This is a genomic window from Enterobacter sp. CRENT-193, from assembly GCF_002787395.1.
Lineage (GTDB): Bacteria > Pseudomonadota > Gammaproteobacteria > Enterobacterales > Enterobacteriaceae > Enterobacter > Enterobacter hormaechei_C.
This window is the reverse complement of sequence record NZ_CP024812.1, coordinates 1,545,575-1,602,373: the sequence shown is the minus strand read 5'-3', so window position 1 is coordinate 1,602,373 and position 56,799 is coordinate 1,545,575. Positions and strand designations below refer to the sequence as shown.

The window sequence follows — 56,799 nt, the reverse complement described above, 5'->3', positions numbered from 1 at the left end:
GGCGATCATGAGCTGGGTAAGCCGGGGCCGTAGCCCGGTGGAGTACGCGTTGATTCAGCTGACAGAACCGTTGCTGCGTCCAATTCGTAGCCTGCTGCCTGCGATGGGCGGAATCGACTTCTCACCGATGCTTCTCGTTCTGCTGCTGTACGTGCTGAATATGGGTATCGCGGAACTGTTACAGGCGACGGGTAATATGCTGCTGCCGGGGCTGTGGATGGCGTTATGAGTGCAGTTAGCCCCTGCGCCGACGGGCTGGTTTTACGGCTGTACATTCAGCCGAAAGCCAGCCGCGACAGTATTGTTGGGCTGCATGGCGACGAGCTAAAAGTCGCCATCACGGCCCCGCCGGTTGACGGCCAGGCGAATGCGCATCTGACCAAATATCTGGCTAAACAGTTTCGCGTCGCTAAAAGCCAGGTCATCATTGAGAAAGGTGAACTTGGCCGGCATAAACAGGTAAAAATCCTTAACCCGCAATCTATCCCGACGGAAGTCGCGGCTCTGACAGAACAGGACTAAACCATGCAGAAAGTTGTTCTCGCCACCGGTAACGCCGGTAAAGTGCGCGAGCTGGCCTCGCTATTAAATGATTTTGGGCTGGACGTGGTGGCTCAGACCGAGCTGGGCGTGGACTCCGCCGAAGAGACCGGCCTGACGTTTATCGAAAACGCCATTCTGAAAGCGCGCCATGCGGCGCAGGTAACCGGACTGCCCGCGATTGCCGATGATTCCGGTCTGGCCGTGGATTTTCTGGGCGGTGCGCCGGGGATTTACTCCGCCCGCTATTCCGGGCCGGACGCCACCGACCAGCAGAACCTGGAAAAGCTGCTTGTGGCCCTGAAAGACGTTCCTGACGAACAGCGTACCGCGCAGTTCCACTGCGTGTTGGTCTACATGCGTCACGCGGAAGATCCCACGCCGATTGTCTGTCACGGCAGCTGGCCGGGCGTGATCACCCGTGAAGCGGCGGGCAACGGCGGCTTTGGTTACGACCCGATTTTCTTTGTCCCGACCGAGGGCAAAACCGCTGCGGAACTCACCCGCGAAGAGAAAAGCGCGATCTCCCACCGTGGACGCGCCCTGAAACTGTTACTGGAAGCACTGCGTAATGGCTAATTTGCCGCCTCTGAGTCTTTATATTCACATCCCATGGTGCGTGCAGAAATGTCCGTACTGTGATTTCAACTCGCACGCGCTGAAGGGTGAAGTGCCGCACGATGATTACGTCGCGCATCTGCTGGCCGATCTGGATGCCGATGTACCGTACGCACAGGGACGTGAAGTGAAGACCATTTTTATTGGTGGCGGTACGCCGAGCCTGCTTTCAGGCCCGGCGATGCAGACGCTGCTGGACGGTGTGCGCGCACGCCTGAACCTGGCAGCGGATGCTGAAATTACGATGGAAGCCAACCCCGGCACCGTTGAGGCCGACCGTTTTGTCGAGTACCAGCGTGCGGGCGTGAACCGTATCTCTATCGGCGTGCAGAGCTTTAGCGAGCCAAAGCTGAAGCGTCTGGGGCGCATTCACGGCCCGGAAGAGGCAAAGCGCGCGGCAAACCTGGCAACGGGGCTTGGGCTGCGCAGCTTTAACCTCGACCTGATGCACGGCCTGCCGGATCAGTCGCTCGAAGAAGCGCTGGACGATTTGCGTCAGGCGATTGAACTGAACCCGCCGCATCTGTCGTGGTATCAGTTGACCATTGAACCGAACACCCTGTTTGGTTCGCGCCCGCCGGTGCTGCCGGACGACGACGCGCTGTGGGATATCTTCGAGCAGGGCCACCAGCTTTTGACCGCGGCGGGATATCAGCAATACGAAACGTCGGCGTATGCGAAGCCGGGCTATCAGTGTCAGCACAATCTGAACTACTGGCGTTTTGGCGACTATCTCGGAATTGGCTGCGGTGCGCACGGCAAGGTGACCTTCCCGGACGGACGCATTCTGCGTACCGCCAAAACGCGTCATCCACGCGGGTATATGGAAGGCCGCTACCTGGAGCGTCAGCACGACGTCGAGGCGGTGGATAAGCCGTTTGAGTTCTTTATGAATCGCTTCCGTCTGCTGGAAGCCGCTCCGCGCGCGGAATTTACGCGTTATACCGGGCTGCCGGAGTCAGTGATTCGCCCGCAGATTGACGAGGCGCTGGCGCAGGGGTACCTGACCGAGTGTGATGAGTCCTGGCAGATCACCGAGCACGGCAAGCTGTTCCTGAACTCCCTTCTTGAGTTGTTCCTCGCTGAAAATCCTGAAGGCTGATTCAGGATTTTACATCCCGTTCTGCTGGCTGAGGGAAAGGCTGGCAGAGTGTGGGGATGGAAACAATACGTTCATACGCAAAGCAGCTCAGACGCGAGCTGACACAGGAAGAAAGACGGCTTTGGTATTTACTGCGCAGCCGCCGTTTCGAAAATTATAAATTTCGCCGACAGCACCCGGTAGGTAACTACATTCTGGATTTCGCCTGTTGCGCGGCTCGGCTGGCCGTTGAGCTGGATGGCGGACAACATGATGAAAATCAGGAATACGATCGACAAAGGACATTGTGGTTAAACCATAAGGACTGGCACGTCATTCGATTCTGGAACAACGAACTCTGGAATAACGAAGAGGCGGTGTTAGAAAGGATCCTTGAAACGCTGCAAGCGCTGCAACCCTCACCCCGGCCCTCTCCCTGAAAGGGAGAGGGGGCAAACATCCCCTCGCCCCTTTAGGAAAAGGGTTAATGTGAGGGCGCAAACTATTCCCTCGCCCCTTTGGGGAGAGGGTTAGGGTGAGGGGCTAAGTGAATTACTTCAGCGTCCCCACCAGCGCCTTCCGGCTGTCTTCCAGCGACACCACGCGCTTACACACGTCTTTGCCGAACTGCTGGAAATCGGCTTCCTGATTCTTCCACTCGTTCTGAATCGAGGTTTGCAGTCCGCCCAGACTACCCAGTACACCCTGCAAAGGATTACCGCCACCCTTCAGCACCGCTTTGGCGCCCATCTCGTTGATGCTGTCCTGGAGAATGCCGCCCATCGCCTGGTTCACCAGCTGCTGACCGTCGGCACGCACCTGATCGATCGCCTTATAGTGGAACGTCAGGCCATCAGAGCGCGTCTCGATAATACGGTTCATCTGCTCTTTCAGCTGCTTATCCAGCTTCGTCAGGCGGGTGCGCATATTGCTGCTCTCCCCCACCTCTTTGGTGATGATTTTATCCAGCGCCACGCGGCTCTTTTCAACGCGGGTCAGCGCGCCATCGTTGATCCAGGGCAGCGCGGTACGCAACTCGGCCTGGTAGTCCATCGCCTGCTCGCGCTGTGCGGCCGTCAGGTTTTGCGGTTTGCCGTTAAAGGTCACGTTGCCATCCGGCGTAATCACCAGATTGCCATTCTCGCCCTTAACCTGCACGGTTTGCGGACTCAGCACCACGTCATCACGCGGGGTGACGCTACATTTATACTCCGCATGGGCGGTGGATCCGATTGCCAGTAAAGCAACAGCCAGCAACGTTTTGCGCATCTTAAACACTCCCTCAGACAAAATGGGCCAGCTAATGCTGGCCCCGTTCTTGCTTTATTAGTCCCACCAAACGTCGAAAAGTTCGCTAACGCGGACATCTTCCAGTTTGTGGTCTTCAAGCCATTTGCGTACCAGCGCCTGATGCTCTTCGGTGCATTTCCCCACTTCCTGGGTGCAAATCAGACCTTCCCACGCCAGATAGCCGCTACCGTCGAAGGCCAGCTTGTTTGGCTCGATCACCTCGTTGATGAACGCATCAACGTCCTGATCGATCTGCTCAACGCTGGTGCCTTCCGGGAAACGCCAGGCAACGGAGAAACCCACTTCCTGGAATTCTTCGATGTGCATCTTTTTACGCAGACGACGGCTACGATTCTTTGCCATTATTTCACCCTCTCGAACATTAAGTCCCATACGCCGTGACCAAGACGATGGCCACGCTGTTCAAATTTTGTCACCGGACGTGAATCCGGACGCGGTACGTAGTCGTTGCTTTCAGACTGATTTTTATACCCGTCCAGGGACGACATCACTTCCAGCATATGTTCCGCATAAGGTTCCCAGTCGGTTGCCATGTGGAAAACGCCGCCCAGCTTGAGCTTACTTTTCACCAGCTCGGCAAACGGTGCCTGAACGATACGGCGTTTATTATGACGCGCTTTGTGCCATGGGTCAGGGAAAAAGAGCTGAACCATGTTCAAAGAATTGTCAGGAATCATTTTGTGCAGCACTTCCACCGCGTCGTGACACATGACGCGCAGGTTCTCAACGCCCTCTTCATGGGCCGTTGCCAGGCATGCGCCGACGCCCGGCGAATGTACTTCAATACCGAGGAAGTTCTGCTCCGGGCGCGCTTTCGCCATAGTGACCAGCGAGGTGCCCATACCAAAGCCGATCTCCAGGGTCACTGGCGCGTCGCGGCCAAACAGGTCGGTGAAGTCGAGCGGTTGCTCGCTGAACTCAACGCCCATCACCGGCCAGTAGTTGTCCAGCGCGTGTTGCTGACCTTTTGTCAGGCGCCCCTGACGGCGGACAAAGCTGCGAATACGGCGCAGCGGGCGACCGTTTTCATCAAATTCCGGTGAAATGACGTCGTTTTTCATAAAAGAGTTGTCTGCTTGTGAGAATGTTCGGGAAACGGGCATTATCCAAAGTTAAGGCTTCTATGCAAGCATGGGAAAGATCCGGTTTACAGCAGATTGACGCTGTGCTGCAATCTGCGTCCCTGATTAAGCGAATCGATGACCATGCAAGCCTCTCAATTTTCAGCCCAGGTGCTGGACTGGTACGACAAATACGGGCGTAAAACCCTGCCCTGGCAAATTGAAAAAACGCCGTACAAAGTATGGCTCTCCGAGGTGATGTTGCAACAAACGCAGGTCGCGACGGTCATTCCTTACTTCGAGCGTTTTATGGCGCGCTTCCCGACAGTCACCGATCTGGCCAACGCGCCGCTGGACGAGGTACTGCACCTGTGGACAGGCCTCGGCTATTACGCCCGCGCGCGCAACCTGCACAAAGCCGCACAGCAGGTCGCCACCCGCCACAACGGTAAATTCCCGGAAACCTTTGACGAGGTGGCGGATTTGCCCGGCGTCGGGCGTTCAACCGCAGGCGCAATCCTCTCCCTCTCTTTAGGCAAACATTTCCCTATTCTCGACGGCAACGTCAAGCGCGTGCTGGCACGCTGCTATGCCATAGATGGCTGGCCGGGCAAGAAAGAGGTTGAGAAACGCCTGTGGGAGATCAGTGAAGCGGTCACTCCGGCGAAAGGGGTGGAGCGTTTTAACCAGGCGATGATGGATCTGGGCGCGATGGTCTGCACCCGTTCAAAACCGAAGTGCGAACTTTGCCCGGTAAACAACCTCTGCGTGGCGTATGCGAACCACACCTGGGCGCGGTATCCGGGGAAAAAACCGAAGCAGACGCTGCCTGAGCGCACCGGGTACATGCTGCTGATGCAGCATGGCGACGAGGTGTTTCTCGCTCAGCGCCCGCCAAGTGGCCTGTGGGGTGGTCTATACTGCTTCCCACAGTTTGAGGATGAAGCCTCGCTTCGGGCATGGCTTGAACAGCGCGGCATTGCGGCCGATACCCTGACGCAACTCAACGCGTTCCGTCATACCTTCAGCCATTTCCATCTGGATATTGTGCCGATGTGGCTTCCCGTGTCCTCATTCACGTCGTGCATGGATGAAGGCACCGCTCTCTGGTATAACTTAGCGCAACCGCCATCAGTCGGGCTGGCGGCTCCCGTGGAGCGCCTGTTACAGCAATTACGTGTCGGTGCAATGGTTTAGCATCGGCAAGACAAAGAGGAATGAGTATGGCCAGAACCATTTTTTGTACTTTCCTACAGCGCGACGCTGAAGGCCAGGATTTCCAGCTCTACCCGGGCGACCTGGGTAAGCGCATTTACAACGAGATCTCCAAAGAAGCCTGGGGACAGTGGCAGAAGAAGCAGACCATGCTGATCAACGAGAAAAAGCTCAGCATGATGAACCCGGAACATCGCAAACTGCTGGAGCAGGAGATGGTGAACTTCCTGTTCGAGGGTAAAGACGTCCACATCGAAGGCTATACACCACCGGAAAAATAATAACGCGCAGCTGCTGCCCGGCGGCGCTGCGCTTGCACGGGCCTACGGTTTTGTAGGCCGGGTAAGCGCAGCGCCACCCGGCAACAGCAACCCCAAAGCAAACACAACACGCACTCCCGGAATGATGAAAAAACTTTTAGCGCTAGCCCTTGTTGCGCCGTTGCTTGTGTCTTGTTCTTCCAAAAAAGGCGATGAATACAACGAAGCCTGGGTCAAGGACACCAACGGTTTTGACATTTTGATGGGGCAGTTTGCCCACAATATCGAGAACATATGGGGATTTAACGAAGTTCTTATTGCCGGACCGAAGGACTACGTTAAGTACACCGACGCCTATCAGACCCGTAGCCACATCAACTTCGATGACGGTACGATTACGGTTGAAACCATCGCGGGGACTGAACCTGCGGCGCATTTACGTCAGGCCATCATCAAAACCCTGCTGATGGGCGACGATCCGGGGTCTATTGACCTCTACTCTGATGCCGATGACATCACCATCTCCAAAGAGCCATTCCTGTATGGCCAGGTCGTTGACCAGACCGGTCAGCCGATCCGCTGGGAAGGCCGCGCCACGAAATTCGCCGACTATCTGCTGCAAACGCGCCTGAAAAGCCGCACCAACGGCCTGAAAGTGATCTACAGCGTCACCATCAACCTGGTGCCGAACCACCTCGACAAGCGTGCGCATAAGTATCTGGGCATGGTGCGTCAGGCGTCGCGTAAGTATGGCGTGGATGAGTCGCTGATCCTGGCGATTATGCAGACCGAGTCCTCGTTCAACCCCTACGCGGTAAGCCGTTCCGACGCGCTGGGGCTGATGCAGGTTGTACAGCACAGCGCCGGTAAAGACGTGTTCCGCGCGCAGGGGAAATCCGGCACGCCGAGCCGCAGCTACCTGTTCGATCCGCAAAGCAACATTGATACCGGTACGGCCTACCTGGCGATGCTGAACAATGTCTATCTCGGCGGGATTGATAACCCAACCTCACGCCGCTATGCGGTGATCACCGCCTATAACGGTGGCGCGGGCAGCGTGCTGCGCGTCTTCTCAAATGACAAAGTGCAGGCCGCGAACATCATCAACAGCATGGCGCCGGGGGATGTCTACTCAACCCTCACCACCCGCCACCCGTCTGCGGAATCACGCCGCTATCTGTATAAGGTGAATACGGCGCAGAAGAACTACCGTCGCCGCTAGAAAACTACCCCTCACCCTGCCCTCTCCCAGAGGGAGAGGGTATTCAAGTTCCCTCTCCCTCTGGGAGAGGGTTAGGGTGAGGGGACATCAGACCGCACCCATCTCATCCCACCCATACGAAAATGCTATTTGCATCACAATCCAGACTGCAAATTAATGTGGATTGCATTTTTTTGCGGGAGGTAACAAAACATAACGTTGCCAACTGATAGAATTGCATCAAATAACAACCCTGAATGTTCCCAAAACAACATATCTCCCGCTCACTTGTGAGGAAAGTAACATGAACCTTAAGCTGCAGCTTAAAATCTTGTCGTTTCTGCAGTTCTGCCTGTGGGGTAGCTGGCTGACTACACTCGGCTCCTATATGTTTGTGACGCTCAAGTTCGATGGTGCGTCGATCGGTGCCGTTTACAGCTCGCTGGGTATTGCGGCTGTCTTCATGCCAACGCTGCTCGGTATCGTGGCGGATAAATGGCTAAGCGCGAAATGGCTGTATATGCTTTGCCACCTGGTGGGTGCGGGGACGCTGTTTATGGCGGCCGAAGTGACCACGCCGGGGGCGATGTTCATGGTGATCCTGCTTAACTCGCTGGCCTATATGCCAACGCTTGGCCTGATCAACACCATCTCCTACTATCGCCTGAAATCTGCCGGTCTGGATATCGTCACCGACTTCCCGCCAATCCGTATCTGGGGCACCATCGGCTTTATCATGGCGATGTGGGGCGTGAGCTTCGCGGGCTTCGAGCTGAGCCATATGCAGCTCTACATCGGCGCGGCGCTCTCCGTACTGCTGGCGCTGTTCACCCTGACACTGCCCACCATTCCGGTATCTAATCAGCAGAAAAACCAGAGCTGGAGCACCATGCTTGGCCTGGACGCCTTCGCACTGTTTAAAAACAAGCGCATGGCGATCTTCTTTATCTTCTCCATGCTGCTGGGCGCGGAACTGCAAATCACCAACATGTTCGGTAATACCTTCCTGCACAGCTTCGATAACGATCCGCTGTTTGCCGGGAGCTTTATCGTCGAACACGCGTCGGTGATGATGTCCATCTCGCAGATCTCCGAGACGCTGTTCATCCTGACCATCCCGTTCTTCCTGAGCCGCTACGGTATCAAGAACGTCATGCTGATCAGTATCGCCGCCTGGATGTTGCGCTTCGGTCTGTTCGCCTATGGCGACCCAAGCGCGTTCGGCACCGTGCTGCTGGTTCTGTCGATGATTGTTTACGGCTGTGCCTTCGACTTCTTCAACATCTCCGGCTCGGTGTTTGTGGAAAAAGAGGTGAAGCCTGAAATCCGCGCCAGTGCGCAGGGCATGTTCCTGATGATGACCAACGGCTTCGGCTGTATTCTGGGCGGCGTGGTGAGCGGTAAAGTGGTGGAGATGTACACCACCAACGGCATCACCAACTGGCAACCAGTGTGGCTGATCTTCGCCGGGTACTCGCTGGTGCTGTTCTTCGCGTTCATCGCGCTGTTCAAGTACAAGCACGTGCGCGAGCCGCACGGTGCGCAGCCGATCGCGCATTGATTGTTGTGCCCGGTGGCGCTGCGCTTACCGGGCCTACAAAACCAGACCGTAGGCCGGGTAAGGCGTAGCCGCCACCCGGCTATTTTATTCCAGAAAGCACCCACCCCACCGACAGCAAATCCGCACTGCCGCCCGGGCTCAGATTGCGTTCAATCAATGCCTTATCCATCTTCAGCAACGCCTCGCAGTCCCAGCCGTTAGCCAGTAATTCCCGCGCGTAGCCCTGAACGTAGCGCAGCCCCTCAATGCCGCCGCGCGAAACGAGATTGCTGTCCTGATTTACCGCCATCAGGCGCAACAGCAGGCCGTGAAGCGACTGACCATTCCATGCATCCAAAGCCTTACGCACCGTGGCAAAGCCGCTTTCTGCCTCGCCACGCGCGCCGGTTAAACCGTACAGCTGAAACTGCCGCTCCCCCGCCGTTGCCTGCCCGCTGCGTCCGGCCAGCTCCCTCGCCACCAGCCCGCGACAGATGTTACTTACCTCACAACAGAGGCTATCCGCAGAGATATTTTTCACCCGCCCGGCGGTGAAGCAGAGCAAACCGAGGGCAAAAATACCGCCCTTGTGGGTATTTACCCCGCCCGTGGCGGCGTACATTGCCTGCTCGCAGGCCATTCCCATCGGACGAAGAATCCGCAACTGCCGATCGGCAGGTTTGGCCGCATGTACTTCACCCAGTTCCGCAAACCGGGCAAACCACGGCGTAATCGCCATAATGCTGCGGACAAACAAGGCATGATCCATATCGCGATGGGAGCCGTTATTGAGCCTGTCCACCAGCCCCGGTTTTGGCGTCAGCTCCAGCTCCTGCCACAGCGCCTCTGCGGCAAGCGCAGGGAGATCAACCGGGCGCGGTTCAGTCGCGAGCAAACCAGTCATCGATCATCTTCTCCACGCGGGAAACCACCTGCTCAGCGGGGTGATTGCGCGAACGGGAACAGGCATGAGCGGGCTCGTCACAGATCAGGCAGCGTCTGAGATTCGCCCCCAGCGACTGACGCCCGACGTGGCCGTTTTCAGGGCAGATCACATCCAGATCCCACAGCCTGCCGAGTGGGTGCGTCTGCTCCAGTTCTGCACAGTGCGCCTTAATTTCCGCCGCCGGATGCGCGATGCACCACAAGGCTTCAGGTCCGGTGGGTAGCCACAGCACCTTACGGTCCAGCACCTGCCAGCGGTTTTCCCACAGCAGCTGGTCGCACATTTGCAGCGCCACGCCCATGGTGTTGCGATAGCGCAGGCTGTCTTTGATTTCCCCGGGCGTAACCAGCGTGAGGGAGATCACCGGTTGTTGATAGTGCGCAAGCATGTCAGCCTGGCGCGCTGCGCGGCGCTCTTTCGCCGCCAGCAGTTCGTCCAGGCTGACACCCGTCCGCACGGGTGTCGCAATAGTCACACTTCCTCCTTTACCTGTCGAACGGTGTCGATCACGCTGCCGTCGCGGTAACGGATCACCCCGACGATTTTGTCGGTGAACTCAATCGGTTTCGGTACGCCTGTCAACGAAATCGCTCGCTCATACAGCGCGTTGATATCTACAACCTTCAGCCCTGCTTCCATAAGTCGTTCGCGGATCTCCGGGCGCGCCGGGTTGACCGCAATACCGTGGTCGGTGACCAGCACGTCAATGCTCTCCCCCGGCGTGAGGCGGGTGGTAACGCGCTTCACGACGGTCGGGATGCGGCTTCGCAGCAGCGGCGCGACCACAATGGTCAGGTTGGCTGCCGCCGCCACGTCGCAGTGTCCGCCGGATGCGCCACGCATCACGCCATCGGAGCCGGTGATGACATTGACGTTAAAGTCGACGTCGATTTCCAGGGCGCTGAGGATCACCACGTCGAGCTGGTCGCAGCTTGCCGCCTTGCTGCCGGGGTTGGCGTAGACGTTGGTGGAGATCTCCACGTGGTTCGGGTTGCGCGCCAGCGAGGCCGCTGCCTGGCCGTCAAAGCACTGGGTGTCGAGCAGCTTTTCGATGAGCCCCTTCTCGTGCAGATCCACCAGGCTGCCGGTGATGCCGCCAAGGGCGAAGCGCGCCTTCACGCCGCCGCGCTCCATCTTCTCTTCCATAAAACGGGTGCAGGCGGTGGCCGCTGCGCCGGAGCCGGTCTGCATCGAGAAGCCTGGTTTGAAATAGCCAGAGTGTTCAATCACGTCCGCCGCATAGCGGGCGATCATCAGCTCGCGCGGGTTGCTGGTGACGCGCGCCGCGCCGACGCTGATTTTCGCCGGGTCGCCCACGCTCTCCACCTGCACGATGTAGTCCACCTGATCCTGCACCAGGCTGGCGGGCATATTGGGGAATGGCACCAGCGCTTCGGTCAGCAGCACCACCTTACGGGCAAAGTGCGCGTCCACCATGGCGTAGCCCAGCGAACCGCAGCACGATTTTCCGTGCGTGCCGTTGGCGTTGCCAAACTCATCGCTGCACGGCACGCCAAGAAATGCCACGTCGATGCTCAGTTCGCCGTTCTGGAGCAGCTTCACGCGCCCGCCGTGGGAGTGAATTTGTACCGGCTCGTCCATTAGCCCGTGGGAGATGGCATCCGCCAGCCTGCCGCGCATGCCGGAGGTGTAAATCCGGGTGATGACGCCACTCTCGATATGCTCGATCAGCGCGTCATTGCAGGTCATCAGCGAGCTGGAAGCCAGGGTCAGATTTTTGAAGCCCATCCGCGCCAGCAGCGCCACGACGGTGTTGATCACCCGGTCGCCTTCGCGAAAGGCATGGTGGAAGGAGATGGTCATCCCGTCCTGCAAGCCGCTGCGCTTAACCGCCTCTTCAATTGAGGCGCAGAGCTTGCGGCTGTGCTTCGCCTCGCTGTCCGCCAGCCACGGCGTCGCGCTGTGGGCGGTATCAAAGGGTTTCAGATCCCGCAGATGGGGGAAATTTACATGGAGAAGTTCTGTCTGATTCATTATGTCATCCTTACCGACGCACGCCAGAGGCCGCCGCGCGCTCCAGCACCACCTGCGCGTGGTTAATAATCGGTGCATCCACCATTTTGCCGTTGAGCGACACCACGCCCAGGCCGTTACGCTCGCCCTCTTCTGCCGCCTCAATCACCCTTTTGGCGTGATCCACCTCTTCCTGAGTCGGGGCGTAGGCGTTGTGCAGCAGGTCTATCTGGCGCGGGTTAATCAGCGATTTGCCGTTGAAGCCCATCTTGCGGATCAGGTCGACCTCGCGCAGGAACCCGGCTTCGTCGTTAACGTCGGACCACACCACGTCGAAGGCGTCGATACCGGCGGCGCGTGCGGCGTGCAGCACGGCGCAGCGGGCATAGAACAGCTCGGTGCCGTCGCCGCGCTCGGTCTGCATGTCCATCACGTAGTCAAAGGCGGCCAGCGCGATGCCGATCAGGCGCGGGGAGCTGCGGGCAATCGCCACGGCGTTGATGACGCCAATGGCCGATTCAATCGCCGCCATCACGCGGGTGGAACCCACATCACGCCCGCACTCCTTCTCGATACGCTCGAGGTGGCCTTCCAGCTCGTAAATATCGTCCGGGGTGTCGGTTTTCGGCAGGCGAATCACGTCCACGCCCGCGCGCACGGCGGCCTCCAGATCCAGCAGGCCAAACGGCGTGCTCAGCGGGTTAATGCGCACCACGGTTTCGATATCCTGATACATTGGGTGCTGCAACGCGTGGAACACCAGCATGCGTGCGGTGTCTTTCTCGCGCAGGGCCACGGCGTCCTCAAGGTCAAACATGATGGAGTCGGGGCGGTAGATAAAGGCGGTAGAGAGCATGGCGGCATTGGCGCCTGGCAGGAACAGCATACTGCGGCGGAGTTTGCTCATTTCAGCGCCCTCCAGTTGATGACCTGTTCATCGGCGGCACGCAGAAGCGCGCTTTGCAGGCGAGCGCGGATCACACAGTCCAGCGCCCCTTTGTCTTCAATAATGATTAATCCCTGGTGCACGTTCATGGCGCGCAATGTGTCGTTGACCACCTGGCGTATTTGCTCGCCAAACTGCTTAATCACTTCACTGTGGATGACAATCTCCAGCTCACCGTGAGCGGGGGCGATTTTCACCATCAGGTCGCTGGACTCCTGCGTTCCGGCCAGCGCCTCCCTTACAATATTCATGATAAATTCCTGATAGTTATGCGACTTCCGCACTCGCACGATAATGAGCTTCGAGGTGCGCGAAGGTGGAGTCCGGGACAATCTCCCGGATCCGGGAAAACTGCTGTGTCTTGAGTAAACGGCGCACTTCCGAGGCCGAAATGGCGTTGCCGGTGGCCTTGATGCGCGGCATCTCCACCACCTCAATATGCGAGGCCAGAAGGTCGTGCAGCGTCTGGTTGTACTGGCGGGTGATGTCGCAGAACGGCTCCGAGCCGATGAAGCGGTGCGTGATGCCCAGCGCCGGGGCGATGAAGTCCCGGAAGATCAGCACGTCGATCTCGCTCCACGCCTGCTGCACTTTGCCGGTCTCCTTCAGGAAGTAGGCCGGAAACGTGGCGCGGGAGATGATGTACTGCGAGCCTTCATGCACCACCACGTTCGGCAGATGCGCCACGCCCGCGCGCACCATCTCAAGGCGCGCGCTGAACGGGAAGAACGAGGCGTCTTCACGCACCACAAACAGATGCAGGGCATCGCACTGCGCCGCCGCCTGCTCCACCAGATGACGGTGGCCGAGGGTGAATGGGTTGGCGTTCATCACAATGGCACCAATTTTTTCCCCGCCCCTTCGCATCCGGCTTAAGGTACGGCAGTAGCGCGCGATCCCCTGCGGGGTGTTCTCCATTAGCACCGCGTTGTTCCCGCTCTGGGCAATCGGCCAGAAACCGCTGCGGCCAAAGCGTTCCTTATTGCACGGACGGGTGCAGAGGAAGAGGTGAAAATGGCCGCGCTCCAGCGCCGCATTTTCCACCTCTGCCAGCAGACGCGCGCTGAGGTTTTCCCCACGAAGCTGCTCGTTGACCGCCACGCATTTGATGACGTTGGCAGCCAGCCCGGCGCAACCCACCAGCTGCGCGCCGGACCAGGCTTCGACAAACAGCGTGATGTCGTTGTCCAGGCCAAGGCCGCTGTCTGCCAGCAGGTAGCGGATCTGGCTTAAGCGTTCCGGGTGTTTCGCCACCAGCGTGTGGCGAAAATCGATGGGTTGCGATTGCATGCTGCCGCCTTACTTAATGTGCTGCCGCAAGCCCGACGGCTGGCGCTTCCACGATCACGTTGCTGAGATGACCGATATGCTCGATCTCCACCTCAATGCGATCCCCCTCTTTCATAAACAGCGGCGGGTTACGCTTTTTACCCACCCCACCTGGGGATCCGGTGATGATCACATCGCCAGGACTTAAGCGGGTGAAGGTGCTGATGTACTCGATCAGCTCCGCCACCTTGTGGATCATGCTGCTGGTGTTGTCTTCCTGCACCATGCGGCCGTTCAGCCAGGTGCGGATTGCCAGTCGGTGCGGATCGGGGATCTCATCCGCCGTCGCCATCCACGGGCCGAACGCCCCGGTCTGCCGCCAGTTTTTCCCGGCGGTGAACCAGGTGTGCTGCCAGTCGCGGGCGGAGCCGTCCATGTAGCAGCTGTAGCCCGCCACGTGGCGAAGGGCGTCGTCGCGGCTGATGTTCTCCCCGCCTTTGCCGATGATCACCGCCAGCTCGCCTTCGTAGTCGAATTCGCTGGAGTGGCGCGGCTTCAGCACCGGCTCGTTGTGGCCGGTCTGTGAGTCCGGGAAGCGGACAAACAGCGTCGGGGCCGGGTTGTGCTGGTCAAACTCCTTGCGCTTGTCGGCATAGTTCATGCCCACGCAGAGGATTTTTTCCGGCTGTACAATCACCGGTAAGAAGGTGATGGCGTTCAGCGGTACATCCACCGCGTCGTTCAGGAATCGGGTGGCCTGCGCCAGCCCGTTCCCCTGCAACAGCGCTTTAAGGTCGCCATAGCGGTCGCCGAGGCGGCGGCCTAAATCAATCACGCCGTCGGCCTGAACGATGCCGTAGCTGCGTTTTCCCTGGTATAAAAAGCTTGCGAGTTTCATTGTTCTTTCCTGAAAACTTAAACGAGGAAGTTGCCCAGAATCAGCAGAGAGATGGAGACGTTAATCGCCCCGCCGATACGGGTAGCAATCTGGGCGAACGGCATCAGGCTCATGCGGTTGCCTGCGGTCAGGATCGCCACGTCACCAGTACCGCCCTGGCCGCTCTGGCAGCAGGAGACGATGGCGACATCAATCGGGTGCATACCAATCTTTTTGCCGACGAAGAACCCGGTTGCCACCAGCGCGGAGACGGTGCTGATAATCACCAGCAGGTTGGTCAGCGTGAAGGCGGCCACCAGTTCATGCCATGGGGTGATGGCTACGCCAACGGCAAAGAGAATCGGGTAGGTCACAGAGGTCTGGAAGAATTTGTACACCACCTGAGAGCCCTCCAGCAGACGCGGAGAGGCACCGTTGCAGAGCTTCACCAGCACCGCCATAAACAGCATGCCCACCGGCGCTGGCAGACCAATCAGCTTGTGACCGAGCATACCCAGCATGTACAGCAGCACCGCCAGCAGCGCGCCGGAGGCGATGGTCGTCACGTCCGCTTTGCCGGAGAACGCAGGCTGAGAGACAGTGGCATCGGCATTGGCGCGATTCGGCATCAGCTGGCCTTCACCGGTCAGGTGCGGGTAGCGTTTCCCGAGCTGGTTGAGGCAACCGGAGATAATGATCGCCGTCAGGCCGCCGAGCATCACCATCGGCAGTACGCGGCCGAGCGCCACGCCCTGATCCATATGCAACAGGGTGGCATAGCCGATGGAAAGCGGGATTGCCCCTTCCCCGACGCCGCCCGCCATGATCGGCAGAATGATAAAGAAGAAGATCTGGAACGGCTCGAGGCCCAGCGCCAGCCCAACACCCATGCCGACAATCATGCCGACGATTTCACCGCACAGCATCGGGAAGAAGATGCGCAGGAAGCCCTGGATCAGCACGGTGCGGTTCATACTCATGATGCTGCCGACGATAATGCAGCAAATATAGAGATAAAGAATGTTGGTGGATTTATAGAACTTAGTGGTGGATTCCACTACTACATCCGGCAGCAGGCCGTAATAGACCAGCGCGGAAGGGATAAAGGTGGCGCAAATTGCCGCCGCGCCGAGCTTGCCGACAATCGGCAGGCGTTTACCGAATTCACCGCAGGCAAAGCCGAAGAAGGCCAGCGTGGCCACCATGACCACAATGTCGCTCGGTAGTTTTCCGCCCAGGCAATCAATCGCAATCAGCGCGCCCGCCAGAACGAACAGCGGCAGAGGTATAATGCCGATTTTCCAGGTATCCATAATATGCCACCAGCGCTCTTTGAGCGATGGCCGCTGAATATCAATCGGGTCGTGGGTAACAGAGAATGAATCGTCAGTTGTGCTCATAATAAGCCCCTTAGTTATTTTGTGCGTTCAGCTTAGAGTCACAAAGGCTTACTTTATGTGAGGGATGGCATATTAAAAGCGAAGTTTTAATGGACGCTATGGTTTTAATGGTTTCTTTTATTTAATGTGATTTATGCCTTATTTATTGCCGTGGTTTTTATGGTTTCTTTTCTTAACTGAACAAAGAAATAACATTTATTCATTTAACCTTAAGAGGATGAGACTTTCGGAAAAATCTTTTACAGGCTGCGCTGTGCAAGGGATCACAAGTTTTCGGCAAAGCGGGCATCCTGGCCTTAAAAGATGATATATTCAGCCGACCTGTTGATATCTCGCGTGATAGTTATGAAAGTATCGTTTCAGATCAAGCTGTTTATTTCGCTGGTCGCCTTTTTCTCAGTGCTGTTCGCATTACTGGGCGGATATTATTATGTCGATGTCGGCAGGCAGCTTTATCAGGAAATGAGCGCGCGCGCAAAAATACAGGCCGAAGAAATTGCGCTTATTCCAACCCTGCGAAAAGAAGTCGAACAAAAGGATATCCAGGGCATCCATGACTTTATGCAGAAAATAGCCGCCCGCAGCGACGCCAGTTTTATTGTGATTGGTGACAATAAGGGGCTGCATCTTTTCCACTCCGTGTTTGCCGACCGGGTAGGCAAAACGCTGGTTGGCGGAGATAACGACGAGGTATTACACGGCAAAAGCACCATCACCATCCGCAAGGGCGGGTTAGGCATTTCACTGCGCAGCAAAGCGCCCATTTTTAATGATGCCGGTCAGGTGGTGGGGATTGTTTCGGTAGGCTATCTCACAAGCTATCTGGACACCATCACCGTCAGCAAGGTGGTTAATATCCTGATTGCCGCCGTGCTGCTGCTTATCGCCCTGTTTATTTTCTCCTGGTTCTTCACCCGCAGCATCAAGAAGCAGATATTCTCTCTGGAGCCGCGCGAAATCGGCCTGCTGGTGCGCCAGCAAAAGGCGATGATGGAATCCATTTATGAAGGGGTGATTGCCATCGACGACGATCTTCGCATTGAGGTGATTAACCAGGCGGCGCGTAAATTATTAGGCTTACGCCAGCCCGCCCGCGAACTGCGGGGTCAGCCCATCAGCCAGGTGATCGCGCCCGTCCCGTTCTTCAACGCGCAAACCATGCTTGCGAAAGACACCCACGATGAGATCTGTCGCTTTAACGATCTCACGGTCATTGCCAGCCGGGTGCGGATAATGCTGGAAGATGCATTGCAGGGCTGGGTGATCACCTTTCGCGATCGCAACGAGATCGACTCGCTCAGCGCCCAGCTCAGCCAGGTGAAGCGCTACGTTGATAACCTGCGCATCATGCGCCATGAACAGCTGAACCGCATGACTACGCTGTCCGGCCTGCTGCATATGGGCCGTTATGACGAGGCAATTCGCTATATACAGGCGCAGTCGGAACACGCTCAGGAGCTGCTGGACTTTATCTCGTCCCGCTTTAGCTCTCCGACGCTGTGTGGTTTGCTGCTTGGAAAGGCCGCCCGCGCGCGTGAAAAAGGCGTTGAGCTGAGTTTCGATCCGGCCTGCCGGGTGGATAAACCGTTCCTGCCGCTGCTCGAATCGGAACTTATCTCGATCATCGGGAACTTGCTGGATAACGCCATTGAAGCGACCCAGCGTGCACCGCTCCCGCATGCCCCGGTGGACGTGCTGATAAAGCTGAACGAGCAGGAACTGATTATTGAAGTCGCCGACCAGGGCGTCGGCATCACACCGGAGATCCGCGACCGGATCTTTGAGCGCGGCATCACCACCAAAACGCGCGGCGATCATGGTATTGGCCTGTATCTGATTGAAAGCTATGTCACACAGGCTCGCGGTGCAATTGAAGTTGCCGATAACACCCCACGCGGTGCCATTTTCTCACTGTTTATTCCCGCCACGGGAACGGCCCGGCACCCCGTACAGGAACTGGAAGATACCGACTATGCAACATGAACTTATCGACGTACTGATTGTTGAAGACGAGAACGAACTGGCGCAACTGCACGCGGAGCTTATCGGTAAACATCCGCGTCTGAGGCTGGTGGGGATTGCCGCGTCGCTGGCCGACGCGCAGGTACAACTGGAGAGCAAACAGCCGAAGCTGATGCTGCTGGATAACTACCTGCCGGACGGCAAAGGCATCACCCTTATCAGCAACCCGATGCTCACCCGCGCCAACTGCTCGGTGATTTTCATCACCGCCGCCAGCGATATGGACACCTGTAGCCAGGCCATTCGTAACGGCGCGTTTGACTATATCCTTAAGCCGGTCTCCTGGAAGCGGCTCAGCCAGTCGCTGGAGCGTTTTGTGCAGTTTGCCGAACAGCAGCGCGTCTGGAAGATTGTCGACCAGCAGAACGTGGATTCACTCTATCAGTTACAGGCGAAAAACTATCGTCTGGACAACGGCAGCAAAGGGATAGAGGAGAACACGCTGGCGCGGGTGCAAATGCTGTTTAACAACAAGGCGGCGCACTGTTTTACGGTGGATGAGGTGGTGAGCGAGACGGGCCTGAGTAAAACCACCACCCGGCGCTATCTGGAACACTGCGTGGAGGTGGGTTTTCTGACGGTGGAGATGCTGTACGGTAAGATTGGACATCCGAGAAGGATGTACAGGCGTAGTGCGACTTAACTCCCCTCACCCCGGCCCTCTCCCCAAAGGGGCGAGGGTGAAAAGACGGCTCCGTGCAATCCCCTCTCCCCTTTGGGGAGAGGGTGAGGGTCCCTACTTCAATACGTACCCATACAGCCGCTTAATCCCGTCCGCATCCTTCTCGCTGTAAACGCCCTGCAACTCTGGGGAGAAACCCGGCAGCATATTAATGCCCTCTTCCAGTGCCAGGAAGTAGCGCTGTACTGCTCCACCCCAGACTTCCCCCGGCACCACGCACAGCACGCCCGGCGGGTATGGCAGCGCACCTTCGGCGGCAATGCGTCCTTCGGCGTCACGAATACGCACCAGTTCGACGTTCCCGCGAATGTACTCCTGGTTGGCATCCTGGGGGTTCATCACCACGGCAGGCAGGCTCTTCTGACGGAACATCGCCTTCTGTAAATCCTTCACGTTAAAGCTGACGTAGAGATCGTGCATCTCCTGGCATAGCTGGCGGATCGTATAGTCGCGGTAACGCACCGGGTATTTCTGATAGATGGTAGGAAGCACATCCGCGAGCGGTGTGTCGTCTTCAATATGCTGTTCAAACTGCCCCAGCATCGCCACCAGCTGCATCAGCTTCTCCGCGCTCTCGGCTGGCGTCAGCAGGAACAGGATGGAGTTGAGATCGCACTTCTCCGGCACAATGCCGTTCTCGCGCAGGTAGTGGGCGAGAATGGTCGCCGGAATGCCGAAATCGGTATAGTGCCCTGTTTCAGCATCAATGCCCGGCGTGGTCAACAGCAGCTTGCACGGATCGACGAAATACTGTTCACGGGCATAGCCTTCAAAACCGTGCCATTTTGCACCCGGTTCAAAACTAAAGAAGCGACGCTCGCTGGCGATAGCCTGCGTGGGGTGATCCTGCCATGGCCGACCCGCCACCACCGGTGGGATAAACGGTTTGATCATATGGCAGTTGGCAATGATGGCCTTGCGCGCTTCAATGCCCAACTCGACACACTCCGCCCACAGCCTGCGTCCGCTTTCGCCCTCGTGGATCTTGGCGTTCACGTCCAGCGCCGCAAACAGCGGGTAAAACGGGCTGGTGGAGGCATGCAGCATGAACGCGTTGTTCAGCCGCTTGTGCGGGCAGAAGCGCGACTGACCGCGAATATGGTTATCCTTTTTATGGATCTGCGACGTTTGTGAGAACCCGGCCTGCTGCTTGTGGACCGACTGGGTCACGAAAATTCCCGGATCGTTCTCGTTCAGTTCCAGCAGAAGCGGAGACGTTTCCGCCATCATCGGGATAAATTGCTCGTAGCCGACCCAGGCGGAGTCAAAGAGGATGTAGTCGCAAAGGTGCCCGATCTTGTCGATCACCTGACGGGCGTTGTAGATCGTGCCATCGTAGGTGCCGAGCTGAATGATCGCCAGACGGAACGGGCGCGCCTCGGCGGCTTTCTGCGGCGCGACGTCACGGATCAGTTCCCGCAGCCAGGCCTCATCAAAGCAGTGCTCATCAATCCCGCCGATAAAACCAAACGGATTACGGGCTGCCTCAAGATAGACAGGCGTTGCCCCGGCCTGGATCAGCGCCCCATGATGGTTGGACTTGTGGTTGTTACGATCGAACAGCACCAGATCGCCACGAGTCAGCAGCGCATTGGTCACCACTTTATTGGCCGCCGACGTGCCGTTCAGCACGAAGTAGGTTTTATCCGCGTTGAACACTTTCGCCGCGAACTTTTGCGCGTGCTTGGCAGAACCTTCGTGGATCAGCAAATCACCGAGCTTCACGTCGGCATTGCACATATCGGCACGAAACACGTTTTCACCGAAGAAGTCGTAAAACTGCCGCCCCGCCGGGTGTTTTTTGAAAAAGGCGCCGTGCTGGTGACCCGGACAGGCAAAGGTGCTGTTTCCCATCGCCACATACTGGCTCAGGGTGTCAAAAAAGGGTGGCAGCAGGTTCTCTTCATACCGGCAGGCGGCAGATTCCAGTTCCAGCAATTCCTGTGCTTTGCCCGAGATGATCGCCGTGACACCCTCTGGCACCTCTCCTGGCTCTGTTGAGAACATAAATACCGGTAGCTGAAAGCCCGTACGCTTCAGCAACGCGAGAATGCCGCTGTAGCTTTCAACAACCGTAATGACGACTGCCGCCACATCGGTGAAATCAGTGTTATCCAGCATAACCTTTTCGCGATGCGTAGAAACTTTGGATACCAGCTCGCGGCTGACGGCAATTTTCATGGTTTTCATAGGCGCAAATACCCTCACCGAACGGTGAGACAGGAAGGAGAAAATTCGCGCAATCATGTCACCTTTTATTTTCAGGTGCAAGAAGGAATCAGTATGCGTTACGCCTCCCAAAGCTAAGCGTAATCAGGGACGAACGTGCCATAATGATGCAATGCCAGTGCTTAAATAACAGGAGTTAAACGTGGTAATTGGACCCTTTATCAATGCGGGAGCCGTATTGCTGGGCGGTGTACTTGGGGCAGTATTAAGCCAGCGGTTGCCGGAGCGTATTCGCGTCTCCATGCCCTCCATTTTTGGCCTGGCGTCGTTAGGGATTGGTATCCTTTTAGTGGTGAAATGCGCCAACCTGCCGGTGATGGTACTGGCGACGCTGCTCGGGGCACTGATCGGCGAATTTTGCTATCTGGAAAAGGGCATCAATCACGCGGTAGGCAAAGCCAAAAATCTGATTGCCCGACCGGGCAAGGCGAAGCACGGCACGCACGAGTCGTTTATTCAGAACTACGTTGCGATCATTATTCTGTTCTGCGCCAGCGGCACGGGGATATTCGGTTCGATGCAGGAAGGGATGACCGGCGATCCCAGCATATTGATTGCGAAAGCGTTTCTGGATTTCTTTACTGCCACCATCTTTGCCACCACCCTCGGCATCGCCGTCGCCGCGATTTGCGTGCCGATGTTGCTTATTCAACTGGCGCTGGCCACCTGCGCCACGCTGATCCTGCCGCTGACAACGCCAGCGATGATGGCAGACTTTACCGCCGTCGGCGGCCTGTTGCTGCTGGCGACAGGGCTGCGAATCTGTGGCATTAAGATGTTTGCAGTGGTGAACATGCTCCCTGCCCTCCTGCTCGCGATGCCGCTATCCGCGCTCTGGACGCACTTTTTCGCTTAAGTTTGCGACGAAATGGTGAGAGAGTGTGCAGTCTGCACCGAAAGCAACAAATTTCGTTGACGCCGGAGGGAGGATCGGGTTTAATGCGCCCCGTTGCCCGGATAGCTCAGTCGGTAGAGCAGGGGATTGAAAATCCCCGTGTCCTTGGTTCGATTCCGAGTCCGGGCACCAAATTTCATATTAACGGACCTCCACGGAGGTCCGTTTTTGCATTCTGAGCCCGCCAGAATCATTACTTCTGCATTCCCTTAACGACATCCCAACCACTGCGTCAGCAGCGCATGCAGTTTAGCTGGCTCCAGAGGCTTGCGGAGTACCAGGTACCCCTCCTGCTCCGCCTCCAGCAGAACCGGTGAATTAAATTCGCCGCTAACTATTGCGCCGCTCATATCCGGCAGACGTTCAAAAAGCGCTTTCAGGATATCGAAGCCGCTTTCGCCGGATCGCAGGCGCTGGTCGCACAGCACGGCGAACGGCGTAAAGCCGTCGTCGATTATGGCAAACGCTTCTTCAGCGGAGGCCGCACAGCGTACGTCGATTCCCCAGACGCTCATCAGGCTCTCCCAGGCAGACGTCACCAGCGGGTCGTCATCGACAACCAGGCAGGAACCGTGCAGCGGCGCATAGCGTACCGGCGTGGCGGTGTTATCAGCGGCGGGCGGGGTATCCAGCACGCTATCTTCGCCAGCATATTGGGTAAAGCGCATCCAGAAGCGTGAGCCTTTCCCTTCAATGGATTGCATCCCGTATTTCACCTTCATCAGCTTGGCACAACGGGCAACGACGGCCAGTCCCAGCCCGTGTCCGGCGCTGTCGATCTTCCATGCCAGCTCGGGGCGGTAGTAAGGTGAGAAGATTTTGCCCTTCTCTTCATCGGCGATACCGACTCCCGTGTCCCACACCTCCACCATACACTCGTCACCGCGCGGTCGGATGGCGACCAGCACCCCGCCCTGGAGCGTGTAGCGAAGGGCGTTTTGAATCAGGTTGATCAGGGACTGTCGCACCAGTAGCGGATCGCCCATCACGTAGATATGGCGTTTAGGCCGCCGGATGCACAGCCTAAGCGCGCGGCTGTTGGCCTCTTCACGAAACAGCGTGATGACCGAGTCGAGCAGAGCACCGATATCCACTTTGGTCGGGGCAGAGAGGACATTCCCGGATTCTATTTTGCTGAGATCGAGCAGAGAGTTGAGCATTAAATGTACCGAGCGAACGCTCTGCTGAAGGTCAAGAAGCTGTGGCGTCAGGCTGCCGTCCCGGTTTCGGTGGAGGATAGCTTCGATCAGAAAGCCCATAGCATGCACAGGCTGGCGCAGATCGTGGCTGGCGGTGGTCAGAAACTGATTTTTATCCAGCAGTGCCTGCTCCGCGTCCTCTTTGGCCTGACGAAACTGTTCCGCCAGCCGTGAGCTTTTTTCCTCAAGCAGTGCCTGCTGAATAAAGAACGCATGGGAAGTTAACGCATGGCGGTAAATTGCGAAGCCGTAAAGCAGATTCAGCATGAGCACGATGAACATCAACTCATCCAGCCGCCAGATAATACCGAGGTTCAGCACCCCCCAGGAGGCGAAGAAAAAACGCGTGAAGGTACTAATGACAGGCGTCAGATGTGTCGCATTGGCGGCGACGATGGCGGCGATGCTGATATTAAGTAACAGGAAAAAGTCAAAATTCTGCGTCTGTGGCGTAATTAAATAGAGTGAAGAAATTCCCAGCCCGTGAATAAAGGCAATATTATTAATACGCGGAAGCCAGCGTCGCAGGACGTCCCTCTCACCGTTTTCTTTCGCTTCACGCTGATAGCATCGGTGCAATAGTCGTATCGCCACGGCACATAGCAGATAAATAATTATCCAGATAATCGTTGGGCCGAGGTCGTCCCCAAGCATATAAATCCAGATGGCGAAAGGAATACCCACAAAGGGCACAGCACTAAAGCTAAATACCAGCCGCAGAAAGGTGTTGTTTAGCAAACGGATCTGCGCCGGAGCAGAGATACCATCATTTTGTAAGCTCTGGAAAAACCTCATTCCGACGGTTCCTGCTTGCCATGCAGAAGCGTGATGGCTTCAACCCGGCTGTTAACGCCTATCTTTTTCAATATATTGCTGATGTGTTCTTTGACCGTGGGCTCAGAAATTGAAAGCTGTGCGGCGATTCGTTTATTTGGCAGGCCGCGCATAATCATATTTAACACGTCTATTTGTCGCGGCGTTAAGTTAAATTTACTTAACTTCTCATTATTGGCCTTAACGGAAATTTCGTTTCCCTCAGGAAACCAGGTCTGATTATCAGTGAGTGCGAAAACGGCCCGCGAGAACATCTCAGGTGGCTCGCTTTTCAATACAAAACCGTGTCCCCCGGCGGCATTAACTTTGCGCCAGATATCATTATTGTCATCCCCGCTGACCACCAGGAGTCGTACCTGTGGGTAAAGTTGTTTTACTTCTTTGAGTAATTTCAGGGCCGTTCCGGAAGAGAGCCAAAAATCGATTACCAGCAAACGTGGCGGGCCATGATCTCTAATTTGTCGGTAGCAATCATCCTCATTCGTCACCACACACGCCTGTTTAAACTGGCAATGTGTAATCAGAAAATTGGCGATGCCGCTTGCTACCAATGGATGGTCATCAACGACTAACGCATAATTCTGTCCCAAAGGATCCTCCTTTTACCTTCGCATATCTTAGAGTACAGATGAATTATTATCTACCCACCCTACTTTAGGAGGGTTTTTTCGATTAGGAAAGAGAAATATATTATTCGCTGATTTGGGTAAAAGAAAACATAAATACAATCAGTGAAATTAACTGGTTGGATATCAAGGATAATTTATGAAAAAACCACTAATCGTTTTAACCGTTACGTTGATGTTAGCCGGTTGTTCCACGTTGAAAACCGATCAGGCTATTCCACTCCTCCAGGCGGAGACCGCTAAAATGCTGGGACTGGGCTCATCGGATGAAATAACTGTGACCAACGTTAATGGCGCCCAGCCGGACGCACTGGGAGGACAAAAACTCTCTTATCGCGCCACGACGGAAAAAGGGCGTATTTTCGATTGCTCATCAATGATGATGCCGGGAATTTTAGGATCCGCACCGACGCTGAGCGCGCCAACCTGTACACCTGTTGTCACACATAAATAATTAACGCCGCATCAAAAGGCGTACATAAATAACGCCTTTTACATTATCTGGCGTATCTGAGTTTTCATAAAAAAACGATGTTCCTGACATCATGCTAATGAGTACGGAGATAGCCCGTGAATAACTCTACATCGCATTCTTTAGCGGTTAAGACGCCGCTTTCCAGACTTTACCTCGCTCTATTTTCCGCGCCGCTGTTACTGTTTTTACCTGCCGATATAGCGCGTGCAGCCGATGCCTTTTTTGATGGCGACGCGCGTATTACCGAAACGCTGGGTTACACCGGAGATGTTTATGTTGGACGTAATCAACGCGGAAACCTGTTGATCGATAATGGCAAAATCACCGCCTATAACATCAATATCGGTCGGCTGTTCGACGGCAAAATTTATGAAAGCGTGGTCACGGTCCGTGGGCCAGACGCTGAGCTTAACGCGGTGAACGATCGGTACGTCCTGCGCGGCGACCTGAATCTTGGCCTCGGCACCCTGCGAGTCGAAGAGGGCGCGCTGGCGAGTGCAAAGGAGATTGTTGTCGGCACCACCCGCGGCTACGACAGCCACCTTATCGCCACGGGTGCTGGCTCTCGTGTGACCAGTAATTTTCTCAGCGTAGGCACCGATCTGGGCGCACGCTCCACGCTTGCGATTGAAGACGGCGCTGCGCTCAATACCGCTTACGATGCACGCATCGGCAACGGTACCGGACCGGGTGAAACCGACACGCTGAGCCCGAAAGCCACCGTCACAGGGAGCGGCTCACAGTGGAACGTTGGCCGTACGTTGACGCTTTATGGCGACCTGGACGTGCTGAACGGCGGAACGGTTAACGTTGGCGGCGTGCAGGTGGCAGGCGTCTCCGGGGCAGGGAAAACCGCCGAGCTGGTTATTGCGGGCGAGGACTCACGCTTTACCAGCGGCAGCAGCGTGAGCGTGGGCGATTACGGTAATGGCGTGCTGTCTGTGATTGACGGCGGTTCATTTTCCGCTGGCAGCAATGCGCTGATCGTGGGGACATCGGGTTCCGGCTCGAACCGGGGTGCGCTCATCATCGGCAGCCGCGGCAATATGGACACCGGCACGGGTTTAACTGAACCAACGCTTGGCACGGCGGGCGGCGCAGGTACCCTCGATGCGAAGACGGCAATAAGCCTGCGTGGCGGACTGTTCGGAAGCTATGTCTACTTCAACCATACCGACGGAAATTACATCTTCAGCAACACGATGAGCGGTGAAGGTGATGTGATCAACACCTCCGGGCAGACGACGCTGAACGGCGATCTTTCCGCACTCAAGGCGAACGTCACCGCGCGGGGCGGTAAAGTCATTATTGCCAGCAATATTAATACCCAACCAGAAGACGATATTTTTGACGTCCAGACGCTTAGCGCGGAGAACGGCGGCACGCTGATCCTCAATGCGACGGCGGGTTCAGACGTCAGCAACGGGGTGGGTTACAGCAGCGCCGCGTCAATCAAGTCCGGCGGCACGCTGGGCGGCAACGGGACGCTGGGCCAGACCGAGATCCTGTCCGGCGGACATATCTCGCCCGGCGACGGCACTATCGGTACGTTGACGCTGAAACGCTATCTGAACTTTATCGGCGAATCCTTCTATGACGTCGATATCGCAGGAGATGGCCGCAGCGACCAGCTACTGGTATCGGGCAAAACCACCATCAGCAATCAGGCTAAGGTACAGGTCACCGCGCTGGATCCGCAAACCAGCTATAAAACGGGCCAAAGCTACCGCATTTTGACCTCCGACGGGGGAATTGACGGTGAGTTCGCCGGCGCGATCTCCAAATCCGCCTTCCTCGACGTGGCGCTTAAGCAAAGCACCAACGCCGTCGATCTGACCATCGCGCAGAAAGAGACCGGTGGCGAGAATCCTGGAGGAGAAAATCCCGGAGGCGAAAACCCTGGCGGTGAGAATCCTGGTGGTGAAAACCCCGGAGGCGAAAACCCTGGCGGTGAGAATCCTGGTGGAGAAAACCCCGGAGGCGAAAATCCTGGCGGTGAGAATCCTGGCGGTGAAAACCCCGGAGGTGAAAACCCGGGCAGCGGCAAGCCGGGCATTTTCCAGACCGTGGCCCAAAGCAGCAACCAGTGGAATACCGCTGGCGCGCTCTCCACGCTGACGCAAAGCGGCCCGTCTCTGGCGCTGTATAACTCGCTGCTTCTGCTGAGCGCACCGGAAGCGCGCGAGGCGTTCAACCAGCTTTCTGGTGAAGTTTATCCGTCAATGCAGTCCAACCTGATCGCTGGCAGCACGCAGGTGTTTAACGTGTTAAACCAGCGCATGCAGCGCGCGTTTGATAACGACAGCCTGCCGATACCACCGTTAGCCATGTCGCTGGTGCAGCAGCCGGAGCCGCAAAACAATGGCGTCTGGGGCCAGACCTTCAGCTCCTGGAGCCGAAACAGCGGCGACGGTAACGTGGGCAAGCTGGACGGCAACACCACCGGCTTCCTGCTGGGGGCAGATCGCAAGCTGGCGGACCATAACGTGCGTGTCGGCGGCTACTTCGGCTACAGCCGGGGTGATTACGACGTCGACAGCCGTCGCTCCTCAACGGATACCGACAACTATCACCTTGGCCTGTATGCGGCGGGTCAACAGGATGCGTTCTCCCTTCGCGGCGCGCTGGGGTACACCTGGCACAAGATTGAAGGCGAGCGCAATGTTGATTTCAGCGGTTTCTCGGATCGGCTGAAGTCAGATTACGACGCCAACTCCCTGCTGGCGTTCACCGAAGCGGGCTACCGTTTCGGCCAGCCAGACAGGAATATTGAGCCGTTCGTCAATTTATCGTACATCCGGCTGCATACCGACAGCTTCAGGGAAGACGGCGGTGCCGCTGCGCTGAGCGTCCGTAACGAAACGATGAACACCTTCTACACGACACTCGGGTTGCGCGGTGTGACCGAGCTGCCGAAGCACGTTAACCTCTACGGTTCGTTGGGCTGGCAGCACGCCTATGGCGATAAGAATACCTCTTCGCGCATGGCGTTTGCGGGCAGCGACGCGTTCATTACTCAGGGACAGGCCGTGGATGAGGATGTGATGGTCGGTGATATCGGCGTGAGCGTACAGCTGTCGCGTGCTGCGACGCTGGATGTGGGTTACCAGGGACAATATGGTGCGGATACCCGCGTCAACTCGGTTAACGCCAATCTGCGCTGGTCGTTCTGAATTATTTCCATTAAAAGAACCCGCCCTTGTGGCGGGTTTCTGCTTTTGGCTTCTGACGAAGCTAGGGATCGTTCCCAACCGCGTCCAGCAGTTTGTTTTTAAAGATAAACAAACACGCCTCGTTGAAATTCCCTGCCCCTAACCGCTCTGACAGCACCGTTCGCTTGCGATAGAGGCTTTTAACCGACATATTCAGCTTATCTGCAATCTCTTCCATTGACCTCCCTGCCTTCAGCAACCGGATCATTATCGCTTCGTGTCGACTCAGCCGTAAGTTAAGCAGCCATTTGGTGGTCAGACGCCTGCCTTTCATATCAAGCACCAGATTGAATAACGACACCATATCCGGAGCCGTAAGCGACGTGTTCATAAACAGCTTCATACTGAGAAGATCCTCCTCTCGAGGACGCATATCCAGCATAACGCAGCAGATCGTTTTTCTCGTTCTGGCCGGATGGCGTATCAGGTAATCATATAAACGGAGCGGCGTACGGCTATCAATCAGTACAGTATATTCATTTGCGTCGGTATCAAATATGTTTCTGTCTATCGAACTGAGGCAAATTATATCCGGGAAAAATAGCCGCATCCCCCTGACAAGGAAACAATCCTGAGTCACTAACACTATTGAAGTCGCCACTAACCATCCCTTTTAGATTAAAGCAAGCCCGCCTCTTAAGAAACAAGAACGCTTTCGTTTATAGCGTTTTACATTAACGGCAAATGTTTTCTGGCTTTGATCATCCCTCAATATGACATTGGTGAGCTAGACTTTTTGCAGACTATCACTCAATGCCTGGCGTTAATTATAAATAAAAAAGAATTTCAGAAAAGTCACTTCTCTGAACATTAAGAATTTTTGTCATGAAACTTCCCAAACATGCACCAGAAAGTACTTTAATTAACTCAGAAGAACTTCATTTTGAATATAACAAAACAGGAAGCAGAGAAAGAAAAATCATTTAATATCAATTAATTAAAAACATCAACCCTGCACTAAATTATCTAAAAAACTTACTTCTCCCAGAATTATCTCAAAACCTCCCAGCCGCTTTTCAACTTATTTATCCCCCAACACATCGGGTGTACATTAAGCCCAATCAGACCACTGAGATGAGGGCTCATAATTACCTTTAAGTAAGTACCCCATAACGTAGCATCATTCAGATTTAATGTTCTCCTTTATGCCCTTTAACACAGAGTTAAAAGGCGGCCGTGTTATGCAATGGATTCACAATAAACAAATGGCAAATAGATATGGAAAGATCGCTTAGCTTCACTACGTTATTCTTTTATCGCACCACAATATTATTGTTCCTGCTTTTACTCTTTCCTGTTCTGGTTCAGGCTGATGAATCCGTTTATGAGCATCAGATACAACAGGCACGTAACGGTAATTACGCTCTGTTTCTTGATTACCTACAGCGCTATGAGCAACAACATGCTTTAACACCCGGACAGGTTGCGGACTGGTTACAGGTAGCCTCCTGGGCAGGACGCGATGACGAAGTTATCCGGGTCTGGCAGCGTTATGGTATTTATATGCCGCTGCCCGCTCGCGCCATCGCTGCCGTCGCCCAGTCCAGAAGAAACCAAAAAGCCTGGCCATCCGCCTTATCGCTGTGGAAAGAGGCGCTCAGCCTTGCGCCGGATAACGACGATTACCGCATCGGCTATGTGAAGACTCTGGCCGATGCCCGCAAAGATCGCCTCGCGCTTTCGGAAGCCCGGCAGCTGGTTAAAGACAATCCTTCTCCCGCGCACCTTGAGACGCTCTCCTATGTCTGGATGCGCCAGGGAAAAAACAGGGATCGGCTGCTGGCTGACATGCGCGCACTAAGCGCCGCGCCAGGGAATGAGGCCCTTCTTCGCGAGACGATCGATGCGCTAATGGATAACCGGGTAAGCACGCCCGCACTCTGGCTGTCACAAAACGCGGCGATGTCCCGCGCGGAGCGTCGCCGCCTTGAGCGTAACGCCGCGGCTGAACGGGTACGCCTGGCGGATGTGCCTGGCAGAACGGAGAAAGAGCGCCTGCGGCTGGCACAAAACGCGTTAGATCGCTATCACGCCCTGCTTTCCCGCTGGCAAAACGACCCGCAGGCGGCTGAAGACGTCATCCTTGCCCGTATCGATCGGCTTGGCGCCCTGTATGCGCAGGGTAATTACCGGCAGGTCATTAGCGAATATGAGTCGCTGACGGCCGCACAGCATCCGGTGCCGGACTGGGCCATCGGCTGGGTGATCTCTGCATATTTGCAGGAGAAAAACACCGTTGCCGCCTTCTCGCTTGTGCAACGCTATCCACACTACGCCTCCGATCCGCAGGATGAGGAGCATGCGCTTTTCTACGCCTGGCTGGATACGGGGCAGTATCAGGCCGCCCGCCGCTACGTTGAGCGCGAGACCCGCAGCGTTCCCTGGACCCGCTACGATTTCGGGTCCCCCGCCGCCCAGCCAAACGATCGGTGGCTTACCGGGCAGTCACTCAAATTTAACTATTTGCTGGCAACCAACGCCCTGCCGGAGGCCGAAAAGCTGTCGTATCGTCTGGCGTCAACGGCGCCGGGAAATCAGGGATTACAGATTGATTATGCCGCCCTGCTTCAGGCCAGAGGCCTGCCGCGCGCTGCCGAGCAAAAGCTTAAACGAGCAGAGGCGCTCGAACCCACGAATCTGGAGCTTGAAAAACAGCAGGCTTACGTCGCAATGGACCTTCAGGAGTGGCGCCAGATGGATTTACTGGCTAATAACGTAATTGCTCGCGCCCCCGCCGATCGCAGCGCCCGTCGCCTGGACAGACTCAGAATGGTCCACCATATGTCTGAGCTGCGTCTGAAGGCGGGTAAAGGATTGCACTCAGATAACCCCGTCAGCGGTAGCCACGACATGAACTGGGACGCCACGCTCTATGGCCCGCCCGTGGCGGATAGCTGGCGGCTGTTTGCCGGCACCCGCTATGCCCAGGGGAATTTCGACGAAGGTAAAGGCATCAGCCGCCACCTGTTGGGCGGCGTTGAGTGGCGCCCCCGTGACCTCACGCTCGAAGCCGAGCTCTCCGGCAACCACTATCACGGCAAAAACAGGCCGGGCGCACGGCTCTCAACAACTTACAGCCTGAGTGATAACTGGCAGGTCAGTGGTAACCTCGAGCGCTTGTCACGCGCCACACCCTTACGGGCATTACGCAATGGGATTAGCGCCAACCGGGGTGAAGGTGGGGTGCGCTGGTATCAAAACGAGCGACGTGAATACCAGTTCAACGCCGCAATCAGCCGCTTCTCAGACCACAACCGCCGTCAGGAATACACCCTCTCTGGGAAAGAGCGTCTCTGGCAGACCCCGACCCTGACGCTGGATCTCGAACCGGGGATCGCCGCCAGTAAAAACAGCCTGCGGAATACGCTCTATTACAACCCGGCACGGGATCTGTCCGTGACGGCTGCCCTGTCCGTTGACCATGAGATGTACCGCCACTACGACACCCTCTGGAGCCAGCAGTTCGTGGCAGGCGGGGGCAGCTACTGGCAGAAAAATCAGTCACCTGGCGCCGTTACCCTGCTGGGTTACGGGCAACGCATCCAGTGGAACAACGTTGTCGATACTGGCGTGATGCTGAACTGGGATAAGCGCCCTTACGACGGCAAACGCGAGAGCAATCTCTCCGTCACGTTAGATGCGACTTTACGCTTTTAAGGATGAATATGCTGAACACACGTTTTTCTGTAAGCCTGATCGTCATCGGCTGGCTCTGCCTCAGCGCGAGCCTCTGCGCGCAGCCGCTCTCCTTTATGGCCCCTGAAGAGAGGCCGCAGCTGGAGGCCAGCAAACCCTGGCCGGAGAATCAGTTTTTGGTCCTGGCCTACCACGACGTCGAAGATGATGCCGCCGATCAGCGCTACCTCTCCGTTCGCACCAGCGCGTTAAACGAGCAGATAAGCTGGCTTTTGCACAACGGCTATCACGCCATTAGCGTGCAGGACATTCTGGATGCGCATGAAGGAAAAAAAGCGCTGCCGCCGAAAGCCGTTTTGCTCAGCTTCGACGACGGTTATAGCAGTTTTTACACCCGGGTCTGGCCCCTGCTTCAGGCCTGGAACGTTCCTGCGCTGTGGGCACCGGTGGGCAGCTGGGTGGATACGCCGGCAAATCAAAAAGTTAACTTCGGCGGTCTGATGACGCCCCGCGATCGCTTTGCCACCTGGGATATGGTTCGCGAGCTCAGCCAGTCCCCGCTGATTGAGATTGGCTCGCATACCTGGGCCTCGCATTACGGCATTCCGGCCAACCCGCAGGGAAGCCGTGAACCCGCCATCGCTAACCGTTTTTTTGATAACGCGACGGGGCATTACGAAACCGATGAACACTTCAATCAGCGGATCGCCGCAGACGTACGGAAAGTCACCGATAAAATCACCCAGGTGACGGGAAAAGCGCCGCGTGCCTGGGTGTGGCCCTATGGGGCTGCTAACGGTACATCGCTCGCTATCGCCCAGAAACAGGGCTATCAGCTGGCCTTTACCCTGGAGGACGGGCTGGCAAACGTGCGCGACCTCGGCAACATCCCGCGCCTGCTGATTGCCGGAAATCCGTCGATAAAAACCTTTGCCAACACGGTTAGCCGCGTTCAGGAGTTTGAACCGGTGCGCGTCATGCATGTTGATCTTGATTACGTCTACGATCCCGATCCGGCCCAGCAGACGAAAAACATCAACAAACTCGTCCAGCGGGTCTACGACATGAAAATCAGCCATGTGTTTCTCCAGGCGTTTTCGGATCCGCGGGGCGACGGCAGGATCAGCGCGCTCTATTTCCCCAACCGTCGTCTTCCGGTCCGGGCCGATCTCTTTAATTTTGTCGCCTGGCAGCTACAAACCCGCGCGGGAGTGAAAATCTTCGCGTGGATGCCGGTTCTCTCTTTCGATCTCAGTCCAGCCTTGCCGCGCGTGCAGCGCCGTGAGCGTCAAACGGGAGAGTTGACCGTGGCCGCCGAGCCCTATATCCGGCTCTCCCCCTGGAGTCCGCAGGTTCGCCAGCAGGTGACGGAGATCTATGAAGATCTGGCCCGCTATGCCAGCTTCAACGGGATCTTGTTCCATGACGACGCAGTGCTGACGGACGTTGACGATGCCGGACAGGATACGACCCGGCAGAAGAGCCAGCGGCTTATCGGCTTTACCCGCACCCTGAGCCAGGCGGTGAAAAACATCCGTGGCCCGCAGATCAAAACCGCGCGGAACATGTTCGCGTTACCCATTCTCGAGCCGGAAAGCGAGGCATGGTTTGCGCAAAATCTGGATGATTTTCTGGCGGCCTACGACTGGACGGTGCCGATGGCAATGCCGCTGATGGAGTCCGTCCCGGCAGAAGAGAGCAATGCCTGGCTGACGCGTTTAGTCAAAGCCGTCGCCGCACGCCCCGGCGCGCTAAATAAAACGATTTTTGAGCTACAGGCCAGGGACTGGGCACAGAAACCGCAGCGTGCCGTAGCCGATGAACGTCTGGTGGAGTGGATGCGGGTGCTCCAGCTGAACGGCATCAAAAATTACGGTTATTACCCCGACGACTTCCTCAACAACCAACCTGATATTTCGCGTATCAGGCCTGAATTTTCTTCGTACTGGTATCCTGACAATGACTGATCGCATTATCGCCTTCTCTATTTTGTGTCTGGTATTCGGGTTGCCGTTAGGCGTAGCCGCGCTGTTTACTGGCGAACTGATTCTGGACTTTGTCTTTTTCTGGCCGCTGTTTATGTCCGTGCTCTGGGTAACCGGCGGCCTCTATTTCTGGTTTCAGCTTGAACGGCACTGGTCGTGGGATAACGCAACACCCGCCCCCGCCTTAGCCGGTGAGCCGTTAATCTCGATTCTTATTCCCTGCTTCAATGAGGAACGCAACGCACGGGAGACCATTAGTGCCGCGCTGGATCAGCGGTACTGGAATGTAGAAGTTATCGCCATCAACGACGGTTCTTCTGATAACACGGCGGAGGTACTGCAACAGCTGGCGCGGGAGCAGCCGCGCCTGCGGGTGATTAATCTCGCGGAGAACCAGGGGAAAGCCGTGGCGCTCAAGGCCGGCGCTGCGGCGGCCCGGGGCGATCTGTTGGTCTGCATTGACGGCGACGCCCTGCTCGACCGCGACACCGCGGCGTATCTGGTGGCACCGCTGATTCAGTATCCCCACGTTGGGGCCGTCACCGGAAATCCGCGTATTCGCACGCGCTCAACGCTGATTGGTCGTATTCAGGTGGGCGAGTTTTCTTCCATTATTGGCCTCATCAAGCGAACGCAGCGGATCTATGGCCGGGTCTTTACCGTCTCCGGCGTCATCGCCGCCTTTCGCCGACAGGCGCTGGCGGATGTCGGGTACTGGAGCCCGGATATGATCACAGAGGATATCGACATAAGCTGGAAGCTTCAGCTTCGCCACTGGGATATCTTTTTCGAGCCACGGGCACTGTGCTGGATCCTGATGCCGGAGACGCTAAAGGGACTGTGGAAGCAGCGTCTGCGCTGGGCGCAGGGGGGGGCAGAGGTGTTTCTGGTTAACCTGCGCAAGATGGCCCGCTGGGAGCATCATCGCATGTGGCCCCTGTTTCTCGAGTACGCCCTATCAACGCTGTGGGCATTTGCCTATGGGGCGACCGTGGTGTTGTTCATTCTCAGCCATATTATCCCTCTTCCCGCGAACCTGGCCGTTGCGAGCCTGTTTCCCCCGGCGTTTACCGGGCTGCTGCTGGGCGTAATGTGCCTGCTGCAATTCCTCGTCAGTTTGTATATCGAGCGGCGCTACGAGCGGAATGTGGCAGGCTCGCTGTTCTGGGTAATCTGGTTCCCGATGGTGTACTGGATGATTGGCCTGTTTACCACCCTCGTGGCATTTCCGAAAGTCATGCTTAAACGTAAACGCGCCCGCGCGCGCTGGATCAGTCCGGACCGGGGTAAAGGGAGCATTCAATGAACGAGAGTACGTTAATTTTGACTGAACATCGGCTGGCACCGCGTCTTTTCGATGCTGCATTAACGCTGATAGCCTGGGGAGGATTCCTGTTTTTCCTGTACGCCAGGCTGTGGATGCAGTTAACCGAGGAGGGCGACCACCGCTGGAACGCAATTATCGCCTCTTTTAATACAGTGCTGGTTTATCTGCTGATTGCCGCGTTCAACGGCTGGCTGCTGATCCTGTGGTATCAGTACAATCGCCGCCGCGCGCATGTGAGGCGGCGTCATCCGGAAATGTTGCGCCATGACGAGCTTGCCCAAAGTTTTAACGTCACGCCGCAAATTATGTCCGAGATGAGCCAGTACAACCTGCTGACGGTTTACCATGACCAGATTGGCCGGATCATTGATTTGAAGATCAGCGAGCAGCAGGACGAGAAAGAAGAGTAAGAAAAAGCCCCCGCAGGTTATCCGGCGGGGGCTTTTTTGTCGCGGGTATGAATTAGTTATCCTTCACCACAATCAGCGGTTCAATATCGCTCTCTTTCTTCACCACCAGCGAGTTATCCCCACGCAGACAGGTTCCGCCATAGTTCCCGCCCACGGTAAAGGTGCAGACCTGAATGTATCTGCCGTCAACCTTCGGCAGGCACCATAGCTGCTGGTAGATATTCTTGCGGTCAACAAACTTGCCGCTGGACTGGTCCAGCAGTTCGTCCTGGGCGCCGATCAGATCGATATTGCTCCCGCAGCGTCCGGCGATCGGTTTAACGGCATAACCGGTCCGTTTGAGCAGATCGTTGACCTCAAAATCGGTATCCAGCAGGTAACGGTGGTTCGGGAAGAGCTGCCACAGCACCGGCAGGATCGCCTTGTTACCTGGGATCACCGTCCACAGCGGTTCAAAGACCAGCACTTCCGGGCGCAGCAGGACGTCAATCAGGCGCACTTCACCTTGCGGGTGACCGGTGCGGATAGGCACGGCGGCATACTCGGTTTCGCTCACCTCGCGGATCTGCTCAATCGCCGTTTCCCATGCCCAGGTTTTCCATACGCAGTTAACGTGACGGCCTTCATCATCAATCAGTTGCCCGGCGGCATCCCAGCTCAGCGCGCCCAGTCCATGCAGGATTTTGGTTTCAAACCCGGCCTGGATCAGCGAGCGCTGAATAAAGAGCGCGTGGTAATCCTCTTCAATATCGTTGTCCTGCATGATATGGACGAACGGCCGCGCGTGGCTGTGCTTCCATGCGCCGGTCAGCTCCTCCAGCAAGCCTTCCGCCGGATTGTGGCCGGTGCCGCGATAGCCGTTTTTCACCCACTCTTCAAGAATCAGCCCGCCCTCGGTATGGCAGGAGGCGGAATCCGCGTTGTACTCGTAAACCTTAATGCCGCGCTCATCCATGCAGAAATCCATACGACCGGTGATCATATGGTGGCGACGCCACTGCCAGGAGAGGCGCAGACGCGGCCAGAGGATTTTTGGGATGTCGAAAAGCGCGAGTAAGCTGTCGTCTTTCAGCACCTTGTCGGTGGCATGAAGGTACATCAGGTGCAGTTCGTTGGTGGCTTTGATCAGCTCCTGCTCGGCGCTTTCGGTAATGGTGAAGTACTGGCAGGGATCGTTGTTGATAACGTGGCCGTTGGCGCGAACGTACGCCTGTTGCAGGGCGTCGTTTTCATTGAGCCATTTTCCGTCGAACTGGCGGTTGTTCTTCAACCGCGCGCCGCTGATTTTCAGCAGTTCACCGTCGATCTCCGGCTGAGGAATACTGTGTTCCGTCTCCTCCGTCTGGATCATCCAGCCGAGGATCTCGGTATCGTTGAACGTGTCATGAAGCGTATAGCAACCGTCCTCCACGCTCAGACGCAGCTCGCGCGTCCACTGCTGCCCCATCGGCAGCGGGGAGTGAATAACGTTCTGCTCGGCAATGCGCACTCTGTCATCCAGCAGCTGGGTAATGACGGCGACGTGGCCGGTCTCATGAAACTCACCGCCCTTTTGCCAGATGAGCAGCGCACCGGCCTGCGGCGCGCGTTTTGAGCCATTGGCAAAGGCCTGTAGCGGCAGAATATTGTCGTTTACCACCTGGCGCAAAAAACGCAGGGAGAAGATCTCCCACGCCATCCCGACGTCGGTAAAGACAAACCCGTGATTGAGAAACAGGAAACGGCGCGCAAACTCAACGCACTGCCATTTATGGCCCATGTACTCGTTGCCGATATAGCTGCGGAATTCCGCATCTTCCGGGTAGTGACGCGGATCGAGACTGCCGTAATTTGAAGAGTAAATCGCCACGCCACCCGGCGCATAACCTAATAACGTCCCGAAGGGGGCGTCACTGCTTAACGTTCCTTTACGCATGTGTCCAACCTAAAACAGGCAGGCGGCAATTTTTTGGTGGGGTTGTCGTCGTCTGCACGTTGTAATTAACTGACAGAGGTGGCGTTATCATACACCCGCCCTGCCCATTACGCTCGCATCGTTAAACGGTTCCTGCATCTCCTGCTACACTGCCTCAACACAACACCAAAGAGGCAGGCCAACATGTCAGATAACACCTATCAGCCACCGAAAGTGTGGGAATGGAAACAGAATAACGGCGGCGCGTTCGCCAATATCAACCGTCCCGTCTCGGGCGCGACGCACGAGAAAGAGCTACCTGTGGGCGCGCACCCGCTCCAGCTGTACTCACTCGGTACGCCGAATGGACAGAAAGTTACCATCATGCTGGAAGAGCTGCTGGCGCTGGGCGTGACGGGCGCGGAATACGACGCATGGTTGATCCGCATTGGCGAGGGTGATCAGTTCTCCAGCGGTTTTGTCGACGTGAACCCGAACTCGAAGATCCCGGCCCTGCGTGACCACTCCACCACCCCGCCGACGCGCGTCTTTGAATCCGGCAATATCCTGCTCTATCTGGCCGAGAAATTTGGTCACTTCCTGCCAAAAGATCCGGCAGGACGAACGGAAACCCTGAACTGGCTGTTCTGGTTACAGGGCGCGGCCCCGTTCCTCGGCGGCGGTTTTGGCCACTTCTATAACTACGCGCCAGTGAAGATTGAGTACGCTATCGATCGCTTCACCATGGAAGCTAAACGCCTGTTCGACGTGCTGGACAAACAGCTGGCGCGCGGTCGTTACGTAGCGGGTGAGGAATATACCATTGCGGATATGGCGGTCTGGCCATGGTTTGGCTGCGTGGCGCTGGGCAGCGTCTATAACGCCGCCGAGTTCCTGGATGCCGGGAAGTACACCAACGTGCAGCGCTGGGCAAAAGATGTGGCGAATCGTCCAGCTGTTAAACGCGGGCGCATTGTTAACCGTACCAACGGCGAGCTGAACGAGCAGTTGCATGAGCGTCATTCAGCAAGCGACTTCGATACCCAGACGGAAGATAAACGTCAGGGTTGATCCATGACCGGGCGGTTCGCCGCCCTTATTCCGCGATGAGAAAAATGCGTCAGCACGCGTGCGCAAGGAGCCTCGTATGTCAGACCAGACGCTAAAAGCGACCCGACAGCAGAGCCTTATCTCCCTGCTGAGTCAAAGCGACTGGCTGACTACCGAGGTGCTGGCTGAAAAGCTCTCCGTCAGCAAAGAGACGATCCGCCGGGATCTGAAGTCGTTGCAGCAGCAGGGGAAGCTTCTGCGCCAGCACGGGCGCGCGCGTCTGATTCACCCGGACAGCCGCGACAGCGGTGAACCCTTTGGCGCACGCCTGAAAAGCCATTATGCCGACAAAGCCGATATTGCCCGCCACGCGCTGGGCTGGATCAGCGAAGGGATGACCATCGCCCTCGACGCCAGCTCAACCTGCTTTCATCTGGCGCGCCAGTTGCCGGACATCGACCTCACCGTATTTACCAACAGCCTGCCTGTCTGCCACGAGATGGCAAAGCGCGAGCGGATCACGCTTATCTGCTCCGGCGGAACGCTTGAGCGTAAGTATCGCTGCTATGTTAATCCGGCGCTGGTGACGCAGCTAAAAGGGCTGGAGATCGATCTGTTTATCTTCTCGTGTGAAGGGGTCGATGAGCATGGCGTCCTCTGGGATCCGTCCGAGCACAACGCGGGCTTTAAGGCGCTGCTGTTAAACCGCGCCAGCCAGTCGCTGCTGCTGATCGACAAAAGTAAATTTATGCGGGCAAGCGAAGTGAAAATTGGTCAGCTGTCGCAGGTAACACAGATTATTCAGAGCGATAAACGTCAGGCCGCCAGAGACGGCCTGACACGATGAGGTTACGCGGTGAGACGGAATTTCTGCACTGAGCGCTGGAGTTCTTCGGTCTGCCGTTCCAGTGCGGCGGCGGCGGCGGAAACCTGCTCCACCAGCGAGGCGTTCTGCTGGGTCACGCCGTCCATCTGCGTGATGGCAACGCCGACCTGAGAAATTCCTTTGCTCTGCTCCTCTGACGCGGTGGCGATCTGCTTCATAATGACGGTCACTTCCGTCACGTCGCGCAGGATTGCTTCCATCGTGGTGCCGGTATCGTTCACCAGCTGCGCCCCCTGCTCCACGCGGGCAACGGAATCCGCAATCAGCCCTTCGATCTCTTTGGCCGCATTCGCGCTGCGGCTGGCCAGATTACGTACCTCACCCGCCACGACCGCAAAGCCTCGCCCCTGCTCCCCGGCCCGGGCGGCTTCCACCGCGGCGTTCAGCGCCAGAATATTAGTCTGGAAAGCGATGCTGTTGATAACGGTGGTGATTTCAGCGATTTTTTTCGAGCTGTCCGAAATGCCGCTCATGGTCGTAACCACATCTTCCACCAGCGACCCGCCGCGGCTGGCCGTGCTGGAGGCGACATCCGCAAGCTGGCTGGCCTGGCGCGCGCTTTCGGCGTTCAGCTTCACCGTTGCGGTAAGCTGCTCCATGCTGGCCGCGGTCTCTTCCAGCGCGGCGGCCTGCTCTTCGGTACGCGAAGAAAGATCGTTATTCCCGCTGGAGATCTCCGTTGCCCCGCGCCAGATATTCTCGCTGCCGGAACGAATCGTGCTGACCGCCTCCCGCAGGCTGTCCTGCATTGCACTCAGCAGCGGTACCAGTTGCCCCACGCAGTTGCGGCCCAAAGATTCAATCGGCTGGCTGAGGTCGCCCTGCGCAATCTGGCGGAACTGCTGACGGATACGATCCAGCGGTTTTACCAGTATCGCCACCAGGTAGCGGTCGGTGAAAAGCAGGATCAGCAGACCCACGATCGTGGCGGTGATAATTACCGTCCGGGTCATGCTGGTGAGGCCGTCGACCACCACGCGCGTGCTGTCGAGCGCCTTCGCCGCGGTATTGTTAAAGTTCTCAGCCGCTGACCCGAATGCACGGCTTAGCGGCGGCGTGACGTTGTTGGCATGCTGACGATAGCCTTCGAGCGTCGCCTGCTTCGCCTGCGCCATCTGCGGTGTAACGCCCTGATCGAGCAGCGCCTGCCAGGTGGAAATCACCTGCGCAGACACCTTTTCATCCATCGGGCCCGGGGAGATAGCTTTCATCTCTGCCAGCTTTTTACTCATGTTATCCAGCGCCTGCTGAGCAGGAGCCAGGTCCGGCGTGCCGCCCGCCGCTTTAACTTCCATTGCCCGGCTCAGGCGGGTGACGAAACGGAAATACTGATCGTTGCCCTGGCTCAGCACCGTCATTTGCCGGACCAGCTGGCGGTCAACGTCATTACCATCAGAAACACGAGACAGAGACCAGGTGCTGTAAAGCCCCACGCCTGCCCACATGACACAAAAGATCCCCAGTATCGTCAGCATGACGAAACGGATGGTGAAATTACGAAGCATCTTCATTGAGTATTCCTTGCCGTGAGGGTGAATTCGCCCAGAGGCGAGTACTCCCCTCGTTATCGGCAGATACTGTAGAAAATATACTTTTTTCGTTATCGAGTCGGCATAGAATGAAAACGTTGTTTCGAAAATTCACCGACAAGAAAGGAGACATCATGTCCTGGCACCCTTACACCGGCCGATACGAAAACATGCAGTACCGATACTGCGGCAAAAGCGGCCTGCGCTTACCGGCACTGTCGCTGGGCCTGTGGCACAGCTTCGGTCACGTTCAGCCGCTCGATTCCCAGCGCGCGCTGCTGCGTAAGGCCTTCGATCTCGGCATTACCCACTTTGATCTTGCCAACAACTACGGCCCCCCTCCGGGCAGCGCTGAAGAGAATTTTGGCCGTCTGCTACGGGAGGATTTTGCCGGGTATCGTGACGAGCTGATCATCTCCACCAAAGCGGGCTACGACATGTGGCCAGGACCGTATGGTTCGGGCGGTTCACGTAAGTACCTGCTCGCCAGCCTCGACCAGAGCCTGAACCGCATGGGTGTGGAGTATGTGGATATTTTCTATTCTCACCGCGTAGACGAAAACACGCCGATGGAAGAGACCGCCGCCGCGCTGGCACACGCGGTGCAGAGCGGAAAAGCGCTGTATGTCGGCATTTCGTCTTACTCCACGGAACGCACGGCGGCGATGACCGAATTGCTGCGCGAGTGGAAGATCCCGCTTTTGATCCACCAGCCGTCTTACAACCTGCTTAACCGCTGGGTCGACAAGACCGGCCTGCTGGACGCGCTGGAGAAAAACGGAACGGGCTGTATCGCCTTTACCCCGCTGGCACAGGGCCTGCTCACCGGAAAATACCTGAACGGCATTCCGGACGGTTCACGTATGCAGCGCGAAGGGAAAAAAGTGCGCGGCCTGACGGAGAAAATGCTGACGGAAGCCAACCTGAGCAGCCTTCGTCTGCTGAACGAGATGGCGCACGCGCGCGGGCAGACGATGGCGCAGATGGCGCTAAGCTGGTTGTTGAAAGATGAGCGTGTAACGTCGGTACTGATTGGCGCGAGCCGCCCGGAGCAGCTGGAAGAGAACGTTCAGGCGCTGAATAACCTGCGCTTTAGCGAAGATGAACTGATGCGGATTGACCAGCACGTTGCGGATGGTGAGCTGAATTTGTGGCAGGCGTCGTCGGATAAATAGTGCGGCCTGCTGCCCTTACCACGCCCCCTCTCCCACAGGGAGAGGGGGCGTGGTGAATTTATTTCTTACTGATCTTATCCAGATACCCCATAACAAACGCCGACAGCACAAACGTCAGGTGGATAATCACATACCACATCAGCTTATTATCCGGGACGTTTTTCGCGTCCATAAAGACGCGTAACAGGTGAATAGACGAAATTGCAACAATCGACGCCGCGACTTTATTCTTCAGCGATGAGGCGTCCATTTTCCCCAGCCAGCTGAGCTTTTCTTTGTGCTCGGCGATATCAAGCTGAGAGACGAAATTCTCATAACCGGAGAACATCACCATCACCAGTAATCCTCCCACCAACGTCATATCTACCAGCGACAGTAGAACCAGAATCAAATCGGCTTCTGCCACGGAGAAAATGTTTGGCAGGACGTGGAATATCTCCTGAAAGAACTTAATCGTCAGGGCGACCAGCGCCAGGGAGAGACCAAAATAGACGGGTGCGAGCAGCCAGCGAGAGGCATACATTGCGTTTTCAAAGAAGCGTTCCATAAAATCCTGTCTGCAAACGAAACCAGCGCTGAGTATATCTCAACTATACCTCGTTGGGATCTACATCCGGACGCGCATACTCCGGCCAGACCAGCGCGACCAGTTCCGGGTAGGCTTCCAGGCTAAACTCACGAAAACACTGGCGCAGATTTAATACATCTAAATCGGAGTACGACACCTTCTCGCCATTCAGACAGCGCTTTTTGATATTGTCGTAATATTTATAGACCGCCGAATTAAGGTCGCTACAGCGGCGCTGCGCGTCGAACAGGCCGGGCGTATCATTAATTTCGGCCATTTTCATTCGCTTAATTGTCGCATGGAGGAAATCGATATATTCGTGATTTACTCGCCAGTACCAGACCGGCGTCACGGCGTTCATCAATACGGAGAAATGATCTTCCCCCTCCTCTTTCGACATCAATTCAGGCTGCGGCGGTTCACTGACGTCTTTTGACACTTTCGTTTTATTGAACTCTTGCATCAATAAAAGCACGCCAGCGGTCAGTAATAGTAACGTTATGACCGTGAAGAAAATGCTGTTCATGGGTAGGCTCCATTTTTTTTGATTTTAAAATTGCCTCATGATATTGTCAACGAATCTCACCCTTTTTCCAATCCCACCCTTTTGAAATTAAAGGAAATTAAAATGCTGCCCGACAATCTTGTCCCGGCAAAGTACCACATTACGCTTGTGGAACAGCCTTCGACGGAAGCAGATAAAGAGGCGAATTTCACTCAAGGAAAAAGAAAACTCTCCGACTATGAAGCCGACATATTAATTGGTGTTTCACGCACCGGCAAATCCCGTAATATGGTGCTGGAAGAGCACGATCGCCATTTAAAAGAGCGTTTATTTCGCGCGATCAAGATTGAAGCCTTAGTTCATCTGCTGAATGATTTACAGGCCGAAGGGGAAATAGACGCCCAGACGCTAAGTCAAATAATGGTCGAGAAAACGCAGCAAATAAATGAAGCCGGCAATGAAATTTGGCTTAATTTAATTACGCGTGAAAAAAACAATCCCATCTTTTATAACCTGGGGGAAGATTAACGTGAATGATGATAGCGGTAATAACGTTTATTTGACTTTAGATGATAAAAAAAGCGATGAATTTATCTTAAAGCAGAATCTCGACGCCCTGAAAAAGATAAAAAATGACGAGATGACGCGAATTACGCAGGATTTGGTTTCGATTCCGGCCACGCTGGTACGCCTGAAATGGCAGAACCGTCGGGAGATTTACGCCTTGCAGGCCAAGGAGGAGATTTACGGCGCGGTGATGAACGCCATTATTGAACAGCGTCCTGAGCTTAAAGAGAAGATCCTCGGGCGACTGGAGGCGAACTATCAGTACCTGCTGGCACGCGAGACAGCCACCCTGCGCCTGACCCGTAAACTCTCGGAAGGCAATTACCGTACATCAAACGTGACCTGTGTGGCGCTTGATGAAGAGGCGCCGACGGCGCCTTCAGAGTGAGACAACAATGATTGTTGCGGAATGCAGGCCGGGTAATGCGACGCCGCCACCCGGCAGGCAAGGCTGCAAGAGCCTTCGTTTTACTTCGCGGCCGCTTTCTCTTCGCCGACCAGACCAATCTTCAGGTATCCCGCCTGATGCAGCGTGTCCATTACCTTCATCATGGTTTCATAATCAACGGTTTTATCCGCGCGGAAGAAGACGGTGGTGTCTTTCTTGCCGCCGGTGAGCTGGTCCAGCGCCGGAATAACCGAGGCATCCGTTACCGGATCGTTGCCCAGGAACATGGACTTATCGGCCTTCACGGACAGGTAGATAGGCTTTTCCGGACGCGGCTGCGGCTGGCTGGAGGACGCAGGCAGATTCACCTTCACATCCACCGTCGCCAGCGGTGCGGCAACCATAAAGATAATCAGCAGAACCAGCATGACGTCGATAAACGGCGTCACGTTGATCTCATGCATTTCACCGTTATCGTCCAGATTTTCATTAAGACGCATTGCCATACAATCAACCTACGCGCAGTTTGGACGCCGCATGAACCGGTTTAACGGCGCTGGCGTTCAGGTCCAGATCGCGGCTTTGCAGCAGCAGAACCTGCGCGGCAACGTCACCCAGTGTGGCTTTGTAACTGCCAATCATGCGCGCGAAGATGTTATAGATAACAACCGCCGGGATAGCGGCAACCAGACCGATAGCCGTTGCCAGCAGCGCTTCTGCGATACCCGGCGCGACGACCGCAAGGTTAGTGGTCTGCGTCTGGGCGATACCGATAAAGCTGTTCATGATGCCCCAGACGGTACCGAACAGGCCGACGAACGGGGAGATAGCGCCGATAGTCGCCAGGTAGCCGTTACCGCGGCCCATATGACGACCCACGGCCGCAACGCGACGCTCCAGACGGAAGCCGGTACGCTCTTTAATGCCTTCGTTATCTTCACTGCCTGCGGAGAGTTCCAGCTCGTTCTGCGCTTCGTTCACTAACAGGGTAGTCAGGCTTTTCGCATGGAAGGATGAGGTGATATCAGAAGCCTGATCCAGAGAACGGGCTTCCGCCAGCTGCTTCTGCTCACGCTTGAGGCGGCGTTTTTGTGAAAGAAGTTCGGCGCTCTTGCTGAAGAAGATAGCCCAGGTGATCACGGACGCCAGAATCAGGCCGATCATCACAATCTTAACTACGATGTCAGCATGTTGATACATGCCCCAAACGGAGAGATCCGTCTGCATCAAATTATTACCCACTCTGTATCTCCAGGACGCAAATCACAAAATCTGAACGTAATAATATCAAAACGTCGTCGAATTGATAGTAGTTCTCATTAGTATTTACATAGTGCCGTAATTTTCGCTCACTTTCCTTGCGCTTACGCAGTAAAAATTTCTTATGCGAATTTTTGATAATATTTTCTGCTTATTCGATAAGCATCCGGATGCACATTCTGACAATCGTGGTAGTCTGGACGTCCAGACGTATAAAAATAGGGTTAGCGAACATGACTAAAAAGCAGCTTGAGACCACGCTGGTGCAGGCAGGACGCAGTAAGAAATACACTCAGGGCTCGGTCAACAGCGTGATCCAGCGCGCCTCCTCGCTGGTGTTTGATACCGTTGAAGATAAAAAAATCGCTACGCGTAATCGCGCGAAGGGCGGGCTATTTTACGGTCGTCGTGGCACGTTAACCCATTTCTCGTTGCAGGAAGCCATGTGCGAACTGGAGGGCGGCGCGGGCTGCGCGCTGTTCCCGTGCGGCGCGGCGGCGGTCGCCAATACCATTCTGGCGTTTGTGGAACAGGGTGACCACGTCCTGATGACCAATACCGCTTACGAGCCAAGCCAGGACTTCTGCACCAAAATACTCAGCAAGCTCGGCGTCACCACCAGCTGGTTCGATCCGCTGATTGGGGCCGGTATTGCCGGGCTTATTCAGCCCAACACGCGCGTTGTGTTCCTGGAATCTCCCGGCTCCATCACCATGGAAGTGCATGACGTCCCGGCCATCGTGAAGGCGGTGCGCAGCATAGCGCCGGAAGCGATCATCATGATCGACAACACCTGGGCGGCAGGTGTGCTGTTTAAAGCCCTGGAATTTGACATCGATATCTCCATTCAAGCGGCGACCAAATACCTGATTGGCCATTCCGACGGCATGATCGGTACGGCGGTATCTAACGCCCGCTGCTGGGATCAATTGCGTGAAAACGCCTACCTGATGGGCCAGATGGTGGATGCCGATACCGCCTACATGACCAGCCGGGGCATCCGTACGCTCGGCGTGCGTCTGCGTCAGCATCACGAAAGCAGCCTGCAAATTGCACAGTGGCTGGCGCTGCATCCGCAGGTGGAGCGCGTTAACCATCCGGCGCTGCCGGGCAGCAAAGGCCATGAATACTGGCAACGTGACTTTACGGGCAGCAGCGGGTTGTTCTCATTTGTACTTAAAAAGCGCCTGAATGACGCCGAACTGGCAAGCTATCTGGATAACTTTACCCTCTTCAGCATGGCCTATTCATGGGGTGGGTTTGAATCGCTGATCCTGCCCAACCAGCCGGAGCAGATTGCGGCCCTGCGCCCGGGCGGCGAGGTGGACTTCGAAGGGACCTTAATCCGCCTGCATATCGGGCTGGAAAATGTGGACGATTTAATTGCGGATTTATCGGCAGGATTTGAGCGCATCGTGTAAAGTGCTGACTGAAATGTACTCCCCGGACGCAATTCTGAACACCGCAAGCAGAAAAGTCTGTATGAGATGCGCCTGCGATCAACCCCGACAGGCAAAATTGGGAGTACAATAGCGTTATATCTGCTGTTCCACAGGAAAGTCCATGGCTGTTATTCAAAATATCATCACGGCGCTCTGGCAACACGATTTTGCCGCGCTGGCGGACCCGCATGTCGTCGGGATTGTCTATTTCGTGATGTTCGCGACGCTGTTTCTGGAGAATGGACTACTGCCAGCCTCATTTTTACCCGGCGACAGCCTGCTCCTGCTCGCAGGGGCGTTAATCGGCAAGGGCGTGATGGACTTCGCACCGACAATGGTGATCCTCACTTCTGCGGCCAGTCTCGGCTGTTGGCTGAGCTACCTGCAAGGGCGCTGGCTTGGAAACACCCGCGTGGTGAAAGGCTGGCTGGCACAGCTGCCGCATAAATATCACCAGCGCGCCACCTGCATGTTTGACCGCCACGGCCTGCTGGCGTTACTTGCCGGGCGTTTTCTGGCGTTTGTTCGCACCCTGTTGCCTACCATGGCGGGTATTTCAGGCCTCCCTAACCGCCGCTTCCAGTTCTTCAACTGGCTGAGCGCTCTGCTCTGGGTGGGCGTGGTCACCACGCTCGGCTACGCGCTGAATATGATCCCGTTTGTTAAGCGCCATGAAGACCAGGTGATGACGTTCCTGATGGTGCTGCCGATCTTCCTGCTGGTTGCGGGCCTGGTCGGCACAATCGCGGTGGTGATTAAGAAGAAGTATTGCAGCGCCTGATACCCCATCCTGATTCTCTTCCCGCGGGGAGAGAATCAAAAGCCTAAGCGCCCTGCATCGTTCTGATGCGCGACGCATCTTCCCCCGGCGTGACGCCGAAGTAGCGCTTAAACTCCCGACTAAACTGCGACGCGCTTTCATACCCAACCCGCATCGCCGCGGCGCTGGCCTTCATGCCATCGTGGATCATCAGCATCCGCGCCTTATGTAGACGGTAGGTTTTGAGGTACTGCAACGGCGACGTGCTGGTGACGGATTTAAAGTTATGGTGAAACGCCGAGACGCTCATATTGGCTTCCGCCGCCAGCTGGTCAACGCTGAGGTTTTCCGTGTACTGGCTCTCAATGCGCTTGAGCACGCGGCTAATCAGGCTAAAGTGCGTCTGGCGGCTTACCAGCGCCAGCAGCGCCCCGCCGCCCGGCCCGAGCAGCACATGGTAAAGAATTTCGCGGATAATCTGCTTTCCGAGAATACGCGCATCCAGCGGCCTTTCCATCACGTCTAACAGGCGTTCAATCGCGCAGAGAATTTCCTCCGATAGGGTCGCGGAGTTGATACCGCTTGCCGCCATCGACGGCCGGAAAAGTTCGTCCTCCCCAATATCCATCAGCAGCTCCTGCAACTGGAGGATGTCGACGTTGACGCGGATCCCGGCCAGCGGCACCTCCTCTGTCGCGAAAGTTTCACATTCGAAGGGTAAAGGTACTGTCAGAAGCAGATATTCATTGGTGTCGTAACGGAACACGCGCTCATTGATATAGCCAATCTTATGGCCAGAAAAGAGAAACACGATGCCGGGCTGATACATCACCGGGGTGCGCGTCCCGGGCTGGGTACCGTACAGCAATCGAATATCCGGCAACAGCTCAGCCGAATCATTTCCGTTATCAATCAGTGTTTTAATCTGCGACGTTAGCTGGCGGCAGATGGCATCACGGTTCATTTTCAGTTACTCCGGGTACGGTTTCCGACGCTGACAGTGTGCGCATTTTCTTACCGTTTCTCCAGCGCGCTGTAGAAATGGGCAAGACATCGGCAGGAATGTGCATTGAGAGGATAGCGCCTGCCCGCCACAATGAGCAGCATCAGGTTGCCTTCTGCGCCACCACGATTTTTTACCCACTACAGGGAACAAGCCATGAACAACTTTAATCTTCATACCCCAACCCGCATTCTGTTTGGTAAAAACGCTATCGCTGACCTGCGCGCGCAAATCCCGACGGACGCCCGCGTCCTGATTACCTACGGCGGCGGCAGCGTGAAAAAAACCGGCGTACTGGATCAGGTGTACAGCGCTCTGGAAGGTCTGGACGTGCGCGAGTTCGGCGGTATCGAGCCTAACCCGTCTTATGAAACGCTGATGAACGCGGTAAAAATCGCCCGCGAGGAGCAGATCACCTTCCTGCTGGCGGTGGGCGGCGGTTCCGTGCTGGACGGCACCAAATTCATCGCGGCGGCGGCCCATTACGCTGACGGCATCGACCCGTGGCATATTCTGGAAACGGGCGGCAGCGACATCAGCAGTGCGATCCCGATGGGCTCCGTGCTGACGCTGCCGGCCACCGGATCAGAGTCCAACAAAGGCGCGGTCATCTCCCGTAAAACCACCGGTGACAAGCAGGCCTTTATGAACGAACACGTTCAGCCCGTGTTCGCGATCCTCGATCCGGTTTACACCTATACCCTGCCTGCGCGTCAGGTGGCGAACGGCGTGGTCGACGCCTTTGTTCACACCGTTGAGCAGTACGTTACTTACCCGGTAAACGCCAAAATTCAGGATCGTTTCGCGGAAGGCATTCTGCTGACGCTGATTGAAGAAGGTCCGAAAGCGCTGAAAGAGCCTGAAAACTACGACGTGCGTGCCAACGTGATGTGGGCAGCCACCCAGGCGCTGAACGGCCTGATCGGCGCAGGCGTGCCGCAGGACTGGGCTACCCACATGCTCGGCCACGAGCTGACGGCGATGCACGGCCTGGATCACGCCCAGACGCTGGCGGTGGTTCTGCCTGCGCTGTGGAACGAAAAACGTGACGCTAAACGCGCCAAACTGCTCCAGTACGCCGAACGCGTGTGGAACATCACCGACGGTTCCGACGATGCGCGTATCGATGCCGCGATTGAAGCCACCCGTCACTTCTTTGAAAGCCTGGGCGTGCCAACGCGTCTCTCTGGCTACGGCCTGGACGGCAGCTCCATCCCTGCCCTGCTGGCGAAACTGGAAGCACACGGTATGACGCAGATCGGCGAGCATGGCGACATCACCCTTGACGTCAGCCGTCGTATTTACGAAGCGGCACGCTAAGCGTTTTTAGGATCCTGACTTTCGTTTTTTGACATTTCGTCCAGACTTAATGCACATCACATCGTCGGAGGTTCCCTCCGGCGATGAGCACCTGAAGGAGGAAAAATGGCAAACCAAACCGTAATCAAGCTACAGGACGGCAACGTGATGCCCCAGCTGGGGCTAGGTGTATGGAAAGCCGGTAACGACGAGGTCGTCTCCGCCATTCATAAAGCCCTGGAAGTCGGCTATCGGTCCATCGATACCGCCGCCGCCTATAAAAACGAGGACGGCGTGGGAAAAGCGCTTGCCAGCGCCGGCGTTCCCCGGGATGAGCTTTTCATCACCACCAAGCTGTGGAACGACGATCAAAAGCGTCCCCGCGAAGCGTTGCAGGAGAGTCTGGAGAAACTCCAGCTCGATTTCGTCGATCTTTATCTCATGCACTGGCCGGTACCGGCTATCGACCATTACGTTGATGCCTGGAAAGGGATGATTGAACTGCAAAAAGAGGGGCTGATAAAAAGCATCGGCGTCTGTAATTTCCAGGTTCATCATCTGCAACGCCTGATTGATGAAACGGGCGTCGCGCCGGTGATTAACCAGATTGAGCTGCACCCGCTGATGCAGCAGCGCCAGCTTCATTCATGGAACGCCACGCACAAGATCCAGACCGAATCCTGGAGCCCGCTGGCCCAGGGCGGCGAAGGGGTGTTTGACCAGAAAATCATCCGTGAACTGGCGGATAAGTACGGTAAAACCCCGGCGCAGATCGTCATTCGCTGGCATCTGGATAGCGGTCTGGTGGTGATCCCGAAATCGGTCACGCCATCGCGTATCGCCGAGAACTTCGACGTCTGGGATTTCCGCCTGGATAAAGACGAGCTGGGTGAAATTGCGAAGCTGGATCAGGGCAAGCGGCTTGGGCCGGACCCGGATCAGTTTGGCGGGTAATCCCCTCACCCTGCCCTCTCCCCGGAGGGGAGAGGGTTAGACCTGTAGACCCGGTAAGCGCAGCGCCACCGGGTATTGTTACAGGTTTAACCGGTCTAACGTTTTACGTTCTTCTTCGTTCCCGCAACACCATTCGAACGCTGATGCGCAATCGGGGTATGTTTGGTCAGCGCCGGGCGCGTGTTGCGGTTCTGGCGGCGCGCTTCGCGCATCTCTTCCAGCGTTGGCGCAGGCACCAGGCAATCACGACGCGAGCCGATCAGGTGCTTTTTCCCCATCTCTTCCAGCGCCTGACGGATCAGCGGCCAGTTTTTCGGATCGTGATAGCGCAGCAGCGCTTTATGCAGACGGCGCTGTTTATCCCCTTTCGGCACCACCACGTCTTCGCTCTTATAACCAATCTTACTCAGCGGGTTTTTGCCGGTGTAATACATGGTCGTCGAGTTGGCGAGCGGCGACGGGTAGAAGTTCTGCACCTGATCCAGACGGAATCGACGCTGCTTCAGCCACAGCGCCAGATTCACCATGTCTTCATCACGGGTGCCGGGGTGTGCGGAGATGAAGTATGGGATCAGATACTGCTCTTTCCCCGCCTGTTTTGAATAGGTATCAAACAGCTGTTTAAAGCGGTCATAGCTGCCCATGCCCGGCTTCATCATTTTGGACAGCGGGCCTTCTTCGGTGTGCTCCGGGGCGATCTTCAGATAACCGCCAACGTGGTGCGTCGCCAGCTCTTTGATGTAGCGCGGATCTTCCACCGCAATGTCGTAACGCACGCCGGAGGCGATCAGGATCTTCTTGATGCCTTTCAGGTCACGGGCGCGACGGTAAAGGTTGATCGTCGGCTCGTGGTTGGTGTCCATATGCTCGCAAATGCTCGGATAGACGCAGGAGAGACGACGGCAGGTCTGCTCGGCGCGCGGCGATTTACAGCGCAGCATGTACATGTTGGCCGTTGGACCACCCAGATCGGAGATCACACCGGTAAAGCCCGGCACCGTGTCGCGAATGGCTTCGATCTCGTTAACAATCGACTCTTCGGAACGGCTCTGAATAATACGGCCTTCGTGTTCGGTGATCGAACAGAAGGAGCACCCGCCGAAGCAGCCGCGCATGATGTTGATCGAGAAACGAATCATCTCGTACGCCGGAATGCGGCTGCTGCCATATGACGGATGCGGTACACGCTTGTACGGCAGAGCAAACACGCTGTCCATCTCTTCGGTAGAGAGCGGGATCGCCGGCGGGTTAACCCAGATATAGCGCTCGCCGTGCTTTTGCATCAGCGCTCGCGCGCAGCCGGGGTTGGTTTCATGGTGTAAGATGCGCGACGCGTGGGCGTAGAGTACTTTATCGCTTTTTACTTTTTCGTAGGACGGCAGCAGCACATAGGTTTTTTCCCACGGCTTCGGACGCGGCGGCTGCACCACCACGGCCTTTGCTTCCGCTTTTTTTGGCTCAACCGGTTTGTTATCCGCGCACGGCAAATCGTCACCGTACGGATGCGGGATAGGATCGATTTTGCCCGGCATATCGATAATGCGGGAATCCACCCCGCTCCAGCCCGGCAGCGCCTCTTTCACCATGATCGCGGTGTTGCGCACGTCGCGGATCTCGCTGACCGCTTCGCCCTGCGCCAGACGGTGTGCCACCTCTACCAGCGGACGCTCACCGTTACCGAAGATCAGCATGTCGGCTTTCGAATCCACCAGCACCGAACGGCGCACGGTGTCGGACCAGTAGTCATAGTGTGCGGTACGGCGCAGGCTCGCTTCGATGCCGCCCAGGATCACCGGCACGTCTTTCCATGCTTCTTTGCATCGCTGGGTGTAGACGAGGGTCGCGCGGTCGGGACGTTTACCCGCCACGTTGTCAGCCGTATAAGCGTCGTCATGGCGCAGCTTACGGTCGGCGGTATAGCGGTTGATCATCGAGTCCATGTTGCCTGCGGTCACGCCGAAGAACAGGTTCGGCTTGCCCAGACGCATAAAGTCGTCTTTGCTGTTCCAGTCAGGCTGGGAGATGATCCCCACGCGGAAGCCCTGGGCTTCAAGCATACGGCCGCAGATCGCCATGCCAAAGCTCGGGTGATCGACATACGCATCGCCCGTCACCAGAATAATATCGCAGCTGTCCCAGCCCAACTGGTCCATCTCTTCACGGGACATCGGCAGGAAAGGCGCCGGTCCAAAGCAGGCTGCCCAGTACTGGGGCCAGGAGAAGAGGTCGCGATCCGGCTGGATCAGGGAAATAGCGCTCATAATGCTTCCGAAGAAAAAATAGACAAAAGGAGCGGGATTATACGCTGGTTTACCGGGGGAAATGAAGGGGTATTGTGCGGGCTGTTGCCCTCACCCCAACCCTCTCCCACAGGGAGAGGGAGAAAGTGTTTTACGGTGCCGGATTCACCAGCATCTGCCCTACCGATCCCCTGTCCATCATCTCCAGGGTCTGGCTGTGGAACAGGAACGGGAAGTGCGGCCAGGAAGGCTGGCCGTAGTAGACGAGCAGTTCGACCTGGCCATCCACCCAGACGGTATCTTTCCAGCCCCTGTCTTCCGGGAACGGCATCGCCCCGTTGACGTTGCGGATCAGGAATGACACCCCTTCAATATGGAACGACTGCGGCATCTCCGAGCGGACGGTCCAGCGCTCCCAGGTTCCCTGCTGGGCGGTGATATCAATGCGGTTTACGTCCCACAGCGCGCCGTTGATGCCCGGATCGTCGCCAAGGCTGATATCGCGACTGCGTACTGCCGGGCCGGTCACAATTTCCTGCGGCAGCAGGCGCATCGGCAGGCTGTCGGTCACCAGCGGCAACAGGCCGGTCGGGCGCAGCGTCAGCACCAGCGTGGAGACCAGCACGCTCGACGGTTCAAAGAAGCCGCGAATACGGTCAACAATGCTTGCCGCTTCGCCGCAGGTCACGGACACTTCATCCCCGTTGGTCATATCCACGAGGATTTCACGACGTTCGCCTGGCGCCAGCGCCAGCTGCTTCACCGACACCGGCGCAGGTAATAACCCCTGATCGCCTGAAATCACGTGCAACGCGCGGCCGTCGCTCATCTGCAACTGGTAGCGGCGCGAGTTAGAGGCATTCAGCAGACGCAGGCGCACCCAGCCACGAGACACTTCGACATACGGGCTTTGCGCGCCGTTAACCAGCAGCGTATCGCCCACAAAGCCACCGCTGCCCGGCTCGCTGTACTCCGGGGTACCAAAGTTATCCAGTCGCTTATCCTGAATAATGATCGGGAAATCATCGACGCCGTAGTGATTCGGGATCGGCAGCGTTTTACTGACCTCATCTTCAATCAGCCACATTCCGGCCAGGCCGTTGTAGACCTGCTGGGCGGTGCGGTTCGGGGTATTGGCGTGATACCACAATGTCGCCGCGCTCTGACGAATCGGGAGGACGGGCGCCCAGTCGGCATTCGGCGACATCATGCGTGCCGCGCCGCCAATCAGCGGCCCCGGCACCTGCAAACCACTGACGGTCATCGCGACATTTTCCGTCGTACGGTTACTGTAGATGAGCTTAACGTCATCGCCATTCCACACGCGAATGGTCGGCCCGAGGTAGCGTCCGTTAATGCCCCATACCTGCGCGCGCGTTCCCTGGGTAAAGGACCAGTGGCTACGCTGAAGCGTGAGGAATAGCGGCTGCCCGCGACGGGATTCAATCAACGGCGGAATAGGCAGCGGCTGTTGCTGCCCGGCGGCGCTGGCTGTCCGCGGTATCGCACCCGCACAAAGGGCGATACCCGAAGCCTGAATAAACTGACGCCGACTGAGTGACATATAAGCTCCATCTGAAACGACTAACAACGCGGGAATTCGTTTTCCCTTACACGACACCGGGTTAAATCTTACCGGCGGCTTCTCGCTCTGCAACTTCTTTATCGAGCTGCGCAATATGCTGAGCCATCAGCTCGCGGCAGTGCGTGGCCAGCTCGCGCACCTGGTCTTTACCGTATTTAGAGGTATCTACCGGCGGCAGCATTTCGACAATGACCAGTCCGTTATTCAGACGGTTAAGATTAATCTTATTCGATGTATTGGAAACACACACGGGAATAATTGGAACGCCAGCCGCAATTGCAGCATGAAACGCGCCGGTCTTGAACGGCAGCAGGCCGCGACCACGGCTGCGCGTCCCTTCCGGGAACATCCAGATGGAAATCCGGCGCTTTTTAAACTGATCCACCACTTCCGCAATGGTGCCATGCGCTTTGGCGCGGTTGTTGCGGTCAATCAGCAAGTTACCGGTGAGCCAGTACAGCTGGCCGAAAAAGGGGATCCACAGCAGGCTTTTTTTGCCCACGGTTACGGTCGGCGGAAGAACAATATTTGAGGCCGTCACCATATCGTAGTTGTTCTGATGGTTAGCGATATAGATGGCGTTACCGAAATTCTCCGCCCCTTCAGGCAGACGCTTTTCAACCTTCAGGCCAAACAGCGGCGCAAGACGACCAAACATGTGGCCAAACGTCGCGACATGCTTTGGGTTACGCGGGCTGAACAGGCAATAAATCGATCCGAAAATACAGACCAGAATGCAATAAATAACGGTAAGAATGAGACGAACAATGTATAGCATAGCGACCTCTGAAGCCCTGACAGCTGACAATTATACTTCACCTGTGGCCAGGTAAGGACTTTATTACGAGCGCGTATTGTTAATCGCAACGCACGAATTAACAACGTTTTTACGGGAAATTTTATGGTAATACCCCCTCCGGAAAGAGGGGGATGAAACAGGTTACTCTTCGCTGTCGTCCGCTTTGCTGCGCGCCGGCGAGTCAATCTCCACGCGGTCGATTCGCTGGAGGCCGCGCATCAGTGAGCCGCGACGTCCGCGCTCACCCACCACCTTCTGCAACTCTTCCGGACGCAGTTTGATTTTACGCTTGCCGACATGAATGGTCAGCGTGCTCTGCGGCGGCAGCAGGAAGAGATGCGCGAGGCTATCTTCGCCTTTTGCCGCTTCCGCTGACGGGATACTGATGATCTTGTTGCCCTTGCCTTTCGACAGCTCCGGCAAATCGCTGACCGGGAACATCAGCATACGTCCGGCAGCGGTGATCGCCAGCAGCATGTCGCTTTCGTTCTCGATGATCAGCGGCGGCATGACGTGTGCGTTATCCGGCAGGCTAATCAGCGCTTTACCGGCACGGTTACGCGACACCAGATCGTTGAAGGTACAGATAAAGCCGTAGCCCGCATCAGACGCCATCAGCAGTTTTTGATCGTCGGCTTCCATCAGCATATGCTCAACCGTGGCACCCGGCGGCAGCGTCAGCTTACCGGTGAGCGGTTCGCCCTGGCCGCGCGCAGACGGCAGCGTGATCGGGTCGATGGCGTAGCTGCGGCCCGTGGAGTCGATGAACGCCACCGGCTGGTTACTCTTGCCCTTCACCGCCGCCTTGAAGCTGTCACCGGATTTGTAGCTCAGACCCGGCGCGTCGATATCGTGGCCTTTGGCGCTACGCACCCAGCCGCTCTGGGAAAGCACGATGGTCACCGGCTCGGACGGCAGCATGTCGTGCTCGTTCATCGCCTTCGCCTCTTCGCGCTCGTGCAGCGGAGAACGTCGGTCGTCGCCAAAGGCGTCGGCATCGGCCTGCAACTCTTTCTTCAGCAGGGTGTTCATCTTGCGCTCGGACGCCAGAATCGCCTGAAGCTGATCGCGCTCTTTTTCCAGCTCGTTCTGCTCGCCTCGGATCTTCATCTCTTCCAGTCTGG

At 56.4% G+C, this 56,799-nt stretch carries 53 protein-coding genes and 1 tRNA gene (2 of these 54 only partly in view); 28 read left to right on the top strand and 26 right to left on the bottom strand.

The window, feature by feature from the left end:
* The 5 genes in view from CU081_RS07910 to CU081_RS07890 are tightly spaced (at most 56 nt apart) and all read left to right on the top strand, a layout consistent with a single transcriptional unit that may run on beyond the window.
* Positions 1–229, top strand: partial view of a YggT family protein gene (locus CU081_RS07910; protein ID WP_003860024.1) — the end only. Its footprint begins 338 nt before the window's first position; only the last 229 of its 567 coding nucleotides appear in the window; the start codon falls outside the window, past its left edge; the stop codon is at positions 227–229.
* Positions 226–522 carry a DUF167 family protein YggU gene (yggU, locus tag CU081_RS07905; protein ID WP_003860023.1) on the top strand — a complete coding sequence of 99 codons (297 nt, stop codon included), beginning with the start codon at positions 226–228 and terminating at the stop codon, positions 520–522. Before CU081_RS07910 ends, yggU begins: the two co-directional genes overlap by 4 nt.
* Before the next feature lie 3 nt (positions 523–525).
* Positions 526–1,119, top strand: coding sequence for an XTP/dITP diphosphatase (locus CU081_RS07900; protein ID WP_022651831.1), 594 nt, complete (start codon positions 526–528; stop codon positions 1,117–1,119).
* Positions 1,112–2,260 (top strand): radical SAM family heme chaperone HemW, encoded by a 1,149-nt coding sequence (gene hemW, locus CU081_RS07895; RefSeq protein WP_003860019.1) that lies wholly within the window; start codon positions 1,112–1,114, stop codon positions 2,258–2,260. The genes CU081_RS07900 and hemW overlap by 8 nt, the downstream gene beginning before the upstream one ends.
* Positions 2,261–2,316: 56 nt before the next feature.
* Positions 2,317–2,679, top strand: coding sequence for an endonuclease domain-containing protein (locus tag CU081_RS07890; RefSeq protein WP_022651832.1), 363 nt, complete (start codon positions 2,317–2,319; stop codon positions 2,677–2,679).
* A 112-nt stretch (positions 2,680–2,791) separates the two neighbouring features.
* On the opposite strand, the gene CU081_RS07885 is transcribed toward CU081_RS07890, so the two are convergent.
* Genes CU081_RS07885 through trmB form a run of 3 tightly spaced genes read right to left on the bottom strand, consistent with a single transcriptional unit; the run spans position 2,792 to position 4,611 of the window.
* A complete protein-coding gene (locus tag CU081_RS07885; protein ID WP_003862419.1) occupies positions 2,792–3,508 on the bottom strand; it encodes a DUF2884 domain-containing protein in 717 nt (238 codons plus the stop codon).
* 57 nt (positions 3,509–3,565) lie between these two features.
* Positions 3,566–3,892, bottom strand: coding sequence for a YggL family protein (locus CU081_RS07880; protein WP_003862421.1), 327 nt, complete (start codon positions 3,890–3,892; stop codon positions 3,566–3,568).
* The gene (trmB, locus tag CU081_RS07875) at positions 3,892–4,611 is read right to left on the bottom strand and encodes a tRNA (guanosine(46)-N7)-methyltransferase TrmB (RefSeq protein ID WP_015571843.1); all 720 of its coding nucleotides are present in this window, start codon (positions 4,609–4,611) and stop codon (positions 3,892–3,894) included. Before trmB ends, CU081_RS07880 begins: the two co-directional genes overlap by 1 nt.
* 144 nt (positions 4,612–4,755) lie before the next feature.
* On the opposite strand from trmB, the gene mutY reads away from it, so the two are divergent.
* The 4 genes from mutY to CU081_RS07855 all read left to right on the top strand — a co-directional run bounded on the left by mutY (position 4,756) and on the right by CU081_RS07855 (position 8,848).
* Positions 4,756–5,808 carry an A/G-specific adenine glycosylase gene (gene mutY / locus CU081_RS07870; RefSeq protein WP_022651833.1) on the top strand — a complete coding sequence of 351 codons (1,053 nt, stop codon included), beginning with the start codon at positions 4,756–4,758 and terminating at the stop codon, positions 5,806–5,808.
* A 26-nt stretch (positions 5,809–5,834) separates the two neighbouring features.
* Positions 5,835–6,107 (top strand): oxidative damage protection protein, encoded by a 273-nt coding sequence (locus CU081_RS07865; RefSeq protein WP_003862425.1) that lies wholly within the window; start codon positions 5,835–5,837, stop codon positions 6,105–6,107.
* Between the two features lie 124 nt (positions 6,108–6,231).
* Complete coding sequence (gene mltC, locus CU081_RS07860; protein WP_017382930.1) at positions 6,232–7,308, top strand: membrane-bound lytic murein transglycosylase MltC; 1,077 nt, start codon at positions 6,232–6,234, stop codon at positions 7,306–7,308.
* A gap of 283 nt (positions 7,309–7,591) precedes the next feature.
* Positions 7,592–8,848 (top strand): nucleoside permease, encoded by a 1,257-nt coding sequence (locus tag CU081_RS07855; protein ID WP_015571846.1) that lies wholly within the window; start codon positions 7,592–7,594, stop codon positions 8,846–8,848.
* 79 nt (positions 8,849–8,927) lie between these two features.
* On the opposite strand, the gene citG is transcribed toward CU081_RS07855, so the two are convergent.
* Genes citG through CU081_RS07815 form a run of 8 tightly spaced genes read right to left on the bottom strand, consistent with a single transcriptional unit; the run spans position 8,928 to position 16,239 of the window.
* Entirely contained in the window at positions 8,928–9,731 is an 804-nt protein-coding gene (gene citG, locus CU081_RS07850; protein WP_022651834.1) for a triphosphoribosyl-dephospho-CoA synthase CitG, read from the bottom strand.
* On the bottom strand, positions 9,709–10,248 hold the full coding sequence (gene citX, locus CU081_RS07845) for a citrate lyase holo-[acyl-carrier protein] synthase (RefSeq protein ID WP_022651835.1): 540 nt from the start codon (positions 10,246–10,248) through the stop codon (positions 9,709–9,711). The genes citG and citX overlap by 23 nt, the downstream gene beginning before the upstream one ends.
* Complete coding sequence (citF, locus tag CU081_RS07840; RefSeq protein ID WP_022651836.1) at positions 10,245–11,768, bottom strand: citrate lyase subunit alpha; 1,524 nt, start codon at positions 11,766–11,768, stop codon at positions 10,245–10,247. The genes citX and citF overlap by 4 nt, the downstream gene beginning before the upstream one ends.
* A gap of 10 nt (positions 11,769–11,778) precedes the next feature.
* The gene (citE, locus tag CU081_RS07835; protein WP_015571849.1) at positions 11,779–12,654 is read right to left on the bottom strand and encodes a citrate (pro-3S)-lyase subunit beta; all 876 of its coding nucleotides are present in this window, start codon (positions 12,652–12,654) and stop codon (positions 11,779–11,781) included.
* Complete coding sequence (gene citD / locus CU081_RS07830; RefSeq protein ID WP_022651838.1) at positions 12,651–12,944, bottom strand: citrate lyase acyl carrier protein; 294 nt, start codon at positions 12,942–12,944, stop codon at positions 12,651–12,653. The genes citE and citD overlap by 4 nt, the downstream gene beginning before the upstream one ends.
* Positions 12,945–12,960: 16 nt before the next feature.
* Positions 12,961–13,983, bottom strand: coding sequence for a [citrate (pro-3S)-lyase] ligase (gene citC / locus CU081_RS07825; RefSeq protein WP_022651839.1), 1,023 nt, complete (start codon positions 13,981–13,983; stop codon positions 12,961–12,963).
* Positions 13,984–13,996: 13 nt separating this feature from the next.
* A complete protein-coding gene (locus CU081_RS07820) occupies positions 13,997–14,860 on the bottom strand; it encodes a fumarylacetoacetate hydrolase family protein (RefSeq protein WP_003862442.1) in 864 nt (287 codons plus the stop codon).
* Positions 14,861–14,877: 17 nt separating this feature from the next.
* Positions 14,878–16,239, bottom strand: a complete 1,362-nt coding sequence (locus CU081_RS07815; protein WP_022651841.1) for a 2-hydroxycarboxylate transporter family protein — start codon at positions 16,237–16,239, stop codon at positions 14,878–14,880.
* Positions 16,240–16,584: 345 nt separating this feature from the next.
* Here CU081_RS07815 and CU081_RS07810 point away from each other — a divergent pair, with 345 nt between their 5' ends.
* Together CU081_RS07810 and CU081_RS07805 are read left to right on the top strand one after the other, a co-directional pair.
* The gene (locus CU081_RS07810; RefSeq protein WP_022651842.1) at positions 16,585–18,222 is read left to right on the top strand and encodes an ATP-binding protein; all 1,638 of its coding nucleotides are present in this window, start codon (positions 16,585–16,587) and stop codon (positions 18,220–18,222) included.
* Positions 18,212–18,904 (top strand): response regulator, encoded by a 693-nt coding sequence (locus CU081_RS07805; RefSeq protein WP_003862448.1) that lies wholly within the window; start codon positions 18,212–18,214, stop codon positions 18,902–18,904. Before CU081_RS07810 ends, CU081_RS07805 begins: the two co-directional genes overlap by 11 nt.
* A gap of 93 nt (positions 18,905–18,997) precedes the next feature.
* On the opposite strand, the gene CU081_RS07800 is transcribed toward CU081_RS07805, so the two are convergent.
* The gene (locus tag CU081_RS07800; RefSeq protein ID WP_022651843.1) at positions 18,998–21,133 is read right to left on the bottom strand and encodes an ornithine decarboxylase; all 2,136 of its coding nucleotides are present in this window, start codon (positions 21,131–21,133) and stop codon (positions 18,998–19,000) included.
* A 181-nt stretch (positions 21,134–21,314) separates the two neighbouring features.
* Between CU081_RS07800 and CU081_RS07795 the strand changes: the two genes are divergently transcribed.
* On the top strand, positions 21,315–22,028 hold the full coding sequence (locus tag CU081_RS07795; protein WP_003862452.1) for a DUF554 domain-containing protein: 714 nt from the start codon (positions 21,315–21,317) through the stop codon (positions 22,026–22,028).
* 95 nt (positions 22,029–22,123) lie between these two features.
* Positions 22,124–22,199 (top strand) — tRNA-Phe (locus tag CU081_RS07790).
* A 77-nt stretch (positions 22,200–22,276) separates the two neighbouring features.
* Here CU081_RS07790 and CU081_RS07785 read toward each other — a convergent pair.
* Positions 22,277–24,061, bottom strand: coding sequence for a hybrid sensor histidine kinase/response regulator (locus CU081_RS07785; RefSeq protein WP_003862454.1), 1,785 nt, complete (start codon positions 24,059–24,061; stop codon positions 22,277–22,279).
* Positions 24,058–24,690, bottom strand: a complete 633-nt coding sequence (locus tag CU081_RS07780) for a response regulator transcription factor (protein WP_003862456.1) — start codon at positions 24,688–24,690, stop codon at positions 24,058–24,060. The genes CU081_RS07785 and CU081_RS07780 overlap by 4 nt, the downstream gene beginning before the upstream one ends.
* A gap of 175 nt (positions 24,691–24,865) precedes the next feature.
* Here CU081_RS07780 and CU081_RS07775 point away from each other — a divergent pair, with 175 nt between their 5' ends.
* The gene (locus CU081_RS07775; protein WP_003862457.1) at positions 24,866–25,180 is read left to right on the top strand and encodes a lipoprotein; all 315 of its coding nucleotides are present in this window, start codon (positions 24,866–24,868) and stop codon (positions 25,178–25,180) included.
* A gap of 116 nt (positions 25,181–25,296) precedes the next feature.
* Positions 25,297–28,374 carry an autotransporter family protein gene (locus CU081_RS07770; protein ID WP_003862458.1) on the top strand — a complete coding sequence of 1,026 codons (3,078 nt, stop codon included), beginning with the start codon at positions 25,297–25,299 and terminating at the stop codon, positions 28,372–28,374.
* A 61-nt stretch (positions 28,375–28,435) separates the two neighbouring features.
* Here the strand turns inward: CU081_RS07770 and CU081_RS07765 are convergent, their stop codons facing one another.
* On the bottom strand, positions 28,436–28,963 hold the full coding sequence (locus tag CU081_RS07765; protein ID WP_100185521.1) for a helix-turn-helix transcriptional regulator: 528 nt from the start codon (positions 28,961–28,963) through the stop codon (positions 28,436–28,438).
* Between the two features lie 668 nt (positions 28,964–29,631).
* On the opposite strand from CU081_RS07765, the gene pgaA reads away from it, so the two are divergent.
* Genes pgaA through pgaD form a run of 4 tightly spaced genes read left to right on the top strand, consistent with a single transcriptional unit; the run spans position 29,632 to position 35,771 of the window.
* Positions 29,632–32,070 carry a poly-beta-1,6 N-acetyl-D-glucosamine export porin PgaA gene (gene pgaA / locus CU081_RS07760; RefSeq protein ID WP_022651846.1) on the top strand — a complete coding sequence of 813 codons (2,439 nt, stop codon included), beginning with the start codon at positions 29,632–29,634 and terminating at the stop codon, positions 32,068–32,070.
* 8 nt (positions 32,071–32,078) lie between these two features.
* The gene (gene pgaB, locus CU081_RS07755; protein WP_022651847.1) at positions 32,079–34,016 is read left to right on the top strand and encodes a poly-beta-1,6-N-acetyl-D-glucosamine N-deacetylase PgaB; all 1,938 of its coding nucleotides are present in this window, start codon (positions 32,079–32,081) and stop codon (positions 34,014–34,016) included.
* Complete coding sequence (gene pgaC / locus CU081_RS07750; protein WP_003862462.1) at positions 34,009–35,340, top strand: poly-beta-1,6-N-acetyl-D-glucosamine synthase; 1,332 nt, start codon at positions 34,009–34,011, stop codon at positions 35,338–35,340. Before pgaB ends, pgaC begins: the two co-directional genes overlap by 8 nt.
* Positions 35,337–35,771 carry a poly-beta-1,6-N-acetyl-D-glucosamine biosynthesis protein PgaD gene (gene pgaD / locus CU081_RS07745; RefSeq protein WP_003862463.1) on the top strand — a complete coding sequence of 145 codons (435 nt, stop codon included), beginning with the start codon at positions 35,337–35,339 and terminating at the stop codon, positions 35,769–35,771. Before pgaC ends, pgaD begins: the two co-directional genes overlap by 4 nt.
* A 52-nt stretch (positions 35,772–35,823) precedes the next feature.
* Here the strand turns inward: pgaD and gss are convergent, their stop codons facing one another.
* Positions 35,824–37,686, bottom strand: a complete 1,863-nt coding sequence (gene gss, locus CU081_RS07740; RefSeq protein WP_003862464.1) for a bifunctional glutathionylspermidine amidase/synthase — start codon at positions 37,684–37,686, stop codon at positions 35,824–35,826.
* A 183-nt stretch (positions 37,687–37,869) separates the two neighbouring features.
* Between gss and yghU the strand changes: the two genes are divergently transcribed.
* Positions 37,870–38,736, top strand: coding sequence for a glutathione-dependent disulfide-bond oxidoreductase (gene yghU, locus CU081_RS07735; protein ID WP_003862465.1), 867 nt, complete (start codon positions 37,870–37,872; stop codon positions 38,734–38,736).
* Between the two features lie 76 nt (positions 38,737–38,812).
* Positions 38,813–39,562 carry an L-fucose operon activator gene (gene fucR / locus CU081_RS07730; RefSeq protein WP_003862467.1) on the top strand — a complete coding sequence of 250 codons (750 nt, stop codon included), beginning with the start codon at positions 38,813–38,815 and terminating at the stop codon, positions 39,560–39,562.
* Between the two features lie 2 nt (positions 39,563–39,564).
* Here the strand turns inward: fucR and CU081_RS07725 are convergent, their stop codons facing one another.
* Complete coding sequence (locus CU081_RS07725) at positions 39,565–41,112, bottom strand: methyl-accepting chemotaxis protein (protein ID WP_003862469.1); 1,548 nt, start codon at positions 41,110–41,112, stop codon at positions 39,565–39,567.
* Positions 41,113–41,264: 152 nt separating this feature from the next.
* On the opposite strand from CU081_RS07725, the gene CU081_RS07720 reads away from it, so the two are divergent.
* Positions 41,265–42,305 carry an aldo/keto reductase gene (locus tag CU081_RS07720; RefSeq protein WP_003862471.1) on the top strand — a complete coding sequence of 347 codons (1,041 nt, stop codon included), beginning with the start codon at positions 41,265–41,267 and terminating at the stop codon, positions 42,303–42,305.
* Between the two features lie 58 nt (positions 42,306–42,363).
* Here the strand turns inward: CU081_RS07720 and CU081_RS07715 are convergent, their stop codons facing one another.
* Together CU081_RS07715 and CU081_RS07710 are read right to left on the bottom strand one after the other, a co-directional pair.
* Positions 42,364–42,852: a TIGR00645 family protein gene (locus tag CU081_RS07715; RefSeq protein WP_003862473.1), complete on the bottom strand. Its 489-nt coding sequence runs from the start codon at positions 42,850–42,852 to the stop codon at positions 42,364–42,366.
* Between the two features lie 43 nt (positions 42,853–42,895).
* Entirely contained in the window at positions 42,896–43,399 is a 504-nt protein-coding gene (locus CU081_RS07710; protein WP_003862475.1) for an ESA_00282 family adhesion-associated protein, read from the bottom strand.
* A gap of 102 nt (positions 43,400–43,501) precedes the next feature.
* Here CU081_RS07710 and CU081_RS07705 point away from each other — a divergent pair, with 102 nt between their 5' ends.
* Positions 43,502–43,906 carry a hypothetical protein gene (locus tag CU081_RS07705; RefSeq protein WP_003862477.1) on the top strand — a complete coding sequence of 135 codons (405 nt, stop codon included), beginning with the start codon at positions 43,502–43,504 and terminating at the stop codon, positions 43,904–43,906.
* Between the two features lies 1 nt (position 43,907).
* Complete coding sequence (locus tag CU081_RS07700; RefSeq protein WP_003862479.1) at positions 43,908–44,333, top strand: hypothetical protein; 426 nt, start codon at positions 43,908–43,910, stop codon at positions 44,331–44,333.
* A gap of 80 nt (positions 44,334–44,413) precedes the next feature.
* Here CU081_RS07700 and exbD read toward each other — a convergent pair whose 3' ends face one another.
* Both exbD and exbB read right to left on the bottom strand, forming a co-directional pair.
* A complete protein-coding gene (gene exbD / locus CU081_RS07695) occupies positions 44,414–44,839 on the bottom strand; it encodes a TonB system transport protein ExbD (protein WP_001251472.1) in 426 nt (141 codons plus the stop codon).
* Positions 44,840–44,843: 4 nt separating this feature from the next.
* On the bottom strand, positions 44,844–45,575 hold the full coding sequence (exbB, locus tag CU081_RS07690) for a tol-pal system-associated acyl-CoA thioesterase (RefSeq protein ID WP_003862482.1): 732 nt from the start codon (positions 45,573–45,575) through the stop codon (positions 44,844–44,846).
* 251 nt (positions 45,576–45,826) lie between these two features.
* Between exbB and metC the strand changes: the two genes are divergently transcribed.
* On the top strand, positions 45,827–47,014 hold the full coding sequence (metC, locus tag CU081_RS07680; protein WP_003862484.1) for a cystathionine beta-lyase: 1,188 nt from the start codon (positions 45,827–45,829) through the stop codon (positions 47,012–47,014).
* A 142-nt stretch (positions 47,015–47,156) separates the two neighbouring features.
* Entirely contained in the window at positions 47,157–47,816 is a 660-nt protein-coding gene (gene yghB / locus CU081_RS07675; RefSeq protein ID WP_003862486.1) for a DedA family general envelope maintenance protein YghB, read from the top strand.
* Between the two features lie 43 nt (positions 47,817–47,859).
* Here the strand turns inward: yghB and CU081_RS07670 are convergent, their stop codons facing one another.
* A complete protein-coding gene (locus CU081_RS07670) occupies positions 47,860–48,759 on the bottom strand; it encodes an AraC family transcriptional regulator (RefSeq protein ID WP_003862489.1) in 900 nt (299 codons plus the stop codon).
* 195 nt (positions 48,760–48,954) lie between these two features.
* Here CU081_RS07670 and yqhD point away from each other — a divergent pair, with 195 nt between their 5' ends.
* A complete protein-coding gene (yqhD, locus tag CU081_RS07665; protein WP_003862492.1) occupies positions 48,955–50,118 on the top strand; it encodes an alcohol dehydrogenase in 1,164 nt (387 codons plus the stop codon).
* Between the two features lie 105 nt (positions 50,119–50,223).
* A complete protein-coding gene (dkgA, locus tag CU081_RS07660) occupies positions 50,224–51,051 on the top strand; it encodes a 2,5-didehydrogluconate reductase DkgA (RefSeq protein ID WP_003862493.1) in 828 nt (275 codons plus the stop codon).
* 95 nt (positions 51,052–51,146) lie between these two features.
* Here dkgA and CU081_RS07655 read toward each other — a convergent pair whose 3' ends face one another.
* The 4 genes from CU081_RS07655 to parC all read right to left on the bottom strand — a co-directional run.
* On the bottom strand, positions 51,147–53,312 hold the full coding sequence (locus tag CU081_RS07655; protein ID WP_003862495.1) for a YgiQ family radical SAM protein: 2,166 nt from the start codon (positions 53,310–53,312) through the stop codon (positions 51,147–51,149).
* 130 nt (positions 53,313–53,442) lie between these two features.
* Complete coding sequence (ftsP, locus tag CU081_RS07650; RefSeq protein ID WP_003862496.1) at positions 53,443–54,855, bottom strand: cell division protein FtsP; 1,413 nt, start codon at positions 54,853–54,855, stop codon at positions 53,443–53,445.
* Positions 54,856–54,916: 61 nt separating this feature from the next.
* On the bottom strand, positions 54,917–55,654 hold the full coding sequence (gene plsC, locus CU081_RS07645) for a 1-acylglycerol-3-phosphate O-acyltransferase (protein ID WP_003862497.1): 738 nt from the start codon (positions 55,652–55,654) through the stop codon (positions 54,917–54,919).
* A 162-nt stretch (positions 55,655–55,816) separates the two neighbouring features.
* Positions 55,817–56,799: the 3' portion of a DNA topoisomerase IV subunit A gene (gene parC, locus CU081_RS07640; RefSeq protein WP_022651867.1), read on the bottom strand. The gene runs 1,276 nt beyond the window's last position; the window shows 983 of its 2,259 coding nt (coding positions 1,277–2,259); its start codon lies beyond the right edge, outside the window; the stop codon is at positions 55,817–55,819.

What these genes read in the sequence shown, in the direction of transcription:
- citF (WP_022651836.1), bottom strand. Translation starts at nt 11,768, where the DNA reads ATGAATCAGACAGAACTTCTCCATGTAAATTTCCCCCATCTGCGGGAT.
- CU081_RS07670 (WP_003862489.1), bottom strand. Translation starts at nt 48,759, where the DNA reads ATGAACCGTGATGCCATCTGCCGCCAGCTAACGTCGCAGATTAAAACA.
- CU081_RS07880 (WP_003862421.1), bottom strand. Translation starts at nt 3,892, where the DNA reads ATGGCAAAGAATCGTAGCCGTCGTCTGCGTAAAAAGATGCACATCGAA.
- CU081_RS07890 (WP_022651832.1), top strand. Translation starts at nt 2,317, where the DNA reads ATGGAAACAATACGTTCATACGCAAAGCAGCTCAGACGCGAGCTGACA.
- CU081_RS07705 (WP_003862477.1), top strand. Translation starts at nt 43,502, where the DNA reads ATGCTGCCCGACAATCTTGTCCCGGCAAAGTACCACATTACGCTTGTG.
- gss (WP_003862464.1), bottom strand. Translation starts at nt 37,686, where the DNA reads ATGCGTAAAGGAACGTTAAGCAGTGACGCCCCCTTCGGGACGTTATTA.
- exbD (WP_001251472.1), bottom strand. Translation starts at nt 44,839, where the DNA reads ATGGCAATGCGTCTTAATGAAAATCTGGACGATAACGGTGAAATGCAT.
- yghB (WP_003862486.1), top strand. Translation starts at nt 47,157, where the DNA reads ATGGCTGTTATTCAAAATATCATCACGGCGCTCTGGCAACACGATTTT.
- metC (WP_003862484.1), top strand. Translation starts at nt 45,827, where the DNA reads ATGACTAAAAAGCAGCTTGAGACCACGCTGGTGCAGGCAGGACGCAGT.
- CU081_RS07655 (WP_003862495.1), bottom strand. Translation starts at nt 53,312, where the DNA reads ATGAGCGCTATTTCCCTGATCCAGCCGGATCGCGACCTCTTCTCCTGG.
- mltC (WP_017382930.1), top strand. Translation starts at nt 6,232, where the DNA reads ATGAAAAAACTTTTAGCGCTAGCCCTTGTTGCGCCGTTGCTTGTGTCT.
- pgaC (WP_003862462.1), top strand. Translation starts at nt 34,009, where the DNA reads ATGACTGATCGCATTATCGCCTTCTCTATTTTGTGTCTGGTATTCGGG.
- yqhD (WP_003862492.1), top strand. Translation starts at nt 48,955, where the DNA reads ATGAACAACTTTAATCTTCATACCCCAACCCGCATTCTGTTTGGTAAA.
- trmB (WP_015571843.1), bottom strand. Translation starts at nt 4,611, where the DNA reads ATGAAAAACGACGTCATTTCACCGGAATTTGATGAAAACGGTCGCCCG.
- CU081_RS07725 (WP_003862469.1), bottom strand. Translation starts at nt 41,112, where the DNA reads ATGAAGATGCTTCGTAATTTCACCATCCGTTTCGTCATGCTGACGATA.
- CU081_RS07775 (WP_003862457.1), top strand. Translation starts at nt 24,866, where the DNA reads ATGAAAAAACCACTAATCGTTTTAACCGTTACGTTGATGTTAGCCGGT.
- dkgA (WP_003862493.1), top strand. Translation starts at nt 50,224, where the DNA reads ATGGCAAACCAAACCGTAATCAAGCTACAGGACGGCAACGTGATGCCC.
- CU081_RS07810 (WP_022651842.1), top strand. Translation starts at nt 16,585, where the DNA reads ATGAAAGTATCGTTTCAGATCAAGCTGTTTATTTCGCTGGTCGCCTTT.
- CU081_RS07900 (WP_022651831.1), top strand. Translation starts at nt 526, where the DNA reads ATGCAGAAAGTTGTTCTCGCCACCGGTAACGCCGGTAAAGTGCGCGAG.
- CU081_RS07720 (WP_003862471.1), top strand. Translation starts at nt 41,265, where the DNA reads ATGTCCTGGCACCCTTACACCGGCCGATACGAAAACATGCAGTACCGA.
- CU081_RS07855 (WP_015571846.1), top strand. Translation starts at nt 7,592, where the DNA reads ATGAACCTTAAGCTGCAGCTTAAAATCTTGTCGTTTCTGCAGTTCTGC.
- citG (WP_022651834.1), bottom strand. Translation starts at nt 9,731, where the DNA reads ATGACTGGTTTGCTCGCGACTGAACCGCGCCCGGTTGATCTCCCTGCG.
- hemW (WP_003860019.1), top strand. Translation starts at nt 1,112, where the DNA reads ATGGCTAATTTGCCGCCTCTGAGTCTTTATATTCACATCCCATGGTGC.
- CU081_RS07885 (WP_003862419.1), bottom strand. Translation starts at nt 3,508, where the DNA reads ATGCGCAAAACGTTGCTGGCTGTTGCTTTACTGGCAATCGGATCCACC.
- yggU (WP_003860023.1), top strand. Translation starts at nt 226, where the DNA reads ATGAGTGCAGTTAGCCCCTGCGCCGACGGGCTGGTTTTACGGCTGTAC.
- ftsP (WP_003862496.1), bottom strand. Translation starts at nt 54,855, where the DNA reads ATGTCACTCAGTCGGCGTCAGTTTATTCAGGCTTCGGGTATCGCCCTT.
- CU081_RS07765 (WP_100185521.1), bottom strand. Translation starts at nt 28,963, where the DNA reads ATGCGGCTATTTTTCCCGGATATAATTTGCCTCAGTTCGATAGACAGA.
- citC (WP_022651839.1), bottom strand. Translation starts at nt 13,983, where the DNA reads ATGCAATCGCAACCCATCGATTTTCGCCACACGCTGGTGGCGAAACAC.
- CU081_RS07715 (WP_003862473.1), bottom strand. Translation starts at nt 42,852, where the DNA reads ATGGAACGCTTCTTTGAAAACGCAATGTATGCCTCTCGCTGGCTGCTC.
- fucR (WP_003862467.1), top strand. Translation starts at nt 38,813, where the DNA reads ATGTCAGACCAGACGCTAAAAGCGACCCGACAGCAGAGCCTTATCTCC.
- CU081_RS07820 (WP_003862442.1), bottom strand. Translation starts at nt 14,860, where the DNA reads ATGAAACTCGCAAGCTTTTTATACCAGGGAAAACGCAGCTACGGCATC.
- citD (WP_022651838.1), bottom strand. Translation starts at nt 12,944, where the DNA reads ATGAATATTGTAAGGGAGGCGCTGGCCGGAACGCAGGAGTCCAGCGAC.
- mutY (WP_022651833.1), top strand. Translation starts at nt 4,756, where the DNA reads ATGCAAGCCTCTCAATTTTCAGCCCAGGTGCTGGACTGGTACGACAAA.
- plsC (WP_003862497.1), bottom strand. Translation starts at nt 55,654, where the DNA reads ATGCTATACATTGTTCGTCTCATTCTTACCGTTATTTATTGCATTCTG.
- CU081_RS07710 (WP_003862475.1), bottom strand. Translation starts at nt 43,399, where the DNA reads ATGAACAGCATTTTCTTCACGGTCATAACGTTACTATTACTGACCGCT.
- CU081_RS07865 (WP_003862425.1), top strand. Translation starts at nt 5,835, where the DNA reads ATGGCCAGAACCATTTTTTGTACTTTCCTACAGCGCGACGCTGAAGGC.
- yghU (WP_003862465.1), top strand. Translation starts at nt 37,870, where the DNA reads ATGTCAGATAACACCTATCAGCCACCGAAAGTGTGGGAATGGAAACAG.
- pgaB (WP_022651847.1), top strand. Translation starts at nt 32,079, where the DNA reads ATGCTGAACACACGTTTTTCTGTAAGCCTGATCGTCATCGGCTGGCTC.
- CU081_RS07800 (WP_022651843.1), bottom strand. Translation starts at nt 21,133, where the DNA reads ATGAAAACCATGAAAATTGCCGTCAGCCGCGAGCTGGTATCCAAAGTT.
- CU081_RS07805 (WP_003862448.1), top strand. Translation starts at nt 18,212, where the DNA reads ATGCAACATGAACTTATCGACGTACTGATTGTTGAAGACGAGAACGAA.
- CU081_RS07815 (WP_022651841.1), bottom strand. Translation starts at nt 16,239, where the DNA reads ATGAGCACAACTGACGATTCATTCTCTGTTACCCACGACCCGATTGAT.
- pgaD (WP_003862463.1), top strand. Translation starts at nt 35,337, where the DNA reads ATGAACGAGAGTACGTTAATTTTGACTGAACATCGGCTGGCACCGCGT.
- pgaA (WP_022651846.1), top strand. Translation starts at nt 29,632, where the DNA reads ATGGAAAGATCGCTTAGCTTCACTACGTTATTCTTTTATCGCACCACA.
- CU081_RS07785 (WP_003862454.1), bottom strand. Translation starts at nt 24,061, where the DNA reads ATGAGGTTTTTCCAGAGCTTACAAAATGATGGTATCTCTGCTCCGGCG.
- citE (WP_015571849.1), bottom strand. Translation starts at nt 12,654, where the DNA reads ATGAGCAAACTCCGCCGCAGTATGCTGTTCCTGCCAGGCGCCAATGCC.